This window comes from Arthrobacter sp. B6 (genome assembly GCF_001663775.1).
In the GTDB taxonomy this organism is placed as follows: domain Bacteria; phylum Actinomycetota; class Actinomycetes; order Actinomycetales; family Micrococcaceae; genus Arthrobacter.
In genome coordinates this window covers 3169425-3225803 of sequence record NZ_KV467168.1, presented here as the reverse complement: position 1 = coordinate 3225803, position 56379 = coordinate 3169425, and the positions used below count along the sequence as shown (strand labels likewise).

Here is a 56379-nt window from a genome sequence, read left to right as displayed (position 1 = left end):
CAGGCAGACCACGACGCCGCCGTAGCCACGCCCGTGGAGCCGAAGGTCACTCCCGCCCGACAGGGCTGCGCGTACGCCACCACCGCGCCCTACTTTTGCGACTACGTCCTTCACCTGCTGCTGAACAACCCGGCCTACGGCGCAGATCTCGAAGAGCGTACGAATGCCGTTTTCCGCGGCGGGCTGACCATCACCACGACGCTGGATGTCAACGCCCAGAACGTTGCCCAGGCAGAGTCGGACGCCGCGGCCGGTGCAAACCCGGATAAGTGGGGCGCCTCCATCGTCTCGGTGCAGCCCAACACCGGCAAGATCCTGAACATGGCACAGAACACGTCATTCCTGCCTGCCGAGGGCAAGTTCAACCAGACCCAGAACTTCAATGTGGACAAGCTGGACAAGGAAGGCAACGACCTCAACGGCCTGGGCGGTTTCCAGCCCGGTTCCACCATGAAGCCCTTTACGTTTGCCCAGTGGCTTGACGAGGGCAAGTCCATGAATACGAACATCAACGCGTCGGTTCGTAAGTATCCGCAAAACTTCCCGTGGCGGAACACTTGCCCCGACCCTACGGTCGGCTGGTATGATGCCCGGGTTCCAGGCAGCTTTGACCTGCAGAACTCGGACGAGGGCTACTACCGCAACATGACGGTCCTGTACGGCCTGATGAACTCCATCAACACGGCCACGTTTGCTTCCGCGGCCCAGGTTGATCTTTGCGGCATTCAGAAGATCGTCGACGCCGTTGGCATTCACGGCGGCCTGCCCACGGCTGAAGATCCCAACCCGCAGGTCAAGATGACCACCCTGGCGAACCTCATCGGTTCCACCCAGACGGCTCCGCTGACCATGGCCGCCGCGTTTGCCACGTTCGCCAATGACGGCAAGTACTGCGAGCCCATCGCCATCACGTCCGTCACGGACCAGACCGGCGCCCAGCTTCCGGCCCAGTCCTCCAACTGCAAGGACGCCGTCAAACCCGAGGTGGCCCGCGGCGTTGCTTACGCCATGGGTGAAGTGCTGAACGGCGGCTCCGGCTCGCTGATCCAGCCGCGGTTGTCCACCAAAACCAACTTCCCGGTGGCGGCCAAGACCGGTACCAACGACACCAACGGTTCGACGTGGGTAGTGGGCTACACCACCGGCGTGGCAACTGCTGCCTGGTTCGGCGACCCCCTGGGCGACCAGAAACGGCTGGGCCGGAACCTGACCGTGAACGGCAAGTTCTACAAGGCGGTCGACGGTTACATGATCGCCGGTCCTATGTTCTCCAAGTACATGCTCCAGATAGCCCCCGCCTACGGCACCAATCCGTTCCCGGCTCCGCCCAGCAACTTGCTGGGTGGCCCGCCGGCCCGCACAACGCCGAGTTCACCGGCGAAGTCGGCCGCGCCGCAGCCGCCGAGCCAGCCGTCTCCCGCGCCGAGCGGCAACGGCAACGGTAACGGCAACAACGAAGAGAAGGACTAACTGCTCATGGCAGTCAGTCCTGCGTTGGCCAGCCGCGTCCGGACCATCGGGCGCGGCTTTGCCGTCACCACTGCTGCCGGGGCCGCCGCAGGGCTGGCCGCCGTCGGATACGGGTTGTGGGAAAAGAACCAGTTCGTCCTGCGCGAGGAAACCCTGCCCATCCTCCCTGCCGGCCAGCAGCCGTTCACGATCCTGCATCTGAGTGACATCCACTTCGTCCCGGGCCAGGACAGCAAGGCGGCCTGGCTGCAGTCCCTCGCGTCCCTGAAGCCGGACCTCGTGGTCAACACCGGTGACAACCTCAGCCATGTGAAGGCGGTCGACCCGCTGCTCAAGGCCCTTCGGCCGCTACTGGAGTTCCCGGGCGTCTTTGTCCCGGGCTCCAATGACTACTACGCACCCAGTTTGAAAAACCCTGCGGCGTACCTGCTGGGCCCGTCCAAGGTGAAACGGGAAAACACGGAACTGGACTGGCCGCGGCTGCGCGCCGGCTTCGGCATGGGCGGCTGGGTGGACCTGACCAACCGGAACCAGTCACTGGTCCTGAGGGGCATGCGGTTCGACTTCTCCGGCGTGGACGATCCGCACCTGAACCGGGAGCGGTACGCCGGCTGGCCACGGGGAACCAAGGGCCAGGACGAGAACGCGCACCTCCGCGTGGCTGTCATCCACGCCCCCTACCAGCGGGTCCTGGACCATTTCACGGAAGACGGTGCGGACCTGCTCCTCGCCGGGCACACCCACGGCGGACAGCTGTGCGTTCCCGGTTACGGGGCGCTGGTGTCCAATTGCGACCTCCCCACATGGCGGGCCAAGGGCCTCAACAACTGGGAGAGCAACGGATCCACGACGCCGGTGAACGTCTCCGGCGGCATCGGCACCTCCCGCTTCGCCCCCATCCGCATCGCCTGCAGGCCCGAGGCCGTACTGCTGACCCTCACCGCCCCCTAAGAGGGCATCGGCGGGAGGGCGGCGGCTCGCACCATTGCGGAACGTGATAACTGGACAAGCGTTTCCATCCCTCACGAAGTGCTGTGAATCGAATCACCCCATGGCATAGGGTAGTTGCTACGGGAAACTACATTCGTTTTAGAGCTTGAGAAGCGGGCATGGCCAAGCAGACTTCATTTTTCAGATCCATCAGCCGTCTCTATCCCCACGTCAGGCCGATCATCCCCCGGCTCATCATGGGGCTCCTGTGTGCCCTGCTGGCCAGCGTCGTCGCGCTGACCATCCCCCAGGTGCTCCGGGTCCTGATCAATGACTCCCTCCAGGCCGGCGGCGCCACGGACTCCGTCTGGATAGCCGCCGTCATCATCCTGGTCCTCGGCATCGCAGAAGCGGTTCTCGTTGCCCTCCGCCGGCAGTTTGTCATCAACCCTGCCACCACCGTTGAAACCCGAATGCGCGTTTCCCTCTACGGGCACCTGCAGGACCTGACAGTGTCATTCCACGACCGATGGGGGTCCGGCCAGCTCCTCTCCCGCGCCATGACGGACCTGAATTTCCTGCGCCGCTGGATGGCCTTCGGCGCCATCATGCTGGTGGTCACCACCCTCACTGTGGTCATCGGCATTGCAGTCATGTTCTCGATGAGCTGGCAGTTGGCCCTGATTTTCCTGGCCGCGGCGGTGCCCATCATGGCCTACGGTTTCCGCTTCCGGACCCGTTTCAGCAAGGTGGCGCGGCGCAGCCAGGACCAGGCCGGCGACCTCGCCACCACCGTGGAGGAATCCGTCCATGGCATCCGCGTCCTGAAGGCGTTCGGCCGGAGCCGCGAGGCCTTGGAGAACTTCAACGGGCAGGCCGAGGAACTCCGCCAGACCGAGATCTCCAAGGCACGGCACCAGGCCACCTTCACCATGGTGGTCACCCTGCTGCCCGAACTCGCGCTGGGCGCGGGTCTGGTGGTGGGCGTCATGCTGTGCGCCAGCGGCCAGCTGAGCATCGGCGCCCTGGTGGCCTTCTTCGCCACGGCAGCCGTCATCGCGTCCCCTGTCGAGTTCTCCGGCATGCTGCTGGCCATGGCACTCACCGCCAAGACCGCCGTCGACCGCCACTTCGAAGTGATGGATTCGGCCAACACCATCACCAGTCCACCGGAACCCCGCCGGCCCTCCCCGCTCCGCGGGGCGCTGCGGTTCAACAACGCCACCTTCGCCTTTGAGGACGCCCCGGACAAACCCATCCTCAAGGACATCAACCTGGAGGTCCTGCCGGGCGAAACCATGGCCCTGGTGGGCATCACTGGCAGCGGCAAGAGCGCCCTGATCCAGCTGGTCCCCCGGCTGTATGACGTCACGGAGGGCTCCATCACCATCGACGGGGTAGACCTGCGCGAGTTCGACGTCGAAGAGCTCCGGCGCGTGGTGGGCGTGGCGTTCGAGGACACCACGCTGTTCTCCAATTCGGTCCGGGACAACGTGCTGCTCGGTGCGCCAGACCGGAGCGAGGAAGCACTGGATGAGGCGCTCGACGTGGCCCAGGCCCACTTCGCCTATTCCCTCCCCGAGGGCGTGGAAACGCTCATCGGCGAGGAGGGCCTCAGCCTGTCCGGGGGGCAGCGCCAGCGGATTGCCCTGGCCCGCGCCATCGCCGCCCGGCCCCGCGTCCTGGTGCTCGATGATCCGCTCTCCGCCCTGGACGTGCACACGGAGGAGCTTGTGGAGGCGCGGCTCCGTTCGGTGCTGAAGGACACCACCACTCTGATCGTTGCCCACCGGCCTTCCACAGTGGCGCTGGCTGACCGTGTTGCCCTGCTGGAGGACGGCCGCATCACCGCGGTCGGAACGCACACCGGGCTCCTGGCGGAGAACCCGCATTACCGCTATGTCATCGCCAGCCTGGACCGGGAACCCCGTGACCTGGATTCGGAACTTTCGGAGCTTGAGGAAGAGGCACATGTCGAGGCAGGGGAAATCATCCGATGAGCAGCGCAACGTTCGGCACAGCCAACGAGGACAACGCCCACCTCAGCAAAAGTGACAGCAAGGCCGTACGACGGCGGTCGCTCACCTTGCTGCGGTCCCTGATCCGTCCGGTGCGGCTCAGGTTCTGGCTGACCATCGCCACTGTGGTCCTGTCCCAGGCCGCCCGGGTGGCCGGACCTGCACTGATCGCTTTCGGTATCGACCATGCCCTCCCGGCCCTGCAGGCCGGTGACAACTTCCCCTTGGTGCTCACCGGCGTCGGCTACCTGACCGCGGCCGTGGCAACCGCCGCACTGACGGCACTGTACGTCACCTCCACCGCCCGGCTGAGCCAGGCGATGCTCCTGGACCTCCGGGTCCGGGTCTTCCGGCACACCCAGCGCCTGAGCCTGGAATTCCACGAAAAGTACACGTCGGGCCGGATCATCGCGCGGCAGACCTCGGACCTGGAGGCGCTGCGCGAACTGCTCGATTCCGGCGTGAGTTCCCTGGCCTCAGGCATGCTCTTTATGGTGTTCACCGCGGCCACGGTGTTCGCGCTGGACTGGCGGAGCGGGCTGATTGTGCTGGCCGCCGGCGTGCCCATGTACTTCCTCTCACGCTGGTACCAGAAGCATTCCCAGATCGCGTTCCGTGAATCCAGGGTGGTGTCCGCCCGGCTGATCGTGCACTTCGTGGAGACCATGACCGGCATCCGCGCCGTGAAGGCCTTCCGCAAGGAACGCGAAAACGCCGAGCGGTACGGCCAGCTTTCCGAGGACTACCGGCGTGTGACCGTCCGCTCCATCAACCTCAACGGCATCTTCCAGCCCGGACTGGTGCTCATCGGCAACGTCTGCGTGGCGACGGTCCTCCTGTTCGGCGGATTCCGGGTCCTCGGCGGAGACCTCGCAGTGGGCGTCCTGCTGGCCCTGATCCTGTCCACCAAGCGCTTCTTCCAGCCGGTGGACCAGATGGCCATGTTCTACAACTCGTTCCAGAGTGCCCAGGCCGCCCTCGAAAAGGTGTCCGGCCTGCTTGAGGAGATTCCCACAGTCCGGCCGCCCAAGAATGCGGTGGCACTCCGGGATGCCAGGGGCACGGTGGACTTCAAGGGCGTGGAGTTCCGCTACGGCGACGGCCCCGTGGTCATCCCCACCATGGACCTGCACATCCCCGCAGGCCAGACGGTTGCGCTTGTGGGCCAGACGGGTGCAGGCAAGTCCACCCTGGCCAAGCTGATCGCCCGCTTCTACGATGTCTCCGCCGGCTCACTCACGCTGGACGGAGTGGATCTCCGCAGCCTCAGCACCACGGACCTGCGCCGGAACATCGTGATGGTCACCCAGGAAGCGTTCCTGTTCAGCGGGTCCGTGGCGGACAACATCGCCCTGGGCCGGCCGGAGGCTTCCCGCGAGGAGATCGAAGAGGCCGCACGGGCTGTCGGAGCCCACGACTTCATCACTGAACTGCCCGAAGGCTACGACACCGACGTCAACAAGCGCGGCGGCCGCGTCTCGTCCGGCCAGCGCCAGCTCATCAGCTTCGCCCGGGCGTTCCTGGCCCGGCCGGCGGTGCTGATCCTGGACGAGGCCACCTCGTCGCTGGACATCCCCTCCGAGCGGCTCGTTCAGACCGGCCTGGCGCGGCTCCTGCAGGCAACGGCCGACGCCGGCAGTGCCGCAGGTGCGCCGGGTTCGGCAGCTGCCGGCGGGGGCCGGACAGCGCTGATCATCGCGCACCGCCTTTCCACCGTTGAAACCGCTGACCGTGTGCTGGTGGTCCATGACGGCCGCGTGGTGGAGGACGGCACCCCGGCGGACCTGATCGGCGGCGGCGGCCGGTTCGCCGAACTGCACGGGGCCTGGAAGGACTCCCTGGTCTGAGCCCCGCGGCGCCGCGGGCTCAGGCAGGAACGGCCGGTAACCGGATTTCGCATCCGGACCCCGGATCGGCTATTCTTGTAAAGTTGCTTTTGCAGCGGATCGGGATGTAGCGCAGCTTGGTAGCGCGCTTCGTTCGGGACGAAGAGGTCGCAGGTTCAAATCCTGTCATCCCGACCAGAACAAAGAGGGTCTCCCCCAGGGGAGGCCCTCTTTTGTGCGTCCGGCATGATGCCGATTTGTTATCGGCTGTCACAAAGCCCGGCTGGCGGTGTCATCCGCGTCCCTGTTCCGGGCAAAGGAATGGCCCCGGTCCATGGCTTGCATGGTCCGGGGCCTCGCCTCCTTTGGTGAGGAGTGACTACATCGGGTCTGGCCAGTTGCCCACGTACGTGGTGTAGGTGGTATCGCTGTCCGTGGTCTTGTCCTTGCCCTTGTCCTTCTTGGACATGGGATCCGGCCAGTTGCCTACGGCGACCGATACACCGGTGGAGTCAGCGATGGAACCTGCCGACAGGACGGCCGGGGCCGCCGCAGAAAACGCCAGGGCCCCGGCCAGTACGGCTGCGGCTGCAATCTTCTTCAACATATAAGTTCCTCAATACGAGTCGGATTCGTTACAAAGTCAGCACTGTCCTTGTTGACATACATTGTAAAATGTTTTCCACAGGGACTGTCAAGCATTGAAGACAACGACTGTCCGGAATTAGGAGGAAATCCCGTGGGCAACGGATTCGGGGAGAAGCTCCGGGCGGAGCGTCTCGAACGTGGGCTGACACAGGCTGAACTGGGCAAGGACCTGTATTCCCCCAGCTATATTTCCCTGCTCGAGACCGGCCGGAGGGAACCCACGGCCGAAGTCATCGAGGAGCTCGCTCGCAGGCTGGAGCTGGCGCCGAAGGCGCTGGAGGCCTGGAGCCAACCCATCTCGGTCAGCGACGCCGAATACGTCCTCGCGGGACTCTACGCACGCCAGGCGTGGGACCTCAGGGATTACCCCCTGGCCGCCACACATGCCGCCGCCGCGGCGCAGATTGCGCTGGAAGGCAAGAACACCAGCGCCTGGTGGAACATGACCTACATGCAGGCCGAGTGCCTGATCAAGCAGGGCAACTGGCAGGAATGCCAAAAGATCATGCAGCACCTGCTGGAACACCCCATGGCCACCGAGTCAGTGGGCCTGGGAGTGCGGGCCCGCCAGATGCTCGCCGGCATCTGCCAGGGCCAGGGCCAGCTGAGCACCGCCGTGGATCACGCCCTGGAGGCCGTAAAACTTTGCGCCAAGCTGCCCAAGGGATCCACGCTGATCATCGGCGCCCACCGTGCCCTGATCGGAGCCCTGGCCGAAAGCGGCCGGCTGGATGAGGCCTGGAAGTACTGCCAGGCCATGAACGACCAGGTGGACGAGCACTCGATGTCCCAGCTCGCAGGCGAGGTGGCCTGGGTGATCGGCAACGTGGCCTTCATGCGGCATGACTACGCCGAGGGCATCAAATACCACGAACGCGCCGCCAGGATGCTCTCCCCCGCCAACGACATCGAGCTGTGGGCGCGGTTCAACAAGGCCTCGGCCGCGGTGCGCCTGTCCTCCGGGATCGTGGAGCCGGAAACGCTGTCCTCCATCGAGCGTGCCGAACTGGCGCTGTCCATCGTGGGCGGCAACAAGACTGACCAGCTGGAAGTTGCCTTCATCCGCGCCCGATGGCTCTACCTCACCGGCGACATCGTGGCCGCCATCAACAAGCTCCAGGAAATCCACGCCGAGTCAGACGCGCTGGCCAAGCACACTGCCGGCGAGGTTTCACTCCTGCTGGGCAAGTCGCTGAAGGCCGCCGGCGAGTCGGAAGAAGCCCTGGTCTACCTGGAGGAAGCGCAGAAAGCGTTCAGCGCGGCCGGCGCCTCGGACCGTGTCCAGCAGGCACTGGATGCGGTACTCGAGATCAGGCTGGCGCAGCAGCGTGCCGCGAAAGCGGCCAAGGCCACCAAGGCAAGCTAGGCCTACTGGCAGTGGGCCCGACCGGACGACGGGCCCACGATCAACGTGCTAGGCGAAGGCCCTGCCCGTGAGCAACTCGAAAGCCTCAACATAGCGGCTGCGCGTGCGGGCCACGACGTCGGCCGGCAGCGCGGGCGGGGGAACGTCGGAGGACCGGTCCCAGCCTGATTCGGCTGACGTGAGCCAGTCCCGGACATACTGCTTGTCATAGGACGGCTGCGCACGGCCGGGCTGGTATGTGGCTGCATCCCAGAACCGGGAGGAGTCCGGGGTGAGCACCTCGTCGCCCAGGGTGATGGTGCCGGAGACCGCGTCGTAGCCGAACTCCACCTTCGTGTCCGCCAGGATGATGCCGCGTTCGCGGGCGATCTTTTCCGCCGCGGTATAGATCTGCAGGGTCAGTTCGCTCAGCCGCCCCGCGATGTCGTCGCCCACCATGCCCACGACGGCGTCGTAGGTGATGTTCACATCGTGTTCGCCTACCTCGGCTTTGGCCGAGGGCGTGAAGATGGCGTGCTCCAGCCGGGATCCGTCCACCAGGCCCGGGGGCAGTGGGATGGCGCACACCGTGCCGGACGCCTGGTACTCCAAGAGGCCGGAACCGGTGAGGTAGCCGCGGGCAATGCATTCCACGGGGAACATATCCAGCTTCTTGCAGATCATGGCGCGGCCTTCCACCGCAGCGGGAACCCCGCCTTCCACGGTGGACGCCAGGACGTGGTGCTCCACACCCAGCTGGTCGAACCACCAGAGGCTCAGCTGTGTGAGGATCCGGCCCTTGTCCGGGATCTCGCTGGTCAGGACGTGGTCGTACGCGCTGATGCGGTCGCTGGCCACCACCAGGAGGCAATCCTGGCCCACCTGTTCGCGGATGGATTCGTCGGTTGGCTCGTACAGGTCCCGGACCTTGCCCGAGTAGACGTGCTTCCAGCCGGGGAAGTCCAGTGTGGCGGTGCTGAAACCGCGCTTTTGGTCTGATTCCTGTGCGGAATTCTCGGTCATGCTATGCCCTCGCTTTCGTCACGGGCAGGGATCCGGTGGCGCTGGACGACACCTTGATCTCACCCCGGGCGGCCTTGCGGCCGATGTCCGTCCGGAACTGGGAGCCTTCGAGCTGAACCAGCTCCACGCCGTCGTACGCCCGCTCGCGGGCCTCCACGAGGTCGCTGCCGAGTGCAACCACGGCGAGCACACGGCCGCCCGCGGAAACCACCTTGCCTTCGTCGTCCAATTTGGTGCCGGCGTGGATCACATGCACGCCGTCGAGCTCGTCCACCTTCTTGAGCCCACGGATGCGGTCACCGGTGCGGGGCGTGTCCGGGTAGTTCTCGGAGGCGACGACGACGGCGACGGCGGTTTCCTTGGACCAGCGCAGCTCTTCCGCCTTGTCCAGTTCGCCCTTCGCGGCTGCCAGCAGCAGCGCACCGAGGGGGGTCTTGAGGCGGGCCAGGACGGCCTGCGTTTCGGGATCGCCGAAGCGGACATTGAACTCGATGACCCGGGTCCCGCGGGACGTGAGGGCAAGGCCCACAAACAGCACGCCAACAAACGGTGTGCCGCGGTGCGCCATTTCGTTGACCGTCGGCTGGGCCACGCGGTCGATGACTTCCTGGACCAGGCCTTCCGGCGCCCATTCCAGCGGGGTGTACGCGCCCATGCCGCCGGTGTTGGGGCCCTCGTCATTGTCGAAGATGCGCTTGAAGTCCTGCGCCGGGGACAAAGCCACGGTGTTGCGGCCATCGCAGAGGACAAAGAGTGAGACCTCGGGGCCGTCCAGGAATTCCTCGATCACCACGGTGCCGCCGGCGTCGAAGCAGGTCTGGGCGTGCGCGAGGGCTTCTTCGCGGTTCTTGGTGACCACCACGCCCTTGCCCGCCGCGAGGCCGTCGTCCTTCACCACGTAGGGCGCGCCGAAGGTGTCCAGCGCCGAGGCTGCCTCCTCGGCATTGGCCGCCACCATGGCCATGGCGGTGGGTACGCCTGCCTCGGCCATGATCTCCTTGGCGAACGCCTTGGAGGCCTCCAGCTGGGCCGCTGCCTTGCTGGGCCCAAACACTGGAATACCGGCTTCCCGGACGGCGTCGGACACGCCGGCGGCGAGGGGCGCCTCAGGGCCCACCACCACCAGGTCGACGGCCAGCCTGGTTGCCAGGGCCGCGACGGCGTCAGGATCATTGCCGTCAATGTTGTGGGTGGGGACCAGCTTGCTGATGCCGGCATTGCCGGGAGCTGCGTGGACTTCGGACACGTTGGGGTCGGCGAGCAGGGAGCGGACAATGGCGTGTTCGCGGCCTCCAGGGCCGATGACGAGTACCTTCACAGTCTCCAAGGGTACTTTGTGGACCCTGCAGGCTCCTAAGCCGTGTCAGCCCCCTGCATTCCGCAGGAACAATCCCTTGGGGCGTCCGCTACGAACCAACGGCATGAAGAAGCTTCTGAAGTGGCTCAAGGGTCCAACCGCCATGGCCGCACTGGCCGGGGTGGTGGCGGCCGCCGTCGTGCTTGCCGTCGCGGAACTGACTGGTGCGTTCTTTACGGCGAGGGCCACCCCGGCGATCGCCCTGGGGTCCACTTTCATCGACTTCACACCATCGTGGATGAAGGATTTCGCCATTGCGACGTTCGGCACCAACGACAAGGCGGCCCTGTTCGTGGGGATGGGCCTGACCATTTTCCTGCTGGCGTGCGTGCTCGGCGTGGTGGCCTACCGCAAGTGGACGCTGGGCGTGGTTGGCGTGCTGCTGATGGGCACAGTAATCGTCGCCAGCGTGGTGACGCGCGCCGGCGTCGAGCCCCTGGATGCCACCCCAACGGTTCTGGGAACATTGGCGGGCCTGGTGGTGCTGCGGTTGCTGACCGTTCTGCTATGGAGGACCAGGACGTGGCCCGAAGTGCCCGCAGACACCGTGGCGAAGGAGACGGGGCTTCCCGGAACGAGCCGCCGCAGGTTTTTCGCTGCCGCAGGCATCACGGCAGCAGCCGCAGGCGTCGCCGCCGCCGGCGGACGGCTCCTGGGCGCTGCGCGGAGCAACATCGCGCAGGCCCGCGATGCGCTGCTGCTGCCTGCGCCGGTCAGGGCAGCTGCTGCTCTGCCCGCCGGAGTGCAGTCACCGGTGGCCGGTGTGACACCCTGGGTCACGCCCAACGGGGACTTCTACCGGATTGACACCGCGCTGAGCGTTCCGGAGATCAACGCCGACGACTGGGAACTTCGGGTGCACGGCCTCGTGGAGGAAGAGGTGCGCCTGACCTTCCAGGACCTGCTCGACGCCGACCTCATCGAATCGCACGTCACCCTCACCTGTGTTTCCAATCCCGTAGGCGGAAACCTCGCCGGCAACGCGAAATGGCTGGGTCTTCCCATCCGCGAGATCCTCAAGCGTGCGCGCCCCAGGGACGGTGCTGACATGGTGCTGTCCACCTCGGTGGACGGCTTCAGCGCCTCCACGCCGCTGGAAGTGCTGCAGGATGACCGCGACGCCATCCTGGCCATCGGCATGAACGGTGAACCGCTCCCGCTGGAGCACGGCTATCCGGTGCGAATGGTGGTTCCCGGGTTGTATGGGTTTGTCTCCGCCACCAAGTGGGTGGTGGACCTCGAAGTCACGCGCTTTGCGGACAGCAAGGCCTACTGGACGCAGCGCGGCTGGTCGGAACGCGGCCCCATCAAGACGATGGCCCGGGTTGAGGTGCCCAAATCGTTCGCCAAGGTTCCCGCCGGCCGGATGGCCATCGGAGGCACTGCCTGGGCGCAGACGCGCGGCATCACGAAGGTGGAAGTGCAGATCGACAACGAGGACTGGACTGAGGCCATGCTGTCCGCCGAAGCGTCCGTGATTACCTGGCGGCAGTGGTCCTACGATTGGGAGGCTACCCCGGGTCCCCACTACATCAAGGTCCGCGCCACTGACGGAACCGGCGAGGTACAGACGGACCAGCGCGCGGAGCCCGTTCCGGACGGCGCGTCCGGCTGGCAGTCCGTGATGGTCACCGTGGAGTAGCCCGGCATTCCTGAAGCCGGCCCCTAGACTGGCAATATGCCGCACAACCCGCATTCCACCTTCACTGTGGACTCCGCCGTCGAACTGGCCGTTGTTGAGCGCAGCGGCTTTGTGGAATCCCGGCACATCGGCTCGGCCGTGCTCCTGGCGTCCGACGGCACCGTGGTCACCGAGCTCGGCGACGTCACCACTCCCATCTACGCACGGTCCGCGCTCAAGCCGCTGCAGGCGCTGGCGTCCATGCAGGCCGGCGTCCCGCTGCGCGGCGCCCAAGTGGCCCTGGCCTGCGCCAGCCACGTCGGTTCACTGGACCACATGGACGTGGTGGAGGGCATGCTCAAGGCCGCCGGGGTCCGGGAGGACCAGCTCCAGTGCCCCGCCGCCTGGCCCCAGGACGAGACTGCCCGCAACTGGCTTGTCCGCTCCGAGCGCGGCAAGTCCAAGCTCGCCTTCAACTGCTCTGGCAAGCACGCCGCGTTCCTGTGGGCCTGCACGGAAAACGGCTGGGACATGCACAGCTACCTCGAACCCAACCATCCCCTCCAGCAGCGCGTCCGCAGCGTCATCGAGGAGTACACCGGCGAGGAGATCGCGCACCTTGGGATCGACGGCTGCGGGGCTCCGGTGGCCGCCGTCTCGCTGACCGGCCTCGCGCGTGCCTTTTCCCTGCTGGCGAAGGCTCCGGGTGACAAGAACTCCAATGCGCGGGCCGCCACCATCAGCACCTCCATGCTGGACTATCCGTGGGCCGTGCAGGGCCGCGGCGAGGCCAACACCATCGTGATGGACGAACTCGAAATCATCGCCAAGATCGGCGCCGAAGGCGTTCTGGTGATGGCCACCCCGCAGGGGGTTGCTGTGGCCATCAAAATGCTCGACGGAAACCTGAGGGCCACGTCCCTGGTTGGCCTGACCATGCTCGCCGCCGCCGGGGCAGTGGACATCCCGGGCGTCTCCAGCGTCCTGGAAAAGGTGGTGGAGCCCGTGCTGGGCGGCGGCCGGCCCGTGGGCAGGATCCGGCTGGGACCGGCCGTATCCGCACTGCTCGACTGACGCATTCCCACGTTCCGCACCCCGCTCTGAAGGAGGCCGGCCGCATGGCTGTAGCGCGCCGTCGTATTGGCATCGAAGAAGGCACGGCGGCGCTGGCCGCGTGGCGCGAAGCCGCCGGACCGCCGTCGGACGTTCCCGTCCCGCGCGCCGTGCTTGCCACGGCGGTGCGGTACACGCTGGAAGAGGTCACCGCCCGCGCCCCGGGCAACTCGGTGGAAGTTCGGGTGCCGCCATTCGGCGTCACGCAGTGCGTGGAAGGCCCGCGGCACACCCGCGGCACGCCGCCCAACGTCATTGAGTGCGACGCCGCCACCTGGCTGGGGATGGTCACCGGCCAGCTGAGCTGGGCAGACGCCGTCGCGGCCGGGCGGGTAGCCGCCTCCGGGCTGAGGGCGGACCTCTCCGCCCTCCTCCCGCTGTAGGAGTTTTTGTCCACTTACGGCGACTTATGGGCCGCCAAACCCTCCGTACGTGGACAAAAACTCAGCGCTGCCAACCTTGCTTCCGAAGCGCCTGTTGAACCCGCGCAGCAACCCAGTCCGCTCCGTGGTCCATGTCGATCCTGTTGATCTTGACCTGGCGCCACCCTGCTTCGGCTACGCGCTGGTCCCGGTAAGCGTCCAAGGCCTGCTGCTCGGGAGCCAGGTGATGCAGCCCGTCGTATTCGATACAGGTTCGGTAACGGGCGCAGCCGAGGTCCGTCCAGACCGGCCGCCCCAGCGCATCATCCACCCGGAAGTTTGGCGTGAATTCCGGCAGTCCCGCGCCGTCCAGCATCAAACGCAGCCTGCTTTCGGGAGGTGAATCAACGCCAACCCTGAGCAGATCAAGCGCGAGCCGTGCCTTGCGGACACCGTGAATGCCATTGGCGCTGTCCACGAAATTCCTGAGCTCGGGTAGTGGAACCATCGCCCGCTTCGGCGGCCCGAATGTCCGGTGATGCTCGCTCACGATCGCATCGCCGGCGACCACCAGATCATCCAGGGGCAGGAGAGATCCGAGGTCCACCCATGTCCTGGCTGCTGAAGTGAGCCGCACTCCTTCCAGTTCAATGAGGTCCCCCTCCCTGAGCCGGAGCCGGTGGCCTGCTATCCCCCGCCGCCGCGGAAGCGTACCGCCGCCCGCCCGGGCCAGATGAAGGAACCGTCCGGGCTCCCGGAAATGTGGGCCGCTTTTCTTCCCCCACGGGACGGGTTCGACGACGGCTGTCACCGGCCCGCCGTCGTCGGGCCTGAACTCCGCCCACGGCGGCAGCGGGATCCCCAGGATCTCGGCTGCGGTGACGAGGCTGGCAAAGGTGACTGTATCGAGTTTGGTGTGTGACCTGGCCAGCGCGGTGAGGTCCGGGGCGTTCGACTTGGGTACCCGGATGCCGCGGCTCGGCCGGTGCAGGTCGGAGCCCTTCAGGCGACTCTCCGGGATTCCGGCCCGGGCTGCCTCGGTGACAGCGAAAGGCCGCGAGCCGATCTCGACGGGCAGGGGTGACAATCTGTTCATGGATACATTGAGGCATCCCAGGAGCGGCCCCACGCAGTTATCCACAGGGAAATATCCCTGCCATGGAGTTTTTGTCCAGCTACGGCGAGATAGGCTCCCCGGAAGTCGCCATATGTGGACAAAAACTCCAAAGGGGGGGCGGAAGAAGGGCGGTGTTGTTTAGCCGCGGCCGATGAACGGCATGCCCGCCGCCGTGATGACCATTGAACCGACGCTGGCCGACGCCGGCATGTTGGCCATGAGCAGGACGGCCCGCGCGGCGTCCTCCACGGGGAACATGGGCTCAACGCGGCGGCTGCCGTCGGCCTGGAGCGCGCCTGAACCCACCCCGATGGTGTCCATGATCTCGGTGGCGGTATTGCCGATGTCGATCTGGCCGCAGGTGATGCCAAAAGCGCGGCCGTCGAGCTCAATACTCTTGGTGAGACCGGTCATGGCGTGTTTCGTCACGGCGTAGGCCACGGTCCGCGGCCGGGGTGAATGCGCCGAAATGGAGCCATTGTTGATGATCCGCCCGCCCTGCGGCTGTTGGGCCTTCATCGACCGCACGGCTGCGGCGGCGCACAGCATGGAGCCCGTAAGGTTCACGGCCACCGTGGCATTCCAGTCGGCGAGGCTGATCTCATCAACGGAAGCCGCAGGCCCGAACACGCCGGCGTTGTTGAAGAGCACATCCACTCTTCCCCACCGCCGGCGGGTGGATTCAAAAAGCCGTTCGACGTCGTCGGGCGCAGTGACATCGCACGGCACCGGCAGCGCGTTCCTGTGTCCGTCCGCCGTTTCGAGCAGTTGCTCCTCCCGCCGCCCCGCCAGCGCCACCCGATAGCCGTCCGCGAGCATCAGCCGGGCCACGGCACGGCCGATGCCCGACCCGGCACCGGTGACGACGGCGACCCGGGCGGCTCCGCCTGTACTGCTCATTCAGCTCTCCTCATAGTCACGGTCACAATTGAATACTAGAGCCTTCCAAGATAATCTCGAACAGCAAAATTGTTTTCTCACAATACGGAAGCAATTAGCCCAGCATGCAACGACGAAACGAGGCTGACGTGGCTGCAGGAGAAGATACCTCCCATATCCTCAGCGGGTTGACTAACCAGCTGCCTGATCGTGATCCGGAAGAGACCGCCGAGTGGGTTGAGTCCCTGGATTCGCTGATCAGGGAACAGGGCACGGAGCGTGCCCAATACATCATGCGGAGCCTGTTGCAGCGTGCCGGTGCGCAGAGCGTCGGGGTGCCGATGGTGACCACTACTGATTACGTGAACACGATTCCGGTGGACCAGGAAGCCGAGTTCCCGGGTAACGAGGAGTTCGAGCGCCGGTACCGGGCGTACATGCGCTGGAACGCCGCGGTGATGGTGCACCGGTCCCAGCGGCCCAACATCGGCGTGGGCGGGCACATCTCCACCTACGCCGGCGCCGCGACCTTGTACGAGGTGGGCTTCAACCATTTCTTCCGCGGCAAGGACCACCCAGGCGGCGGTGACCAGGTCTTCTTCCAGGGCCACGCGTCCCCGGGCATGTACGCCCGTGCGTTCATGGAAGGCCGGCTGACCGAGGAGGACCTGGACGGGTTCCGGCAGGAAAAGTCCCGCGCCGGCCATGCCCTGTCCTCTTACCCGCACCCAAGGCTGATGCCCGGGTTCTGGGAATTCCCCACCGTGTCCATGGGCATCGGGCCGATGAACGCGATCTACCAGGCCCAGTCCAACCGGTACCTGCACAACCGGGGCCTGAAAGACACCTCGGACCAGCAGGTCTGGGCGTTCCTGGGCGACGGCGAAATGGACGAGCCCGAGTCCCGCGGCCTGCTCCAGCTCGCCGCGAACGAGAACCTGGACAACCTGAACTTCGTGATCAACTGCAACCTCCAGCGCCTGGACGGGCCGGTGCGCGGCAACGGCAAGATCATGCAGGAACTCGAAGCGTTCTTCCGCGGCGCGGGCTGGAACGTGATCAAGGTCGTCTGGGGCCGGGAATGGGATGAGCTGCTCACCAAGGACACCGACGGGTCGCTGGTGAAGATCATGAACGAAACCCCCGACGGGGACTACCAGACCTACAAGGCCGAATCCGGCGGGTTCGTCCGCGAACACTTCTTCGGCAAGGACCCGGCCACCAAAGACCTCGTCGCGGACCTCACCGATGACCAGATCTGGAACCTCAAACGCGGCGGCCACGACTACCGCAAGGTCTACGCCGCGTACAAGGCAGCCACCGAATTCAAGGGCAAACCCACCGTCATCCTCGCCAAAACCGTCAAGGGCTACGGACTCGGACCCCACTTCGAAGGCCGCAACGCCACCCACCAGATGAAAAAACTCACCCTCGACGACCTCAAGGAATTCCGGGACTACCTCCGGATCCCCATCTCCGATGCCCGGCTGGAAGAGGACCCCTACAGCCCGCCCTACTACCACCCGGGTCCCGACGCCCCCGAGATTGCCTACCTCCTCGAGCGGAGAAGGGTGCTGGGCGGCGCCGTCCCGGAAAGGCGCCCGAACCACCAGGCAGTTGAACTCCCCGAGGCCAAGACGTTTGACGTTGCCAAGCGCGGCACGGGCAAGCAGCAGGCGGCCACCACCATGGCGTTTGTGCGCCTGCTCAAGGACCTGCTCCGCGACAAGAAATTCGGACACCGGATTGTGCCCATCGTGCCGGATGAATCCCGGACCTTTGGCATGGACGCGTTCTTCCCTACTGCGAAGATCTACAACCCCGGTGGGCAGAACTACCTGTCCGTGGACCGGGACCTGGTCCTGGCCTACAAGGAATCCGCGCAGGGCCAGCTGATCCACCCCGGCATCAACGAAGCCGGCGCCGTCGCAGCCTTCACCGCCGCCGGCACCGCCTACGCCACCCACGGCGTGCCCCTGATCCCGGTCTACGTGTTCTACTCCATGTTCGGCTTCCAGCGCACCGGCGACGCCTTCTGGGCAGCAGCGGACCAAATGACCCGCGGCTTCATCATCGGCGCCACCGCAGGACGGACCACCCTCACCGGCGAAGGACTCCAGCACGCCGACGGCCACTCCCCCATCCTCGCCGCCACCAACCCGGCAGTGGTCACCTACGACCCCGCCTACGGCTACGAAATGGGCCACATCATCCGCGACGGAATCGAACGGATGTACGGGGAGGGCGGAACCGGAACTGCATCCGACAAAAACGTCATGTACTACCTGACGGTCTACAACGAACCGATCACCCAGCCCTCCGAACCCGAGAACCTCGACGTCGAAGGCGTGCTGAAGGGCATCTACCGGGTCTCGGCGTCGGACGTTCAGGGTCCCAAGAGCCAGATCCTGGCGTCCGGTGTTTCGGTGCCGTGGGCGCTGGAAGCCCAGCGGCTCCTGGCCGAGGACTGGGGCGTCTCCGCGGATGTCTGGTCCGTCACGTCCTGGAACGAACTGCGCCGCGACGGCCTCGCGGCAGAGGAGGAAGCGTTCCTCGCCCCCGGCGAACCCGCGAGGACCCCGTTTGTGGCAAAGCAGCTGGCCGATGCCCAGGGTCCCATCGTGGCGGTCTCGGACTACATGAAGGCCGTCCCGGACCAGATCCGCCAGTTCCTCCCGAACCGGTTCGCCTCACTCGGCGCGGACGGCTTCGGCTTCTCCGACACCCGCGCAGCAGCACGCCGGTTCTTCAAGAGCGACACGCACTCCATCGTGGTGAAAACGCTGCAGCTGCTCGCCGCGAGGGGCGACGTCGAGGAGGGCGCACCGCAATACGCGATGGACCGCTACAAGCTCCTGGACGTCAACGCCGGCACCACCGGAGGAGCGGGCGGCGACGCCTAAGTGGTCGCTGGCCAATATCTGCCCTCCCCATGGAGTTTTTGTCCAGATACAGCGGGATGAGGGCCCATTTGGACTCCGTATCTGGACAAAAACTCCATATAGGGTGTGGCTATGGGGAACACAACTGAAACCAGGACCACCGCTGTAGTCCTGGCTGCCGGCGCCGGGACGCGGCTGGGGAAAGGCGCCAAGGCCCTCCTTCCCTACCGCGGCCGCCCGCTCGTGGAAGCCATCGCGGGAGCACTCCTCGACGGCGGCTGCCGCGAAGTGGTGGTGGTGCTCGGCGCCGGCGCTCCCGACGTCGCGGCCATCGCCGAGCTGGACCGCTACCGGACGGTGGTGAACGAGCACTGGCAGTCCGGGATGGGCAGCTCATTCCTGCTGGGCAACGCCGCCGCATGGCCCGGGGACCATCTGCTGATCGCGCTTGTGGACCAGCCCGGCCTCACACTCCGGACGGTGGGCCGTCTGCTTGCCCGGCACCGTCCGGGCCGGATCACCGCAGCTGCCTATCACGACGGCGGCAGTGACGAAGGCGGGAACGGCAGGGTCCGCCGGGGGCATCCGCTGCTCATCGACGTCGGACTCCGGGACGCTGTGGCCAGTACAGTGACGGGCGACGCCGGGGCGCGTAGCTTCCTGCAGTCACACCCGGAACTGGTGGACGAGGTGGACTGCAGCGACCAGTCCACGGGTGAGGATATTGACACGCCGGAGCAGCTCCACCTGCTGGGCTAGCCACCGCCTGCGAGGAGCAGCTCCTCCAATCCACGTTTAAAGCCGGACCGACCGCCGTGGGCGGGATGCCTGACTTTCGGCGCATCCACGCCGCTCCGAAGCAGGCTGCGGTGCGCCACGTTGCCCACGGCCACCACCGTTTCGATGCGGAACAATTCCGTCAGTGCCTGCCAGAAAGCAGTGCCGAGGTTGGCTTCGGCCGCCGTCGGCGTGCGGTTGGACTGGGGCCGTCCCGCCAGGTGGGTATGCCATGGGCAGGCGCTCCACAGCAGGGGAAGGAAGTTCAGTTCCGCCAGGACCTCCCACATCACCGTTGCGGTCGGTTCGGAGGCGACGCCCGCCGCCTCGGGTGGCAGCGAGTACCCCTTTCCCGGCCCGAACAGCCCAAAGCTGTTGGCCGGCCCTTCGAACATGCTGCGGTTGGTGAAGGGAACGCCCGTGATCCTCATGCCCCTGAAACCGGGGGCCTCGCCCAGCAGCAGCACCTTCGGCGAGCGGTCCAGCATTTCCTGCAGATAGATTTCCAGGTTGTGCCGGCGCTGGGCATTTGCCGGAACGGCGTAGTCGAAGAAGTTGTTGCGCCCAGGCACTGTGGCCACAGCCGAGAGCCGTTCCACGAAGGCGCTGACGGAAGTGCTCATGCGCTACCAGCGCGGGTGGATGGCCTCGCGGAAGTAGTGGTCGTAGATCCACCGCACGCCCTCGTCGAATTCGCCCGGGAGGGAAACGCTCGCCGCGGCTGCGTTGGCGGTGGCCTGGTCCACGTTGCGTGCCCCGGGAATCACGGTAGTGACGCCGTCCTGCGCAGCGATCCAGGCGATGGCCGCCTGCGCGGTTCCTACCCCGTCCGGGACCAGCTGCTCAAACTCCGCCACAGCCTTCAGCCCAAGATCGTAGTCGACGCCGGAGAACGTCTCGCCGACGTCGAAGGAGTCGCCATTGCGGTTGTAGTTCCGGTGGTCGTTCTCAGCGAAGGAGGTTTCCTTCGAGTACTTTCCGGACAGCAGTCCCGAGGCAAGCGGTACCCGGGCGATGATGCCCACTCCCGCGGCCTTCGCCGCCGGGAGGACCTCGTCCAGCGGCTTGAGCCGGAAGGCGTTCAGAATGATCTGGACGGACGCGGTGCCTTCGTGCCGGATGGCTTCGAGGGCCTCGTCGGTGCGTTCCACGCTGACGCCGTAGTTGCGGATGGCACCTTCGGCTACCAGCGTGTCCAGGGCGTCGTATACCTCGGTGCTGCTGTAGACGGGCGTGGGCGGGCAGTGCAGCTGGACGAGGTCCAGGCTGTCTGTGCCGAGGTTCTTCCGGGAACGGTCCACCCACTGGCGGAAATTGGCCAGGGTGTAGTTCTCCGGCTGCTGGTCCATGCGGCGGCCCATTTTGGTGGCAACGGTGATGTCCAGCCCTCGGTTGTCCGCGAGGAACTTTCCAATTGCCTGCTCGCTCTTGCCATCGCCATAGACATCTGCCGTGTCGAAGAGCGTGACGCCGGCCTCCACGGACGCGGCAAGGATGGTTTGGGCCTGTGCCCGATCCACGTTGCCCCAGTCAGCGCCGAGCTGCCAGGTGCCCAGCCCCACGATTGAGACGTTCCGTCCGGTCTTGCCTAATCTGCGCTGTTCCATCCTACGACTATATGGCCTCCTTCAGCAGGGGGACGGCGGGCGCGTCGGCATCCCGCATCCCGAGGTAGATCTTGTCCCGCGCGATGGGCAGGGATGCGAACCGCACACCGGTGGCGTTCCGGATGGCGTTCGCCAGGGCCGGCGCCACCGGGTTGAAGGGGCTTTCGCTCATGGACTTGGCGCCGAGGGGGCCCAGTTTGTCGTTCGTGTCGGCGAAGTACACCTCGCTCCTGGGCACGTCGGCGAACGTGGGGATGTGGTAATGGCGGAGGATGTCCGTGGTGACCCGCCCGGCGCCGTCCACCACCACCTCCTCGTACAGCGCGGCGCCCAGCGCCTGCGCGATCCCGCCCTCGATCTGGCCGCGGCACTGCCGGGGGTTGACCACCACGCCGGCGTCGGCGGCCTGAACGCTCTGCAGGATCCGCAGCTCCCCCGTGCCGCGGTTCACCGCTACGCGGAAGCCGTGCACGTTGAATGCCACGGAGCGCGGCGTGCCGCCCCACCGTCCTTCGGCGGCGAGTTCGACGCCGGCTTCCGCGGCGGCCTGCGCCAGTTCCGTCAGCGGCACGGGCGTTCCCTCGCAGACCACCGTGTCGCCGTCGAGGACGCAGCCGGAGGACTGGACCTGCCGGATCCCGGCAGCGAATGCCCGGATCCGGACGGCGAGTTCCTCGGCGGCGGCGAGCGTCGCCTTCCCGGCCACCACGGTGCCGGCCGAACCGAACGCCCCGGTATCGTGCTCGATCAGGTCCGTGTCGGACTGCCGGACAGACACGCGTGTTGCGTCCGTGGACAGTGCTGTGGCGGCCAGTTGGGCGTGAACCGTGGTGGTGCCGTTGCCGAACTCGGCCGTGCCGACGTCGGCCTGGTAGGTTCCGTCCGGAAGGAGCCGGAGTTTCGAGTGGGCGAAGTGGCCCCGCGGCGGCACCGTGTCGATCATGGACAGAGCCGTTCCCTCGCCCGTGATCCAGTCCGCGCCGAGCTGGTCCAGCCCCGCTGCCCGGTACCGTTCCTTGCCGCGGTCCAGGGCGTCCCGGACCAGGTTGAGGCATTGGTCCAGGCCGTAGCTGCCGTAGTGGACGTCCTCCTCCGGCTCGGGATGGGTGGACAGCATGTCATCGCCTTCGCGCACCATGTTCCGCCTGCGGAACTCCAGCGGATCCATCCCGATCCCGATGGCAAGCTCATCCATGGCGGACTCGATGGCGAAGATCATCTGGCTCAGGCCGTAGCCGCGGAAGGCCCCGGACGGGACGGTGTTCGTGTAGACCGCCTGCGCGTCAACTTTCTTGTTGTCGCACTTGTAGACAGCCAGGGACTCGCCGCAGCCGTGGAACATCACTCCCGGGCCGTGGTTGCCGTACGCGCCGGTGTTCGTCAGGACGTCCAGTTTCAGCGCGGTCAGCCGGCCGTCGGCACTGGCGCCGGCCTTGAGCTTAATGGTGAAGGGATGCCGGGTGGTGGTGGCGGTGAACTGCTCCGTCCGGGTCAGTTCGAGCTGGACGGGCCGGCCCAGCTTCAGGGCCGCGAGCGCCACGATGTCCTCGGTGAGGACCTCCTGCTTGCCGCCGAAGCCGCCGCCCACGCGGCCGGCCACCACGTGCACCTGCTCCTCCGGCAGCCCGAAGACCCGGCACAGCGTGCGGCGGACCAGGAACGGGACCTGGCTGGACGTGCGGACCTGCAACCGGCCCTCACTGTCCACGGAGGCAATCGAGGCGTGGGTCTCGAGGGCGACGTGCTGGACCCGCTGCGTCTGGTAGGTCTGTTCGTGGATGAAGCCGGCGGCCGCGAAGCCGTCGTCCACGCTGCCCAGTTCGGAGTGGAGTTCGGCCACCACGTTCTGCTCCGGCCGGGCGATCCGGGCCGTGAGGGCGTCCTTCTCCCCGTGGAGCGTGGGGGCGCCGGGCAGGATGGCGTCCTGCGGGGTGAAGACTGCGTCGAGGATTTCGTACTCAACGGCGAGCGCCCGGACTCCTGCTTCGGCGGCCTGCACGGATTCAGCCACGACGGCGGCGACCCGCTGGCCGCGGAACCGCACCACGTCGTCCAGCACCCGGGTGTCGTCCGGGTCGTCCGTGTACAGCTCATGCTGCGCTGTTGAAAACAAATGTGCGGGGGCGTCCCGGTGAGTCAAGACCGCTACCACCCCGGGCACTTTCAGCGCCGGTTCGGTGTTGATGCCGGCCACGCGGGCGTGGGCGTGCGGCGAGCGCAGGAGCTTCAGGTGCAGCAGCCCCGGCAGCTGGCCTGCCGGAACGTCCAGGGTGTAGCGGGCCGTGCCGGTGACCACGGCGCGGCTGGCGGGGGCCGGGACGTCGTCGCCCATCCCTCCGGGCCGCGGCTCGGGCTGGCCCTCCCCCGCGATCCCGGACCCCTGTCCGGCCGGATCAGGGTGGCCTGCGCGCCCGCAGACGGCGTCCTCGATGGCCCGGTAGCCGGTGCAGCGGCAGAGGTTGCCCTTGAGGTTGCGGGGCAGGTTTTCCTTCTGTTCTTCAGTGAACGTGGCCGCGGTCATCAGCATGCCGGCGGTGCAGAAGCCGCACTGGAAGCCCTGGCGTTCCAGGAACTGCTGCTGCACAGGATGCAGTTCGCCGCCCGCGGCGCCGGATGTTCCGGCAAGGCCCTCGATGGTGGTGACGGCGTGCCCCTCGGCGCGGACGGCCGGATAGATGCAGCTGTGCACCGGTGTCCCGTCCACGTGCACGGTGCAGGCACCGCAGTCGCCGCCGTCGCAGCCCTTCTTGACGCCCAGGTTGCCCTGCTCCCGCAGGAAGGTCCGCAGGCACTGCCCGGGGCGTGGCCCGGTTTCTGCCGGAATGCCGTTGATCTCGATGGCCATGCTCAGGCCCCTTCCTGCTGTGGGATGTGCCCGGGCGCGGGCGGCACGTTGCGGGCCGCCGGCGGCGGCCAGAAGTCGCCGGACACTGACACTCCCGGCGCCCGGTCGGGGGCAGCGAGCTCGGCGCGGATCTCTTCCGCGAGGCGGTAGGTCATGTCCTGCCGCCATGCCGGCAGCCCGTGGATGTCGTTGTGGTAGAGGTTTTCGGGAATGGCGTCGGCCACCGCTGCGGCCAGTTCGGCGGCTTCCGGCAAATGCCGGAACCGCAGCTGCACGGGCCGTTGGGTCGCTGCGGTGACGGTGAGGACCAGGGAGGCGCCGCCGTCGAGCCTTCCGATCAGCAGCACGCCGGAGCGCCCCAGGTTGCTCAGCGACAACCGGCGGAACGCCACCCGGGAGCCAAGGGCCGACGCCGGGAGGTGGATGCTGCGCAACAGCTCGCCGGGTGCCAGGCAGTTGGTTCCGTCCCCCGTGACGAAGTCGGCGACGGGGAGGGTGCGGGTAGTGCCCCCGGCGCCCAGGATAGTGGCCACGCCGTCGAGCCCCGCACACAGGGAAGTCATGGGTCCTGCAGGCAATGCGGTGCAGATGTTCCCGCCCACTGTGGACATGTTCCACACCTTGAAGGACGCCACAAAGGAGTCGCAGCAGGGCCGGATGAGGTCCAGGGCGGGCCAGCCCCGCCGGGTCAGGTCCGGCGAATCCGGCAGGGCGTATAGGTCCGCGACCGTGCAGGTGGCAGCGAGCTCGATGCCGTCATCGGTGACGGTGACGGGTGTCCAGCCGGCCGAGCCCAGATCCAGCAGGCGTTTGAGCGGTTCGGGCCCGAAGGCGTAGCTGCCATAGGAAAAGAGGACGGTGCCGCCGGCCAGCCAGGCGTCGCCGTCGCGCCAGTCCGCGGGATCCGTCGTGCGGAGCACCGCCTCGATGGTGTTCATGTCCATGCGATCTCCTGCTGGCTGATGGTGGGCGCCGGGAGGTGGGCGGCCCGGGCGGCGGTCTGGTGGATGGGACCGGAAGTCTCCCGAAGCGGCGTACACGAGGACTTCCGGCTGCGGGATGCGATGAGCTCCGCGGTGACGGACACAGCGACCTCGGCCGGGGTCACGGCACCGAGGTCCAGCCCGATCGGGGAATGCAGCTGCGCGATCCGCTCCGGCCGCACACCGGCGTCCAGGAGGTCGTCAACGCGCTGGAGGTGGCTGCGGCGCGACCCCATGGCACCGACGTAGGCAAGGTCCAGGGCCAGCGCGGTTTCGAGCAGCGGAATGTCGAACTTTGGATCGTGGCTGAGGACGCAGACGACGGTGCGCGGGTCGATCCGGCCGGCGGCGGCTTCTGCTGCGAGATACCGGTGCGGCCAGTCCGTGACCACTTCGTCCGCGCAGGAGAACCGGGCCTGGGTGGCGAAGGCTGGCCGGGCGTCCACAAGGGTGACCCGGTAACCCAGCAGTTTGGCGGCCGGCACCAGGGCTGCGCCGAAGTCGTTGGCGCCGAACACGAGCATGCGGGGCGGGGCGAGCCTGCTCTCGACGAGGAGGGTAACGGGTTCCTGCGCGGGGTGCTGCCCGTCTCCGCCGGGTCCGGCGGGGCAGGTGTCAGCCTCACCCGTCTCCACGATGCCGCTCCCGCCGCCGCGGAGGAAGGACTCGATCCGCGCCACACCGGCGTGGTCCCAGTCTCCGCCGTTACGGTCTCCGCGGTTCCCGCCACCCTGCGCCGCCAGGCCCAGGAGGGCGGAGGCCTCCGGGGACCCGGCCACGCTGAAGGTGGCCGGGTCCGGAATGACGACGGCGCCGCTCCCGCCGGCATCCAGCCGGCGGACCACTGCCACGGGGTCCCCCGGCCGGACTGAGGCGAGTTGCCGCACGGCTCCCCGCAGGCTGGCGTCAGCGGGCTCGATGTGGATCTGCAGCTCGCCTCCGCACGTGAGTCCGGCGGCGAAGGCATCGGCGGCGCTGTAGCCGAACGTCCCGTGGCGCGTCCCGCCGTCGTCCATTGCCTCCAGTGCGAGCGCCACTACGGCGCCTTCCACGCAACCGCCGGACAGGCTGCCCAGGACGGCCCCTGACTCGGCGACCAGCATGGACGTCCCCACCGGCCGCGGCACCGAGCCCGTCGCCGCAACAACAGTGGCCACGGCGTACCGCTCGCCCGCCACGGCAGGCGGCCAGGAACTGAGCGAAGGTATCAGGTCCAGCATGGCGGCACTCCTTCTTCCGGCACTGCGGTGGTTTCCATATTGTCGTTCCTATTTGGGGCCGGACAAAGCACCCGTCCGGCGGTGATGGGTTGAAATGCGCTAGGCGCCCAGCAGCAGGTTGATCGGTCCGCGGGCGAAGTACACCAGGAAGCCGGCGCTGACCACCCACATGAGCGGATGGATCTTCTTCGCCTTCCCGGACGCCGCACCGATGATGGCCCAGGAGACGAAGCCGACGCCGATGCCATTGGCGATGGAGTAGGTCAGCGGCATGGTCACGATGGTGAGGAATGCCGGCAGGGCCACGGAGAACTTGCTGAACTTGATCTCGCGGATCTGCGCCATCATCATCGCGCCCACCACCACCAGGGCAGCTGCGGCAACCTCCAGCGGAACCACGCTGGTCAGCGGGGTGAGGAACATCGAGCCCAGGAACAGTACACCGGTGACCACCGAGGCCAGGCCGGTGCGTGCTCCTTCGCCGATCCCCGCCGCAGAGTCGATATACACCGTGTTTGAGGATCCCGAGGTGGCGCCGCCGGCCACGGCCCCGATGCCTTCGACGATGAAGGCGGACTTGAGCCGGGGGAAAGTACCGTCCTTGTGGGCCACTCCGGCGCTCTTCGCCAGGCCAGTCATGGTGCCCATCGCGTCGAAGAAGTTGGTGAAGACCAGCGTGAACACCAGCATGGTGGCGGCCAGCCCGCCGATACGGCCGAAGGCGCCGAACATGTCGAACTCTCCCACCAGGCCCAGGTCCGGGGCGGAGACCAGCTGCCCGGAGAGCACCGGGGTGTTCAGGTGCCAGCCGCCGGGGTTGGTGGCGCTGGCCGGGCCGATCTTCAGGAAGGCTTCCACGACGGCGGCCAACACGGTAGTGGCCACGATGCCGATCAGCAGGCCGCCCTGCACCTTGCGGGCCACGAGGATGCCCATGGCCAGCAGGCCCACCACAAACACCAGCGTGGGGATGGAGGTGATGGACCCGCCGTCGCCCAGCTGCACGGGCGGGCCGCCCGCCGTCGACCTGACGAAGCCGGAGTCCACAAACCCGATGAAGGCGATGAACAGGCCGATACCCACCGTGATGGCGGCTTTGAGCTCCTTGGGCACGGCCCGGAAGATCGCGGTGCGGGCACCGGTGATGCCAAACAGGACGATGAGGATTCCGTTGATGACAACCAGCCCCATGGCCTCGGCCCAGGTGACTTCCTGGATGACGGAGACCGCCAGGAAGGAGTTGATCCCCAGCCCCGCGGCCAGGCCGAAGGGAAGGTTGGCCACGAGCCCGAACAGGATGGTCATCACGCCGGCCGTCAGCCCGGTGACTGCTCCGACCTGGGCGGCCGAAAGCCAGCCGCCCGCCACGTCAGTGGGAGCATTGTCGGCGGTGAAGCCGCCCAGGATCAGCGGGTTGAGGATGACGATGTACGCCATCGTGAAGAACGTGACCAGGCCGCCACGGAACTCACGGGCCAGGGTGGAGCCCCGCTGCGTGATCTGGAAGAAGCGGTCCAGGAGGTTGGACACCGGCGGCTTGGGTGCGTTGGCCCCTTGCGTGCCGCGGGGGGCCGTGGTTGCCGTGTGCGCGGGCTTCGGAGCCGAATGCTCCTCGTGGGAATGATCCAGGATGGTCATGTCTGCCACCGGGCCCTAGTAGTCGATCCTGGATTCGAGCGTGTTCCAGGTGTTGAACGGCTCCAGCGGCGTGGGTGCCTGCGGATCGTCCAACTCGAGCTTGGCCACCGGCATCAGGGAATCCCTGTCCAGGTTCTCGAAGTATTCGTAGAAGACGGCGTCGTCGAAGCCGACGGAGGCGGCGTCGTGGCGGTCCGCGGCGAACACGACCCGCTGGACGCGGGCCCAGAGTGCGGAGGCCAGGCACATGGGGCATGGTTCGCAGCTGGTGTAGAGGACGGCGCCGGTGAGGTCGAACGTGCCCAGTGCCCGGCAGGCGGTGCGGATCGCGGTGACCTCGGCGTGCGCGGTGGGATCGTTGTCGGCGGTGACGCGGTTGACGCCGTCGAACGTCTGGCCATCAGCCGTGACGATCATGGCCCCGAACGGGCCCCCGCTGTTCAGGACGTTGGCCGTGGCCAACTGGATGGATCGGGCCAAATACTGTTCGGCCGTGACGGTGGTACTCATGATGCGACTCCCTTTGCTTGGAAGCCGGTATCCCGTTGCGGGACCAGTAGAACCAGGTGCGACGGTTACCAGGCTTCAGCATGTGCTGTGAAGGTTAAGTTGCGCCTGGTAGATAGCTTCCCGGGGTCCGGGTGCCCGCCTTTGGCAAGTACGAGATTAGCACCGCCGTGTGGCGTGCGCCATAGTTTTCTGGAAGTTTAATTTCGCAATGTGAAATCTGCGTTTCACGGCCCTCACGCCGCCAGTCACATTTGGCGGGCGTTGACGGGCAGCCGCCGCGCCCCTACGCTTGTCCCCACCCGCAGGCCTTTCCGGATGCGGACGCCTGGATCAGCAGACAGGGCCTCACTGAGCTGGAAACTTCAACAAGCCACGCTCAGACAAGGAATCCCATGACCTCCTCCCCTTCAGGCAATGCACCCACCCGGCTCTGGATCAGGAATCCGCAGGCCGCGTTCACCGCCAATGCCCTGGACGCCTCTGGTGGCCTGGTGGTCAGCGACGGCGTCATCGTGGAGGTGCTGGCCGCCGGCCAGCAGCCCTCGGTGCCGTGCCAGGAGACGTTCGACGCCGGCAACCACGTCCTGACTCCCGGCCTGGTCAACACACACCACCACTTCTACCAGACCCTCACCCGCGCCTGGGGTCCGGTGGCGAACGCCCCGCTGTTCCCCTGGCTGCAGAACCTGTATCCGGTGTGGGCCCGGCTGACGCCGCGGGACCTGGAACTCGCCACCACCGTGGCGCTGGCCGAACTGCTGCTCTCCGGCTGCACCACAGCGGCAGACCACCACTACCTGTTCCCTGACGGCCTGGAACACGCCATCGATGTGGAAGTGGACGTGGTCCGCCGGCTGGGAATGCGGGCCACGCTGACCCGCGGCTCCATGACCCTGGGAACGGACGACGGCGGCCTGCCGCCCCAGTCAACAGTGCAGGCTCCGGAGGTGGTGCTGGCGGACAGCGAACGGCTGATCGGCGAGTATCACGAGCGCGGGTCCGACGCGATGGTTCAGATTGCCCTTGCCCCGTGTTCGCCATTCTCGGTGACCAAGGAAATCATGGCCGAAAGCGCCCTGCTGGCCGAGCGGCTGGACGTCCGGCTGCACACGCACCTGGCGGAAACCCTGGACGAGGAGGACTTCTGCAAGAAGATGTTCGGCCTGCGCACCGTTGATTACCTGGACAGCGTGGGATGGCTGACGGACCGCACCTGGCTGGGCCACGGAATCCACTTCACCAACGCCGAGATCGCCAGGCTGGGAGCCGCGGGCACCGCCGTCGCACATTGCCCCACCTCCAACATGAGGCTGGCATCCGGCACCGCGCGGGTCCTGGAACTGGAGGACGCGGGGGTTCCCGTGGGGCTGGGAGTGGACGGATCGGCGTCGAACGATGCCTCCAACATGATCCTCGAAGCCCGGCAGGCACTGTATCTGCAGCGCCTCCGGTACGGCGCGGACGTCCCGGTGGAACGGGCGCTTGGCTGGGCCACCCGGGGCTCGGCGGCCGTCCTGGGGCGCCCCGGACTGGGGCAGCTGGCACCGGGGATGCAGGCGGACCTTGCGCTGTTCAGACTGGACGACCTGCGGTTTTCCGGCAGCCATGACCCCATCGCCGCGCTGCTGCTGTGCGCGGCGGACCGGGCCGACCGGGTGATGGTGGGCGGCAGGTGGCGCGTGGTGGACGGGCAGATTCCGGGCCTGGACATCACCGGGCTCATCTCCGAACACTCGGCCGCTGCCCGCCGGCTGGTTTGGGGTTAGCAACATCCGCCGCTTGGACGGTTCCCTGGCCACACGGCGTTCAGCGGCGTGGCACCTGCAACCGTCGAAGCGGGGCCTATGCTGCGCCCTGTGATCGTTGCTAGCGTGGCGGAATGAACCCGTCGAAGACCCCGGCCGAGATCCTCGACATCGCCGACGCCGAGGTCCGCATCTCGAGTCCGGACAAGCTGGTGTTCCCCGAGCCAGGGCTGACGAAGCTCGACCTCGTGCGCTACTACCTCGCCGTCGCGGATGGTGCGCTGCGCGGGGCCGGCGGCCGGCCGATGGTGCTCAAGCGCTTCCCGAAGGGCATCGACGCCGAACCGTTCTTTCAGAAGCGCGTGCCAGAGAACCACCCCGGCTTCATCGAAACTGCCACCCTGCGCTACGCGTCCGGAACGTCGGCGGAGGAGGCCGTCATCCGGGATGCCGCCGGCCTGGCGTGGGTGGTGAATCTTGGCTGCCTGGACCTCAACCCGCACCCTGTGCGCGCCGAGGACCTCGAGCACCCTGACGAGCTCCGGGTGGACCTCGATCCGATGCCGGGTGTCGACTGGTCGCAGATCGTCGACGTGGCGTACGTCGCGCGGGAGGTCCTCGACGACACGGGCCTGGTGGGGTGGCCGAAGACCAGCGGGTCGCGCGGACTCCACATCCTGGTGCGCATCGCGCCGCAGTGGTCGTACCGCGACGTGCGGCTCGCGGCCGAAACCCTCGCCCGCGAGGTCGAAAACCGCGCTCCGGGCCTGGCCACTGCACGATGGTGGAAGGAGGAGCGGGGCGAAAGTGTCTTCGTCGACTTCAACCAGAACGCGAAGGACCGCACTGTGGCATCCGCGTACTCGGTCCGGCCCCTGCCCGATGCCCGGGTCTCGACGCCGCTCACGTGGGATGAGGTCCGCTCTGCCCGGCCGGAAGAGTTCACGGTTCGCACGGTGCCCGAGCGCTTCGCCGGCGCGGGCGACCCACACGAAGGGATCGACGACGCGGCGGGGAGCCTCGACGGGCTCCTCGCCCTGGCTGCCGAGCTGGGCCCCGCCGAGAAGGCGCCCCGCAGCGGCGACGGCTCCGGCCGCCGGCAGTCCGTGATGCCGCTCATCGAAGTGGCCCGCACCAAGACCAAACCCGAGGCCCACGCAGCGCTCGACGAGTGGAAGTCCCGGCACGCCGACGTCGTACCTGCCCTTCATCCCGCCGACCTGCTCGTCGACGGCATGCGCGGATCGAGCTCACTCTGGTACAGGGTGCGGGTGAACCTGCAGCACGTCCCCGAAGCGGAGCGTCCGCCGCAGGAGGAGCTCATCGCCGACTACGACCCCTGGGCCGGCAAGGAGTGGCCGGGGCGCCCGGGGTCCTGACGCCGGCGACACGCAAAAGCCCTGGCGACACCCGAATTCGGGTGTCGCCAGGGCTTTTGCGTGTCCTGGGCGAAGAAGCGTGTCCTCAGCCCCGCCATGAACGCTGGCGCCGGAAGCCAGGAAGGCCATGGATCCAGCGCGAGAACCGGCCCGGGACGTGGTCCCGGTCTGCCGGCAGATAAAAGTCCGGATCCGTGCCGCCTCCGAGGGGGAGGTAGAACTCCTGGACCGAAGGTGCCGCCGCCTGTGCCGGTGCAACCGGCGTGGTGTCCTGCTGGTACATCTGATCCTCCTCCGAGGTCGTGAGGGCTAGTTGAAGAATTCCGCAAAGTGGAAAACTGATTCTGCTATACGAAAAGCTTAGAGTGCGCGCTTCCGAGCCGTCAAGAGCTCCGGTCACAAACGGATTTTTCAGATTGTGATGTACACCACCGCATTGCTGGGCTATTCTGGAGTTCAACTCGTGGCGCAAGTCACGTAACCTGGGAGCAGCAGGCAGGGTCGTAATGAGCTGACATCTATTGATGTCGGCTCATTTTTTGTTGGGCCGACGGTACAAGAAACGCGTGGGAAACGCGCGCTTAATTTCTATGTGGAACGTTGATCCGCATACCTGAAGTTGGGAATCTGACCATGAGCAGCAACATCATCCTCGGCAACAACCAGTACGGAAAGGCCGAAGTCCGGGTCGTCAAGATCACCCGGGACACGGACCGCCACGAGATCGAAGACCTGAACGTCACCTCGCAGCTGCGGGGCGACTTCGAGGCCGCCCACCTTGAGGGCGACAACGCCCATGTGGTGGCCACGGACACCCAGAAGAACACCATCTACGCCTTTGCCCGCGAAGGCGTCGGCTCCCCCGAAGCCTTCCTCTTGCGCCTCGGCGAGCACTTCACATCCAGCTTCGGCTGGGTCACCGGCGGCCGCTGGGAAGCCGAGTCCTACAGCTGGGACCGGATCCAGGCGCACGGCAGCGAACACGACCATTCCTTCGTGCGCAACGGACAGGAAGTCCGCACCGCCGTCCTGGTCCGCGACGGCTCCGCCACCCACCTGATCTCCGGACTCAAGGACCTGACAGTCCTGAAGTCCACGCAGTCCGGCTTTGTGGGCTACCCCAAGGACAAATACACCACGCTGCCTGAAACCACGGACCGCATCCTGGCCACCGATGTTTCCGCACGCTGGCGCTTCAAGTCAGGGACCGACTTCAACACCCTGGACTTCAACAAGAGCTACGAGGACGTCAAGGGCCTCCTCCTTGAGGGTTTCACGGAGAAGTACTCCCACGCCCTGCAGCAAACCCTGTTCGACATGGGCGCCAAAGTCCTGGAAGCCCACAGCGAGATCGACGAGATCAAGTTCTCCATGCCCAACAAACACCACTTCCTGGTAGACCTCTCGCCGTTCGGCCTCGACAACCCCAATGAGGTCTTCTACGCGGCCGACCGCCCCTATGGCCTGATCGAGGCCACGGTCCAGCGCGATGACGCCACGCCGGCGGACATCGCCTGGTCAGGCATCGCCGGCTTCTGCTAGGCCGCACCCAACCCGTCCGGCCCTGGAGTTTTTGTCCACTTATGGCGACTTAAGGACCTCCAAACAAGCCTTATCTGGACAAAAACTTCCGGGCCGGGCCCACCTCCCACGCTTTTAGCCAGACCACGTTAGCCAGACAAAGACGTCTGCCATGAACCAGAAAGTCTGCTGTGAACCTCAAGAAAAAGTCCTCCCGCCTGGCCGCAAAAGCCGGCCGCCAGCCCTCTGACCGTCCCGAAGACCAGCGCCTCTCCATTGGCAGCAGCTTCGCCTACGGCTTCCAGCACGTTCTCACCATGTATGGCGGCATCATCGCCCCGCCGCTGATCATCGGCGCGGCAGCCGGCATGTCCTCCCAGGACATCGGCCTGCTCATCGCCGCCTGCCTTTTTGTCGGCGGCCTGGCCACCGTCCTGCAGACTGTCGGCATCCCTTTCTTCGGTTCCAAACTGCCGCTCGTCCAGGGCGTTTCTTTCGCCGGCGTCTCCACCATGGTGGCCATCGTCCACGGCGGCGGTGGCATCCAGTCCGTCTTCGGCTCGGTGATCGTTGCCTCGCTGATCGGCCTGGCCATCACCCCGCTGTTCTCCAAGATCATCCGGTTCTTCCCGCCCGTGGTCACTGGAACAGTCATCACCACCATCGGCCTGACGCTTATGCCGGTGGCCGCCAACTGGGCCATGGGCGGCAACAGCAAAGCCGAGAACTACGGCAGCGTGGCCAATATCGGACTGGCGGCGGCCACCATGGGAATTGTGCTGCTGCTCAGCAAGGTCGGCAGCGCCACCATCTCCCGGCTGTCCATCCTGCTTGCCATGATCATCGGCACGTTCATCGCCTTTGTCACCGGCATGGCCGATTTCTCCAAGGTGGGACAGGGCGAGATCGTCGCTTTCCCCACCCCGTTCGCTTTCGGCCCGCCCACCTTCCACCTTGCGGCCATCATCTCCATGCTGATCGTCATCCTGGTGACGCTGACCGAGACTTCTGCTGACATCATCGCCGTCGGCGAGATCGTGGGTACGAAGGTTGATTCCCGGCGTATCGGCGACGGCCTGCGCGCAGACATGCTCTCCAGCGCCATCTCGCCGATCTTCGGCTCCTTCACACAGAGCGCCTTTGCCCAGAACGTGGGCCTGGTGGCCATTACCGGCATCAAGAGCCGCTTCGTGGTGACCGCCGGCGGCGTCATCCTGGTGGTCCTCGGGCTGCTGCCCGTGCTGGGCCGGGTGGTCGCAGCGGTGCCCACGCCCGTCCTGGGCGGTGCCGGCGTCGTACTCTTTGGAACGGTGGCCGCCAGCGGCATCCGCACACTGTCCAAGGTGGAGTACCGGAACAACATGAACCTGATCATCGTGGCGGCGTCCATCGGCTTTGGCATGATCCCGATCGCCGCGCCGGCCTTTTACGACCAGTTCCCGTCCTGGTTCGGCACCATCTTCCACTCCGGCATCAGTTCGGCCGCCGTGATGGCCATCCTCCTGAACCTGCTGTTCAACCACCTGAAGGCCGGCAACTCGGAGAACCAGTCGGTGTTTGTGGCCGGCACCGGACGCGTGGTCCGCGAGGAGGACCTCAAATGCCTGGCCGACGGCGACCGCTACGAAGGCGGCAAGCTGATCGACTGCGACGGCAAGGAAGTCCCGGTGGAGTCGTCGTCGAAGTCTGACCACTAGCCGGCAGGAGAAACCCCCGGCACCTCAGGTGCCGGGGGTTTCAACGGGACGGGCGCCCTCAGACAGCCAGCGGTACGGGATGGATTTCATCCGCAGGATGGCCGGAGCGCTCATGGATTATCCTGACCGCGTCCGCTGAAGGGGCCTCGGACAGGCAATAGACCAGACCCGATTCCGGATCCGCCCACGCCTGCTTGAAGTCAACATGCTCGTCGTCCTGGATTGCCAGATCCGCGTTATGGGCTTCCCGCAGTTGCTCCGCAGTGATTCCCACCATGTTGTGATGAACGTCCATAAATTGCGCCATGATAGCCTCCGCCGGGTCCAAATCCTATGGGATGGGGCTGATGCTACGCCCACCCCTGCACCCGGTCAACGGCCCCGGAAATACCCTCCGCAGGGCACAAGTGGTCGTTCGCGGGGTGCATTCCCCGTTGCCCGCGGGGTCGTGGGTCAGTTGCGGTTAAGCTCGTCCGAGATAGCCTGGGCTGCCTCGCGCAGCATGGGCACGGCGCGCTCGCCGAAGGACTGGTCCACCCGGGACACGGGGCCGGATACGGAGATGGCCGCTGGCGTCGGAGCGTTGGGCACAGCCATGGCGAAGCAGCGCACGCCAAGCTCCTGTTCCTCTTCATCGATGGAGTAGCCGCGTTCCCGGATCCTGCCCAGGTCCGCCAACAGGGACTCGATGTCGCCGATGCTCTTGGACGTCGGGGTGGGCATCCCGCTGCGGGCTACGATGCCGCGGACCACGTCGTCGTCGAGCTGGGCCAGGATCGCCTTGCCCACGCCTGTGTCATGCGTGTGGGCGCGGCGGCCCACTTCGGTGAACATGCGCATGGAGTGCAGGGACGGCACCTGGGCCACGTAGATGACCATGTCCGAATCGAGCACCGCCATATTGGAGGTCTCCCCCAGCTTGTCCACCAGGGTCTTCAGCTGTGGCCGGGCAACAGCACCCAACTGCTTGTTGGCGCCCTCGCCGAGCCGGATGAGCCGGGGTCCCAGCGCGTACCGGCGGTTGGGCAGCTGGCGGATGTACCCCAGTGTGACCAGGGTGCGCAGCAGCCGGTGGATGGTGGGAAGAGGAAGATCAGTGGAGGAGGAGAGTTCGCTGAGCGTCACTTCTCCGCCGGCATCCGTGATCAGTTCCAAGAGTTCGAAGACGCGCTCTACGGACTGCACGCCTCCCGAGGCTTTTTCAGCCATGTACCAGTCTCCTGAGGACTCGATTTCCGACAACTCTTATCCGCATCGTGAAAAGAATTGCCCTAGATCTCCCAAGATACATCACGGCCCGACGCGGGCGCACGAACGCCGAAGGCTTGTATTTCCACAAAGTAGATAATAATATCCATAATACGAAAACATTTTGATCAGCACCCAGCCCGGCAACGGGCCTTACAGGAGGACATTCAATGGCGAACCCGAGCCCCGGAAATTCGATCACGCTGCGCGTGGAAGCACCGTCCAGCTTCTCCGCCACCAGTGAACTGGCCGCAGCCGTCGGAGCGGCCGGCGCGGCCATCACCGCCCTGGACGTCACCGAGTCCCACCACGAGACCCTGATTGTGGACGTCACCTGCAACACCACCGACGACGAACACGCCGGCCGCGTCAAGGATGCCCTCAACGCGCTCGACGGCGTCACGGTCCAGCACGTCTCCGACCGCACCTTCCTGATGCATCTGGGCGGCAAACTCGAAGTCGTGCCCAAGGTCGCCCTGCGCAACCGCGACGACCTCTCCCGCGCCTACACTCCCGGCGTCGCGCGCGTCTGCCTGGCCATCGCCGAGGACCCGGCCGCCGCCCGCAACCTCACCGTCAAGCGGAACACGATCGCCGTCCTCACCGACGGCTCCGCTGTCCTCGGCCTGGGCAACATCGGCCCCGCCGCCGCCCTGCCGGTCATGGAGGGCAAGGCCGCCCTGTTCAAGCAATTTGCCAACGTTGACGCCTGGCCGGTCTGCCTGGACACGCAGGACACCGAAGAGATCATCATGATCGCCAAGGCAATGGCCCCCGTCTACGGCGGCATCAACCTGGAAGACATCGCGGCCCCCCGCTGCTTCGAGATCGAGAACCGCCTCCGCGAGGAACTGGACATCCCGGTCTTCCACGATGACCAGCACGGCACCGCCATCGTCACCCTGGCTGCACTGGTCAATGCGTTGCGCGTCGTCGGCAAGAAGCTGGACGAGGTCCGCATTGTGGTCTCGGGCGTCGGCGCCGCCGGCTCGGCCATCATCCAGCTGCTGAAGGCACAGGGTGCCCGGCACATCATCGCCGCAGGCCGCTCGGGCGCCATCCACTCAGGCGAAAAGTACGACGACGAACACCGCGCCTGGATTGCCGCGAACACCAACGAGGAAGGCTTCGCCGGCACCCTGCACGAGGCCCTCAGGGGAGCGGACGTATTCATCGGCGTCAGCGCGCCGCACGTGATCGGCGAGGAGCAGGTCGCATCGATGGCCGGGAAGGCAATAGTCTTCGCGATGGCCAACCCGACGCCGGAAATCGACCCCGGCATCGCGTCCAAATACGCCGCAGTGGTAGCCACCGGGCGCAGCGACTTCCCCAACCAGATCAACAACGTCCTGGCCTTCCCCGGCTTCTTCCGCGGGCTCCTGGACGCCGGCGCGTCCGACATCACGCCGGAAATGCTGGTGGCCGCCGCAGAGGCTATCGCCAACCGGGTGGCTGATGATGAACTGAATGCCAGTTACATTATCCCCAGTGTCTTCGATCCCCATGTCGCCGCAGATGTCGCTTCCGCCGTCGCACAGGCAGCAGGAGCAGCAGCGCACGCCGCGGCGGCAACCGCAGCAGCCAGCACGGCAACGGATGCAGCAGGGGCTTCAGCTGACGCTGAAGCCGCCGCCTTCGCCAACGCCTGATTCGCAGCCAACGAAAGGACCAGAAATGGCCATCACTGTCACAGACCCCCGGCCGATCGAACGCGCGGAGGAGATCCTCACCCCCAAGGCCCTGGCGTTCCTCGAAGAGCTCCACAACCGCTTCGCCGGCACCCGCAACGAGCTGCTCGCCGCGCGCGGCGTCAAGCGCCAGCGGGTAGCGGACACCGGCAGGCTGGACTTCCTGCCGGAAACCCAGGACGTGCGCGACGGCGACTGGACGGTTGCGCCGGCACCGGCAGCACTGCAGGACCGCCGGGTGGAAATGACCGGCCCCGCCTCTCCGGCCAAGATGGCCATCAACGCCCTGAACTCCGGCGCCAAGGTGTGGCTGGCAGACCTTGAGGACGCCAGCACCCCCACCTGGGGCAACGTCATCGACTCCATCCTGAACCTCCGCGATGCCGCGCAGGGAACCCTGAGCCACACCTCGGCCGAAGGCAAGGAGTACACGCTCCGCACCGACGCCCCGCTGGCCGTCGTGGTGGCCCGCCCGCGCGGCTGGCACATGCCGGAAAAACACTTGCTGGTCAACGGCGAACCTGCCGTGGGAGCGCTGGTGGACTTCGGCCTGCACTTCTTCCACGTGGCCAAGCAGCTGGTCCTCAACGGCCACGGCCCGTACTACTACCTGCCCAAGATGGAAAGCCACCTCGAGGCCCGGCTCTGGAACGACGTCTTTGTTTTCGCGCAGGACTTCCTGGGCCTCGGCCAGGGCAGCATCCGCGCCACGGTGCTGATCGAAACCATCCCGGCAGCGTTCGAGATGGACGAGATCCTCTATGAGCTGCGCGACCACGCCTCCGGTCTTAACGCCGGCCGCTGGGACTACCTGTTCAGCATCATCAAGTACTTCCGCGACGCCGGCGAGGAGTTTGTGCTCCCGGACCGTGCCTCGGTGGTCATGACCGCTCCGTTCATGCGTGCCTACACCGAGCTGCTGGTCAAGACCTGCCACCAGCGCGGCGCCTTCGCGATGGGAGGGATGGCCGCCGTCATCCCCAACCGCCGGCACCCCGAGGTCACCGAAGCCGCCTTCGCCAAGGTCCGCGCGGACAAGACCCGCGAGGCCAACGACGGGTTCGACGGCTCCTGGGTGGCGCACCCGGACCTTGTCCCCACCTGCCGCGAGGTGTTCGACGCCGTGCTCGGCGACCGCCCCAACCAGCTGGACAAGCAGCGCCCCGAAGTCTCGGTCACCGCTGACCAGCTGCTGGACATCGGCTCCGCGGACGGCCAGGTGACCGAAGGCGGGCTGCGCCTGAACCTGTACGTCGCCGTCGCATACACGGCCGTCTGGCTGTCCGGCAACGGCGCGGTGGCCATCCACAACCTCATGGAGGACGCCGCCACCGCGGAGATCTCCCGTTCCCAGGTGTGGCAGCAGATCCGCAACAAGTCCGTCCTGGCCGACACCGGAAACACCGTTACGCGGGAGCTGGTGGAGCGGATCCTGGGCGAGGAGACGGAACGGCTCCGCACCGAGTTCGGGGATGAAGCCTTCCGTCTCTACTACAAGCCGGCCAGCGACCTGATCGCCGACATCTGCCTGTCCGAGGAGTACACGGACTTCCTCACCACCCCGGCCTACGAACTGGTGGGCTGAGGCATGCCGGCCTCTCCCAAGCCGTCACTCTCCGCGGCGGATACCGCACACATCGACGCCCAGCTGGCCGCCACGGACCGGCTGCTGGACCGGAACTATCCGGGCGACGACGGCTCACGCCAGCCCGTCCACACCGTCTACGTCCCCGCTGACCGGTTCACGCCGTCGTTCGCCGCTGACTGGGGTTCCCAGGCACTGGCGACGGCGGCGGCCCACGGCGGGCTGGAACGGCTGGGGCGGCTCCTGGGCCAGGACGCGGAACTCGCCGGGACGGTCGCGTCAAGGGTCCAGGCAAAGCTGGAAAGCGAACCGGTCGAGGACCTCCGCCTGGACTTCGAGGACGGCTTCGGGGACAGGGGCGACGACGCCGAGGATGCTGCCGCCGTTGCCGCGGCAGCCGCCGTGGCCACCGCCGTCGCGGCCGGCTCCGCACCGCCGTTCATCGGGATCCGGTTCAAATGCTTCGAGGCGCCCACCAGGGCCCGCGGCCTGCGCACGCTGGACCTCTTCGTCTCAGGACTGGCGTCCTCGGGCGAGCTGCCGGCCGGACTCATCCTGACCCTGCCCAAGGTCACCACCGTGGCGCAGGTGCAGGCCATGGACTACGCAGTGTCCCGGCTGGAGGAAGTTCACGGACTGCCGGCAGGCCGGCTGCGCTTCGAGGTCCAGGTGGAAACGCCGCAGCTGATCCTTGGCCCCGAAGGGACCTCCCCCGTGGCGCAGCTGCCGCACGCGGTCCCCGGCCGGATCAGCGGGCTGCACTATGGCACGTACGACTACTCCGCGTCCCTGCAGATCCCGGCCGAGTACCAGTCCATGGAGCACCCCGTGGCGGACTTTGCCAAGGAAGTGATGCAGCTGGCCGTGGCCGGCACGGGCATCCGGCTTTCGGACGGGTCCACCAACATCATCCCTGTGGGCGACAACGTGGAGAACGCCTGGCAGCTGCACGGCCGCCTGGTCCGGCGTTCCCTGGAACGAGGCTACTACCAGGGCTGGGACCTGCACCCGGCGCAGCTGCCCAGCCGCTTCGCTGCCACCTACGCCTTCTACCGGCAGGGCCTTCCCGCCGCTGCCGCCCGGCTCCACAACTACGTGGAGCAGACCGAAGGTGGAGTCATGGACGAGCCCGCCACGGCCCGCGCGCTGGCCGCGTTCGTGCTGCGCGGCGTCCAGTGCGGCGCCGTGGGTGCCGATGAGGTCCAGGCGCTGGCCGGCGTCGGCCTGCCCCGGCTGACCGGGCTGGCGCACCCCCGCCTCGCCGCCAAATCCGCACCGCTGTCTTCCACATCGCTGTCTTCTACACCGCAAGGAGCAAACTCATGAGCACCTACTTCTCCCCCGAAGGCGGCCTGCCGCCGCAGACCCAGCTCCTCACCGACCGCGCCGTGGTCAAGGAGGCCTACACGGTCATCCCCAAGGGCGTGCTGCGCGACATCGTCACGTCCAACCTCCCGGGCTGGGAGAACACCCGCTCGTGGATCATCGCCCGCCCGATCGCCGGCTTCGCCACAACCTTCAGCCAGCTGATTGTGGAGGTAGCCCCGGGCGGCGGAAGCGACAAACCCGAGCCGGAGGCCGGCGTCGAAGGCGTCATCTTCCTGACCAAGGGATCCCTGACACTGACGCTCGACGGCGAGATCCACCGCCTCGAAGCCGGCGGCTACGCCTACCTCGCCGCGGGCGCGGACTGGAAGGTCCGGAACGATGCACCCGCCGATGGCGAAGCCGCGTCCTTCCACTGGGTCCGCAAAGCCTACGAAGCCATGGAAGGCCACACGGCAAAGTCCTTCGTCACCCGCGACCAGGACGTGGAGCCCCGCCCCATGCCGGGCACCAACGGCGCGTGGGCCACTACCCGGTTCGTTGATCCTGACGACCTGGCGCACGATATGCACGTCAATATCGTGACGTTCCAGCCCGGCGCCTCCATTCCGTTCGCGGAGACCCACGTCATGGAGCACGGCCTGTTTGTCCTCGAAGGCAAGGCCGTCTACCGCCTGAACGACGACTGGGTGGAAGTGGAGGCGGGCGACTTCATGTGGCTGCGCGCTTTCTGCCCGCAGGCCTGCTACGCCGGCGGACCGGGCCCGTTCCGCTACCTCCTGTACAAGGACGTCAACCGCCAGATCCGCCTCACCTAAACCTCTCCACCCCGCCCAACTAGGTAGCAGCAGATGTCGTTTTGACGCCTGATAACGACATTAAGTGCTACCCAGTTGGGTGAGGGGCGGGTTCTTGACCCGGTTCTGGAGTGCGAGGAGCATTGAGGTGCCGGCACTGCAGGAATGGGCAGCCCGCCGGCCCGAAGGGTCAGGGACATGCCCGGAAGCAGGGTGCACCGCATCGGAGGGAGAATCGCGGCGGCTGTGTCCGCAGCGCTGGTGGCCGCCGCCCTGGGCAGTTGCACGCCTGACCCACGACCTCCGGATGAACGGGAGACAGCGGGACCGTTCGCGGCGCTGGAGAATTTCAGCCGCCGGATGATTGAAGAGGGCTCCCCTGCCGTGCTCATCGAGGTCAGGCACGGCGGAGAGGTGTGGACCCACGCTGCAGGCGTCCGGAACCTCGACACGCGTGACCCCGCCACGGCGTCCGACGCGTTCAGGGTTGGCAGCATCACCAAATCAATGGTGGCGGTATCGGTGATGAAACTTGTGGAGGAAGGCAAGGTCAACCTCGACGAACAGGTCAGCAGCTACCTCCCGGAATTCGGCACCGTCCTGCGTCCGCCCGGTCCCGTGACGGTACGCCAGCTCCTTATCCACGAGTCCGGGCTGCCGGACTTTGCGGCTCCCCTGCTGGCTTCAGGACCCTGGCAGGAGGTCATGAGCAGGCCCCTCCCCCTGGAGCAGCAACTGGCCCTGGCGGCCGCGGTGCCGTGGGAGCGGAGGCTTGCACAGGGCTTCAGCTACTCCAATTCGAACTACGCGGCGCTGGGCCTGATTGTCGAGCGGGTACGTGGGGAGAGCATCAACACTGTCCTGAAGGAGGACATTGCCGATCCGTTGGGACTCGAGTCGACAAGCCTGCCCCGGCCCGAGGATGTGCCTGGCGACATGATCCACGGTTACGTCACCGTGAACGGCGAGCGCTTTGACGCGACCCACCCGGCGTGGCTGACGGAACTGGCCGCCGGGGGTGCAGTGTCCACTGTCTCGGAGGTGAACGCCTTCTATGCGGCCCTCCTCCAGGGACGGCTCCTCAGTGACGACAGCCGGGCTGCGATGCTGCGGCCCGTCGGCGGCTTCTACGGATTCGGTTTATGGAAGTGGAATGACACGTGCATCAACAGGTTGTACTACGGACACCCGGGCGACATCGATGGTTATGGGAGTGTTTCCATGACCAGCGAAGATGGCTCGCGGCAGCTCACGATCGCCGTGACGTACCCGCCGGCACCGCCCACTCTGGACGTCAATCCACTGGTCCTTGAGCTTGAGGAGGTGGCTGAGCAAACCCTGAACTCGCTGTGCTGAGGGGAATCGGGCGGAGCAGCCGGCAGGGCTTGCCTGCCGGCTGAGATGGGGGAAGCATTCAAACATGCTCACAATCGGAACCACGGTCATCGGAGTTCAGGACGTTGCCCGTTCCGCGGCCTTCTGGTGCGACGCACTGGGTTATGTCCCCCGTGAGGACGGCGACGACACCTGGGTGGTGCTGATTCCGCACGGTGGCGGCGGCGGGGCGCGGCTTGCCCTGATGCTCAGCGAGACCCCCGTGCAGGAACACCCGCGGATCCACCTGGATCTCTATGCGGACAACCAGGCGGCCGAGGTGGCCCGCCTGCTGGACCTGGGCGCCTCCCGCGCGGACTGGGACCTGTATCCCGGGAATCCTGACTTCATCGTGCTTGAGGACCCGGACGGGAACCGGTTCTGCGTGGTGGACGTGGCCCGGTCCTGAGCTCTGCCCGCGGACAGGAACCACTGGCCGGCAACGGTCAGGCACCCGGATTGAGGACCACCTTGATGCAGTTGTCCTCCTTCTTTTGGAACTTCTCGTACAAGGCCGGCGCGCCGTCCAGGCCCGAGCGGTGGGTGACCAGGTCCATCACACCCAGCGGATCGGCGTCGTCCTCCACCAAGGGCAGAAGCTCATCCGTCCACCGGCGGACGTTGCACTGGCCCATGCGCAGCTGGATCTGCTTGTCGAACATGCTCAGCAGCGGCATCGGGCTGGCCTGACCACCATAAACGCCGCTCAGCGACACCGTGCCGCCCCGGCGGACGGCGTCCAGGGCCGCGTGCAGGGCGGCCAGCCGGTCAACGCCCGCGGTTTCCATGGCCTTCTGAGCAAGCTTGTCCGGCAGCAGCCCAACGGCCTGGTGCGCGAAGCCGGCCACCGGCGAACCGTGCGCTTCCATGCCGACGGCGTCCACCACGGCGTCCGGGCCCCTGCCTTCCGTCATCTCCCGCAGCTCGCCAACGAGGTCCTTGCTGTATTCCAGGGTCTCCACCCCATGCCGCGCCGCCATTCGGCGCCGCTCCGGGACCGGGTCCACGCCGATCACCCGCAGGCCCCTGTGCACGCCGATCCGGGACGCGAACTGGCCCACCGGCCCCAACCCGAAGACTGCCAGGGTGCCGCCGGGCTGGACAGCGGCATACTCCACACCCTGCCAGGCCGTGGGGAGGATGTCAGAGAGGAAGAGGTAGCGTTCGTCCGGCAGTTCCTGGCCCACCTTGACCGGACCGTAGTCGGCGTGGGGCACGCGGAGGTATTCTGCCTGGCCGCCCGGTACCGAGCCGTACAGTTCGGAATAGCCGAACAATGCGGCTCCGGAGCCTTTGTCCTTGACCTGGGTGGTCTCGCATTGCGACTGCAGTCCCAGGCGGCACATATAGCAGTGGCCGCACGAGATATTGAAGGGAATGACCACGCGGTCCCCCTTTTTCAGGTTGCTGACAGCGGCTCCTGTTTCCTCCACGATGCCCATGGGCTCGTGCCCGATCACGTCGCCCTTGTGCATGTATGGCCCAAGGACCTCATACAGGTGAAGGTCTGAGCCGCAGATCGCCGTGGAAGTGATTCTCACGATGGCGTCCTTCGGATCCTGGATCACAGGATCCGGTACTTCTTCCACGCTCACAGAGCGTTTGCCTTGCCAGGTCAGTGCCTTCATGATCTGCCTTACTGTGGGTCCCCGGCGTTCCTGGGGATCATCCGACGTTAACCCTTTTTGCGACACAAAGTAAGCAGGCTGATTAGATTTCCTTGTGGTCGGCGGGCAAGCCTCATAGCGTAGGAAGCACAGGCCATCTGCATCAAATGCACGAGGCGGGAAAGGACCGTCATGTCGCTGTACCAGCCGGAACCTGTTGAGATCTCCACCCGTATGCGCCCCGGGGAATGGACCGAATCCAGCCTGGAGGAACTGGTCACCACATACCGCGCAAAAATCCTGGCGATGGGCGCCGCCGTGAGCGAAGTAATGACTGACGTGGAACGCAACGACGACGGCTCCGTCAAAGTCGTTGTGTCCTGGGCCAAGCCGGCAGTTGCCGATAACGCCGGAGCTGTCGGGGGCACGCCGGCAGCCTGATCCACCGGCAACGGGCTAACCCAGCGGTGGGGACGCGGCAAGCAGGGCGCCGATCGCACTGTCCTGCAGGTTTTCCAGGAGATCACGCGGGCCCGCGTAGACCTGAACCGCGCCGGCATCCCTGAGTTCGGCGGCACTGGTTCCGCCGCAGGTGAGGGCAATGGCGGGTATGCCGAGGGCGGCCGCGGCCTGCATGTCCCACACCGCATCACCCACATACACAGCGTCGGCGGGACTGACGTTCACGGCCTCCAGCGCGGCGACCAGGATGTCCGGGGCCGGCTTGCTTTCCTTCGCGTCATTGGCGCTGGTCGCCGCGTGGATGTGGGCGTCCGCGCCAAGGGCCTTGCGGGTGGCCAGCAGGTCCTGCGTTCGGGCCGACGACGCGAGGGCAACCGCCAGGCCCCCGGCGTGGCACTGCGCCAAAAGGTCCCTGGCACCGTCAAAGGCACGCAGTGCGGGCCAGTTCGACGCATAGAGGGCGGCGTGGCTGGCCAGGATCTCGGCGTCGGCATTTTTGTCCCTGCCCTCCGGAAGGAGGCTGTTGACCAACCGGTCACCGCCCATGCCCACGTAATGGTGAATTGAGGCCATAGGCACGTCATGGCCCTGCTGCCGGAACGCCTGCCACCATGCCAGCGTATGGAAGTACGAGGAGTCCACCAGGGTTCCGTCCATGTCAAAAAGGACGCCCCGACGGCGGGCGCTTGCGGCCGCCGGGCCCAGGTGCTGGGGGTCCATCAGCCGGCTGCGGCCCGCGTTGTCCCGGAAAGCCTCTTGGTCCGCGGCGCAGCATCGTCCCTTGCTGAGGTCACCGGCCGCACGCGTTCACGAATCAGCGTGCCCGCGCCGTCGCGGCTCCGATCCCGGATCAGTCCGGTCCCGGCGATTTCACGCGCCATGGCCACACCGGCCACCGCGGCGCGTTTGGTGGGAAAAGTCACCGAAATCGCCATCAGGTCCCCCGCTCCATCCAACATCCTGACCCTGTAGCCACCGTCCGGCGCGTCTACCAGTTCAAAATAACCGGCCATTCCAATCACCCCTCCGTCAGTCACGGCGCTGTGCTCTTTTGGAAGCGCGCTATGAAGTGTTAGTAAGTCTACTTACTGATTCCGTCGGGGAAAAGTGCTGCAGTCCCCCATTGCCAGCATTCACGCCGCATTCTCCGTCTCCGGGGGTATGGGCGTGTCACTTCGGCGTACCGTATCCTGATGCAGCTCCAACGCGCTAGTCACAAGCCCGAAGTGGCTGAACGCCTGGGGAGTATTCCCCAGCTGCCGCGCCGCCCTGACCGCCCACTCCTCGCTCAGCAGGCCCACATCGTTCCTGAGTTCGAGCAGCCGCTCAAAGAGCTCGGTGGCCTCCCGACGGCGGCCGGACCCTAAGAGCGCCTCCACCATCCAGAACGAACACGCAAGGAACACCCCCTCGTCCCCGGGGAGCCCGTCGTCGCTCTGGGCCGGGCGGTACCGGAGCACAAACCCGTCTTCGGTCAGCTCGTTCAGGATCGCGTCGATGGTGCCCACCACCCGGGGATCGTCCGGCGGCAGGAACCCCACGCGCGGGATGAGCAGGAGGCTGGCATCGAGTTCCGGGCGGCCGTAGGACTGCGTGAAGGTGTTGCGTTCTGCGTCGAAGCCGTTGGCCATAACGTCCCGGTGGATGGTGTCACGCAGAGTCTCCCACCGGTCCGCCGGACCGGGCAGGCCGGACTCGCGGACGCCCTTCACCATCCGGTCTGCGGCCACCCAGGCCATGACTTTCGAATGGGTGAAGTGGCGGCGGGGGCCGCGCATTTCCCAGAGTCCGTTGTCCGGCTGGTCCCAGATGGTCTCCAGGTGCTGCATCAGGGCCACCTGGACATCCCAGGCCTCGTCAGTGTGCTTCAACAGGGAGTTCCTCGTGAGTGACAGGCAATCCAGCACCTCGCCCCAGACGTCCAGCTGGAGTTGCTCGGCTGCGCCATTGCCGATCCGCACCGGCCTTGAACCTTCATAGCCGGCCAGCCAGGGCAGCTCCATTTCCGGAAGCCTGCGCTCACCGTGGATTCCGTACATGATCTGCAAGTCCGCGGGGTCGCCGGCAACGGCCCGCAACAGCCAGTCCCGCCAGGCGGCGGCTTCCGCCGTGTACCCCGCTGCCAGCAGGGCCTGCAGCGTCATGGCCGCGTCCCGCAGCCAGCAGTAGCGGTAGTCCCAGTTGCGGGGCCCGCCCAGCTGTTCCGGCAGCGAGGTGGTAACCGCGGCGACAATGCCTCCAGTGGGCGCATACGTCAGCGCTTTGAGCGTCACCAGCGAGCGCACCACCGCGTCCCGATACTTCCCGACCCCCGTGCACTGGCTGGTCCAGCCCCGCCAGTAGGCGGTGGTGGTGCGCAGCACTGTTTCGGCATCCACGGCGGCAGGCCTGGGCACATGGCTCGGGGCCCACATCAACACAAACGGAATGCGCTCGCCCGCACTGACTGTGAAGTCGCAGACCGTGTGCATGTTCTCGCCATGCAGCGGCACTTCGGTCACAAAATAGACGGCGTCGGGGCCGGCGATCGCATGGATGCCGTGTTCGTCCTTCCGGACCCAGGGCACAATGTGGCCGTAATCGAACCGCAGCGCCAGCTCACTGTGCATCCTGACGTTTCCGCTGACGCCCTCCACAATGCGCACGATGTCCGCCACCTCGTCGCGGGGCGGCATGAAATCAATCACGCGGACCGTCCCGTCCGGGGTTTCCCACTCGGTTTCCAGGACAAGTGTCCCGTCGCGATAGTGGCGCCGCGTGCAGGTCCCGCCGGTCTCCGGAGCCACCAGCCACCGGCCGGCGTCCGGTGTATCCAGCAGCGCATTGAAGCAGGCGGGGGAATCGAACCGGGGCAGGCACAGCCAGTCGATGGAACCGGCAGAGCTCACCAGCGCTCCGGTGTGAAGGTCTCCGACTACCGCATAATCTTCAATTCGCGCCATGCCCATACACTGCCACACGTATCCCGAAGCCTGAAGGTTCAAGGGGTGTAGCCTGAAATCAGGGTAAAGCAGCTGCCCGCGGCCACGAGTGGGTGGCCGCCAGCAGGCCAGGTCCCCGGGATCCGGCCGGCAACACGGGAGGAACCCTTGGAACAGCCGTCCACCCCCAGCCTGGTCATCGACAAAATACAGGATCTCCTCCTGGACACACAGGACGTGGAGGACTTCCTCAATGAACTCGCAACGTATTCTGCTGAGAACCTCTCCGGCCCGAGGGGCGAAGTGCTTTGCGGGATCACCTTGCTCCGCCACCGGACAGCAGCCACCGTTGCCAGCAGCGGGGAGAGGGCACGCCTCCTCGACGAACTGCAGTACGAGTACGGCGACGGGCCGTGCCTGCAGTGCGCAAGGGAAGGGGTGCTTGTGCACATCAGGGACTTCACGACGGAAACCCTGTGGCCGGAATATGCCGCCACAGTGCTGAACCACGGCATCAGATCTGTCCTCGGTGTCCCGTTCGAGCTTTCCGGGGACGACGCCAGGGCGGGACTTAACCTGTACTCGGACCGCCCCCACGCATTCGACTCCAACGCTGTTGAGCATGCCATCAGCTATGTGTCCCAGGCTTCCAAGGGAATGCGCCTGGCCGTCCGGCTGGCCCAGCACTCGGACGCTGCGGCCAACCTGAAGGCAGCACTGGAGTCGCGCACTGTCATCGATACCGCCGTGGGAATCATCATTGGGCAGAACCGCTGCACCCAGGACGAGGCGATGGACCTCATCAGATCCGCCTCCAACACGCGGAACGTGAAACTCCGCGATGTGGCCCTTGCCATTGTGGAGTCGGCAGGCGGCGGCACGCTGAAGACACATTTCAGCTGATATGACCCTCCGTATTGGAACGTCCGGCTGGAGCTATGACCACTGGGAAAATGTCCTGTACCCACCCGGCCTGCCCGCCCGCGACAGACTTCAGCACTATGTTTCCCGGTTCAGCACGGTTGAACTTAACGCGAGTTTCTACCGCTGGCCCCGGGACACCTCCTTCGCAAGCTGGCGGCGCCGGCTTCCGGACGGCTTCGCAATGTCCGTCAAGGCCCCCCGCGGGCTGACGCACGGCAAGAAGCTCTATGCACCGGAAGTCTGGCTGGAGCGGATCGCCAGGTGCTGGCATGAACTCGGAGACAAACGCGCGGTCCTGCTGGTCCAGCTCCCGCCGCAGCAGGCAAGGGATGACGCCCGGCTGGCGTATTTCCTCTCCGCCGTGCCGTGGTGGATCCGGGTGACGGTGGAGTTCCGGCACCCGAGCTGGGACCACCCGGACATCTATGCACTGTTGGAGCGGCACGAAGCCGCCTATTGCATCATGAGCGGCGCCAACCTGCCGTGCATCCTCCGGGCAACGGCACCCTTTGTGTATGTCCGGATGCACGGGCCCGACCACCAGCACCTCTACGGCGGCTCGTACTCGGACGCTGACCTGGCCTGGTGGGCCGACCGCATCCGGGAATGGGACGCCGACGGGCGGGACGTGTTTGTCTATTTCAACAACGACGGCGGCGGAAACGCCGTGCGGAACGCTGACACCCTACGCTGGATGCTCGGCGCCGGCTGAGGTCATGCGGGGGGATCGCTGCGGCGCCTGTGGCAGAGTGGAGGCATGGACAGTGCTCCGCAGAAGACATCATTGGCCGGCAAACGCGCTTTCAGGCTTGCCCACCGGCTTTCGGACAGCGTGAACGGCGTACGCCTGCAGCTGGCAAGGCGCTGGAAGTTCGTGCCAAAGACCATCGCATACCAGGGCTACGGGTCCACCGAGTGGGTCCGGGTATTGGGCCGCGTGCTGCTCACCCAGGATCCCGCACCCGGGAGCCGCGCCGAACACGCAGCCCGGAACGGCACGCAGAATGTACGGGGCTGGAGGGCGTTCACCAGCGTTCCAGTGCAGTTCACGGACGTTGAGGTCACCATCGGAGACGTGGTCACCCAGGTGAAGGCGGACCGGGGCGGCCTGATCGACACGGTGGTGGACGTCCGGCTGTCCCCCGGCTGGCACACGGCTGTCCTGCGGGCTGAAGACACAGAGCCGGTGGAAACGCTCATCCAGGTGATCGCACCGGACACGAAGTTTGGCATCGTTTCCGATATTGACGACACCGTGATGGTCACGGCACTCCCCCGCCCGTTCCTCGCGCTGTGGAACACCTTTGTGTTGAGCGAGAGAGCCCGCATGGCCACGCCCGGCATGTCGGTCCTCCTGGACCGGCTCACCGTGGAGCATCCGGATGCCCCGGTGATCTACCTGTCCACCGGCCCATGGAACGCGGCACCCACCCTGGCCCGTTTCCTGGGCCGCAACATGTACCCCTCAGGCGCGCTGCTGCTCACGGACTGGGGACTGACCCAGGACAGGTGGTTCCGCAGCGGCCAGGAGCATAAGCACCGCAACCTCGAACGCCTCGCCAAGGAGTTCCCGGACATGCGCTGGCTCCTGATCGGTGACAACGGCCAGCACGATGAACAGATTTACTCAGGCTTCGCCCAGGAGCACCCGGACAAGGTAGCTGCCATAGCCATCCGGCAGCTTTCCGTCAGCGAGGCCGTCTTCGCCGGCGGTCACTCCGAGGACGGCGACCACAGCGCTTCCGCCGTGCCGTGGATCTACTCCACCGATGGCGCGGGCATGGCCAAGCAGCTCAGGTCCCTGGACCTCCTCTAGGCCCCAAAGCTAGGCGGTGGCACCCAGCGTGGTCACGTCGTCGTCGTTCTCCTCCGTAACGGCGAGTTCCGGGCTGGCGGCCTGCGCGACGGCGGTGGCAGCCGCGGCCACCAGGTTCCGTTCTTCGAGGAGCTCCTGGAACCAGAAGTAGGACGCCTTGGGGGTCCGCTCCAAGGTCTCGAAATCCACGTGGAGCAGGCCGAACGGCTGGTTGTAGCCGGCGGACCACTCGAAGTTGTCCATCAGCGACCAGACGTAGTAGCCGCGGAGGTCCACCGTTTCCGCTTCACCGCCCGGGGCCGTGGCCCTTAGCGCCGCTTCCATGTGGTCCGAGAGGTATTTGAGGCGCCTTTCATCCGGGATGAACTTCGTGTTGGTGGACTTGTCCCGGACGATGATGTCCTCGAAGCTCGCCCCGCCCTCGGTGATGATCACCGGCGGCAGGTTCGGGTAGCGCTCGGCCATTTCCTTCAGCGCAACGCGCATGTATTCAGGCTTGACGGGCCAACCGTAGGAGGTGATGTCCGCTTCCGGCCACGTTTCCACGTGGAAGGGGGTGCCGCCGTTGCCCATCGCGCTCAGGTCGCTGCCCATGGCCTCCGCCATGCTCGCCGGAACGGCGCCCTGTCCGGGTCCGACGGCCACCTTGGTGGGCATGTAGTAGTTCAGCCCGTAGAAGTCCAGCGGCTGGGAGATGATCTCCATGTCCTCGTCGGGGTGGTCGAAGGAGCTGAAGAACTTCGCGGCGCGGATGAGGTCCGGGTACTTGCCGATGAGGACGGGGTCCGCGTACAGCCGGTTCTGGGCAAGGTCCATCAGCCCGGCGCTGATCCTGTCCAGGGGGTTGATCGAGTTGGGCACCATCGGCGAGTAGACGTTGGTCATGCCGATTTCCCCCGGGACTCCGGCGGCCCGCAGCGCCTGTACTGCGAGGCCGTGGCCAAGCAGCTGGTGGTGCACCGTGGGGAAGGCGTTGAGCATAAGGGCCTCACCCGGTGAATGGAGTCCAAGGGTATAGCCGTTGGTGGTTACGGTGGCAGGTTCGTTGATGGTGGCCCAGCGGGCCACGCGGTCTCCGAAAACATCCGCGGCGATTGCGGCAAACTCACCCAGGCGGTAGGCGGTGTCCCGGTTCATCCAGCCACCGATGTCGTCCAGCGCCTTCGGCGTATCCCAGTGGTAGAGGGTGATCATGGGGGAAATCCCGCTGGCCAGCAGCTCGTCAAGGAGACGGTCGTAGAAAGCCAGTCCCGCCCGGTTCACCGCTCCGCTGCCAGTGGGCTGGATCCGTGGCCACGACAGGGAGAAACGGTACGAGTCCACCCCCAGTTGCTTCATGAGGGCCACGTCCTGCGGCATACGGTGATAGTGGTCGCAGGAGATCGCAGGGCTATGGTCCTCAACTATCGCCCCCGGCTTGGACGCGAAAACATCCCATCCCGCTGGTCCGCGGCCATCCTCCTCCAGGGCACCCTCGATCTGGAAGGCCGCGGTGGCCACGCCAAGGGTAAACCCGGACGGGATGAGTGCTGCCAGGTCCTTGGCGGTGATATGCACGTTTGTGCCAACTCCTTAGCTGGGTTCGGAAGTGTACCCCTTAGGATGGCACACGGCCGGGCGGCTGACGAGCGTCAACCCGGCGCTTGCCCGTGTGTCCGTACGCACGGCCCGGGCGGCAGTTCGGGCCGTGCGGCCGGCGCGTCCTGCTAGGGTCTGGGAATGGATGAAAAACTGGGGAAGTTCATCGACGATTTTGCGGCGCTGGTCCAGTTGGCGCAGTCCGGAAACCATGGGGAGCAGCCCGGGAAACAGCTGCTCCAAGCACTGACCGAGCATCTCGGGGTGCCGGCCGCGGAGCTCTCGGTCGTGGTGGAGAACATCCCGCCGCACCGGTTTGTCGACGCGGACATCGTGATGGCGGAGCTGGTTGGGCAGGACGCTGCCGGCCGGCTGGTGGGCATCGGCGGCGGCGGCCAGCGGCACCACCAGTCCTTGAGTGACATGGTCCAGCAGTCGCAGCTCTTTCCGCAGTTTCCGCTCGCCCAGCCGGACTATGCAAACCTCGCAGTGGGTCCGGACAGCCATCGGCAGGCGGTGGCGCTGGGCCTTTGGCTTTTCAGCTTCGCGGGCAACCCCCTGGCGGTCCTGCAGCGCGATGCTGAGCCCCAATTCGGGCGCCAGGGCGCAACCTTGGAAGTCCTCGCCGCGGGGCAGGAAGCCGCAACTGCATTCCTCGCGGAGTTCCGCCTGCGGATGGACAGCAACAGCGTCCTCAAGGGCCAGATCATCTCCCTCGTGATGTCCGAATACGGGCCCAGCGCCGCCGGCGTGACGTTCCACCACCGGCCCAGCCTCCCGGCGTCGGACGTCATCCTGCCTGCCGGGCTGCTGCAGAAGGTGGCGGACCACACAGTGGGGATCGCCACCCACCGCGGCCTCCTGCAGGACCACGGTCAGCACCTCAAACGCGGCATCCTGCTCTACGGCAGGCCGGGCACCGGCAAGACGCACACCGTACGTCACCTGCTGAGCCAAAGTGTTGGGTCGACGGCGATCCTCCTCTCCGGCGGGTCGCTCGCCCGGATCGCGGACGCGGCCCGCATGGCCCGGGCGCTGCAGCCGTCCATTGTGGTGCTTGAGGACTGCGACCTGATTGCGGAGGACCGGAGCTTCGGGCACGGTCCGCAGCCCCTGCTGTTTGAGGTGCTGGACGCCATGGACGGCCTGGACAATGATGCAGACGTCGCTTTTGTCCTGACCACCAACCGGCCGGACATGCTGGAACGGGCCCTCGCGCAGCGCCCGGGGCGGGTTGACCTCGCCGTCGAAATTCCACTCCCGGCACCCGCGGAGAGGATCCGCCTGCTGGACCTGTACAGCCGCCGGGTGTCCTTCAGTCCGGAGGCGCTGCAGTCCGCCGCCGAACGGACCGAAGGCACCACCGCGTCCTTCGCCCGTGAACTGGTCCGACGCGCCGTGGTGGCGGCCGCGCTTGAAGACGCGCCGGTATCCGACTCCCACCTCAGTGCCGCCGTCGAGGATCTGATGGCCGACGCCGAAGCCCTCACCCGCAGCCTGCTGGGCAGCGGGCCCGAAACGGCGGCTGCATCCGGTTTCCCGGGGCCAGGATTTCCAGGCTCACTGTGACCCGAACAGGAATTCCTTAGCGTGGGCTACTGCCTTCCGGTAGGCGTCGTTCCGAAGGGTGACGAGGGGTTCAGTGTCGCCGTCAGCCGGTTCCAGGTAGCCGGTATAGCCAGGACGGAGCACCCAGATGTCACCGGCAGGAGGCAGGTAGAACACACCAAAGGAACGCTGCTGGCCTTCGTCCGCCGTCCACACCGGCACCACCGCGAGCGCCGCACCGGTGGACGGGTTGATCCACTGGGCACGCGGCATAGGTTCCTCATGCGCCTCAGGATCAAGGAACGGGGCAGTGCCCTTGCCCCAGCGTTGTTCGAAGCGCTCGTGAAAAGCTGGCATCAGGTGTGAATCGTAGCGGCGCCATTCACTCATGGCGGTGCTCCTCCTAGGGGATTGGGCGGGGGTCATGCCCACGGTCCGCTTTCCCAGCGCACCGGGGTAATCCTGATCGTGGGACGGGGGCGGCTCTCGTGGCGGCGGATGTACCGGACGGGGACGCTTTGCGGCCCCCTCCTGGGACGGGAGACCGCCTGTAGTTCGGCAACGCTCTGGTCGTAAGCCGCCCGGCGGCGTGGATCCCGCAGCACGGCGAAGGCCTGCATGATGCGCAGCAGCTCATTCTTCTGGGCTGCGCCCCTCTCGATTGCCGCTTCGCGTGCCACGCTGTCGGCGGGCCTTCCGGCGTCGGCATCGGGATGGTCGACGTCGGGATGGAGGTTGCGCATCAGGGCACGGTAGGCGCGCGCGATTTCCTGCTGGCTGGCCGAAGCCTGAACCTTCAGGGCTGCATAGTGGTCCGGCAGGTTAACCCGGTCCGGGTCCCTCTCCGGTATCTCCTTGTCCGCCGTGTCCATGCGCGCAGCTTCTTTCGATCGGCATGGGCGCGGGCAGGGCCGTCCCTGCCCGCGCCCAGCACGGATGGCCGTGCCTTTCCGAGTTGGACTAGCTTCCGATCTCGTGCAGTTGGCCTTGGGTTTCAATCTCGATCTTGCGCGGCTTCGCCTGCTCAGCCACCGGGATCCGCAACGTCAGGACGCCCTGATCGTAGCTGGCCTTGATCTTCTCCGTGTCCAAGGTGTCACCCAGGATCAGCTGGCGGCTGAAAACACCGCGGGGCCGCTCAGAGGCCACGAGCTCCACGTTGGGCTGCGTTGGGTCAAGCCGCTCCGCCCGGACCGTCAGGACGTTCCGTTCAACGTTCAGGTCCAGGGAATCCACGTTCACACCCGGAAGGTCGAACGCCACCACGAATTCGCCGTCCTCCTGCCAGGCGTCCATTGGCATGGCCGCCGGCCGGGCCGCAGTTCCAAAGACCTGCTGGGTGAGCCGGTCCAGCTCCCGGAACGGGTCCGTACGCATCAACATCATTTCCCACTCCTTAAGCGTGCAATTGTTGGTTCTTGGTCTATATCCGCCACGTGATCTATGGTGTTGGATATAGATTTTTTATAGCACTCGTGGGAAACTGAGGCAAGGGATTCATCAGCCAAATTTTTGGAGCACACATGACAGAGCCGACAGCCGGCCGCACCCCGCAGCCCAGGGCCGGCCGGGCACTTTACGCTATCTCCGTGGCGGCCCAGCTAGCGGGCACCGGCCAGCAGAACATCCGGCTCTACGAAACCCGGGGACTGCTGACGCCGCTCCGAACAGCCGGCGGCACACGGCAGTACAGCGACTCGGATATCGCCGTCCTCCTGCGCATAGGGGAACTGCTTGAACAAGGACTCAACCTGGCCGGCGTGGCCAAGGTGCTGGAGCTGGAGGCGGCAAACGCCAAGTTGCATCTGGCCCTCAAACGCGCGCGTTCCCGCCCGGAAACATAGACGGACCGGGGCCTCAGGGCCGGCGGCCGCCTGCCAGCCGGTAAGACTCCTCCAGCAGCTCCGCGAGCTCGTCGGCACCGATCCGGTCCAGCCGGACCAGCACCAGCTGCGGCGAACGTGCATGGTGCGGTGTCCAGAAAAAGGTATCCGGTTCCGTTCCGGCCAAAGCGTCCCGCTCGTCGGTTTTGACCGTCAGTACTCCCTCTTCCCAGATGCGAGCCATCAGCGTCCTGGCGAACCAGGCCGGCTGCCCCCAGCTGCTGCGCTCCGAAACGCCGGGCAATGCCAGGCACATCCTGCGGACATCAGCTTCCGTTGCCATGGCTAGTCGCCCGGGGCGTCGGCTTTGGAGAGTTCGCCAGTGATCCGTTCGCCGGGGATCCGGGCGGTGCGCCACGTGTCCAGGGCAATGACGGCACCCAGGATGATCAGCGAGAGGGAAAGGGATGCCAGCGCGTCACTGAGCCAGTGGTACCCCAGGTACAGCCTGCTGAGAGCCGCCAGGACAATGCCGACGCCGGCGGCCGCAAAGCCCAGTACCGCAGCCCTTGTGTTCTTGTGCCGCGAGAAAACCAGGAAGGCTCCCACAAGAAGGAAGTCGCAGGCGCCCAGGACGTGGCCGGAGGGGAACGAGAACGTGTGGTCAGCGCCGAACAGCATGAGCTCCACGGGCGGGCGGGATCTCCTAACGATGTGCAGGATGACCTGCGAGATCACCACGCCTGTGATCATGGCACCGGCGAGGAGCATGGGGCGCCAGGCGTGCTTGGCCGCGAATCCCCACACGAGAATGACCACCAGGACGATAATCGGCAGGGCTATGGGCCCGAAGACCACGGCCAGGACGATCATCACAACGGTGTACAGCTCCGACCGGCCGGCGAGCAGCCAGTTCCGCGCTTCGTCATCCGCCGCCGCAAACCCGTCACCTTGCAGGACACCCGTCAGGGTTGCCGCAAAAAGGATGGCACCGGCTGCCGCCAGAAGCACAGACCAGCGATAGAGGTTCTTACGTGCGTCCGGTTCCATGTAGCGCTCTTCCACGACGAATTTGTCATGGAACCTGCGCCACCAGTTTGTGGCCTTGCCGGACTCTTCCTGCCCTGACCGTCCTGCCATGTGTGAATTCCGTCCCTGCGCCGTGAAGA

General features: G+C 66.3%; 51 protein-coding genes and 1 tRNA gene (1 of these 52 cut by a window edge). 27 read left to right on the top strand and 25 right to left on the bottom strand.

Annotation, left to right across the window (positions count from 1 at the left end; all coding sequences use genetic code 11):
- From AU175_RS14315 to AU175_RS14295, 5 genes are all read left to right on the top strand, one after another.
- On the top strand, window positions 1–1470 hold the 3' portion of the coding sequence (locus AU175_RS14315) for a transglycosylase domain-containing protein (protein ID WP_066290110.1). The gene continues 813 nt to the left of window position 1, outside the view; 1470 of the gene's 2283 nt are visible here — the last part of the coding sequence; its start codon lies off the left edge, out of view; the stop codon is at window positions 1468–1470.
- Window positions 1471–1476: 6 nt separating this feature from the next.
- Window positions 1477–2421, top strand: coding sequence for a metallophosphoesterase (locus AU175_RS14310; protein ID WP_066290109.1), 945 nt, complete (start codon window positions 1477–1479; stop codon window positions 2419–2421).
- Window positions 2422–2579: 158 nt separating this feature from the next.
- A complete protein-coding gene (locus tag AU175_RS14305) occupies window positions 2580–4400 on the top strand; it encodes an ABC transporter ATP-binding protein (RefSeq protein ID WP_066290108.1) in 1821 nt (606 codons plus the stop codon).
- The gene (locus AU175_RS14300; RefSeq protein ID WP_066290105.1) at window positions 4397–6265 is read left to right on the top strand and encodes an ABC transporter ATP-binding protein; all 1869 of its coding nucleotides are present in this window, start codon (window positions 4397–4399) and stop codon (window positions 6263–6265) included. Before AU175_RS14305 ends, AU175_RS14300 begins: the two co-directional genes overlap by 4 nt.
- A 100-nt stretch (window positions 6266–6365) precedes the next feature.
- Window positions 6366–6442 (top strand) — tRNA-Pro (locus tag AU175_RS14295).
- 181 nt (window positions 6443–6623) lie between these two features.
- Here the strand turns inward: AU175_RS14295 and AU175_RS14290 are convergent.
- Complete coding sequence (locus tag AU175_RS14290; RefSeq protein ID WP_066290103.1) at window positions 6624–6851, bottom strand: hypothetical protein; 228 nt, start codon at window positions 6849–6851, stop codon at window positions 6624–6626.
- A gap of 132 nt (window positions 6852–6983) precedes the next feature.
- Here AU175_RS14290 and AU175_RS14285 point away from each other — a divergent pair, with 132 nt between their 5' ends.
- Complete coding sequence (locus AU175_RS14285) at window positions 6984–8258, top strand: helix-turn-helix domain-containing protein (protein ID WP_066290101.1); 1275 nt, start codon at window positions 6984–6986, stop codon at window positions 8256–8258.
- Between the two features lie 48 nt (window positions 8259–8306).
- On the opposite strand, the gene AU175_RS14280 is transcribed toward AU175_RS14285, so the two are convergent.
- A complete protein-coding gene (locus AU175_RS14280) occupies window positions 8307–9260 on the bottom strand; it encodes a phosphoribosylaminoimidazolesuccinocarboxamide synthase (protein ID WP_066290098.1) in 954 nt (317 codons plus the stop codon).
- 1 nt (window position 9261) lies between these two features.
- Window positions 9262–10578, bottom strand: coding sequence for a phosphoribosylamine--glycine ligase (purD, locus tag AU175_RS14275; protein ID WP_066290095.1), 1317 nt, complete (start codon window positions 10576–10578; stop codon window positions 9262–9264).
- A 103-nt stretch (window positions 10579–10681) separates the two neighbouring features.
- Between purD and AU175_RS14270 the strand changes: the two genes are divergently transcribed.
- The 3 genes from AU175_RS14270 to AU175_RS14260 are packed head-to-tail and all read left to right on the top strand — an operon-like array spanning window position 10682 to window position 13734.
- Window positions 10682–12259, top strand: coding sequence for a molybdopterin-dependent oxidoreductase (locus AU175_RS14270; protein ID WP_082979165.1), 1578 nt, complete (start codon window positions 10682–10684; stop codon window positions 12257–12259).
- A gap of 36 nt (window positions 12260–12295) precedes the next feature.
- The gene (locus tag AU175_RS14265; RefSeq protein WP_066290093.1) at window positions 12296–13312 is read left to right on the top strand and encodes an asparaginase; all 1017 of its coding nucleotides are present in this window, start codon (window positions 12296–12298) and stop codon (window positions 13310–13312) included.
- A 44-nt stretch (window positions 13313–13356) separates the two neighbouring features.
- A complete protein-coding gene (locus tag AU175_RS14260) occupies window positions 13357–13734 on the top strand; it encodes a sterol carrier family protein (RefSeq protein ID WP_066290091.1) in 378 nt (125 codons plus the stop codon).
- A gap of 61 nt (window positions 13735–13795) precedes the next feature.
- Here the strand turns inward: AU175_RS14260 and AU175_RS22440 are convergent, their stop codons facing one another.
- Both AU175_RS22440 and AU175_RS14250 read right to left on the bottom strand, forming a co-directional pair.
- Window positions 13796–14809 carry an endonuclease domain-containing protein gene (locus tag AU175_RS22440; protein ID WP_231938573.1) on the bottom strand — a complete coding sequence of 338 codons (1014 nt, stop codon included), beginning with the start codon at window positions 14807–14809 and terminating at the stop codon, window positions 13796–13798.
- A gap of 159 nt (window positions 14810–14968) precedes the next feature.
- Window positions 14969–15730 (bottom strand): SDR family oxidoreductase, encoded by a 762-nt coding sequence (locus AU175_RS14250; RefSeq protein ID WP_066290085.1) that lies wholly within the window; start codon window positions 15728–15730, stop codon window positions 14969–14971.
- 128 nt (window positions 15731–15858) lie between these two features.
- Here AU175_RS14250 and aceE point away from each other — a divergent pair, with 128 nt between their 5' ends.
- Window positions 15859–18612: a pyruvate dehydrogenase (acetyl-transferring), homodimeric type gene (gene aceE / locus AU175_RS14245; RefSeq protein WP_066291145.1), complete on the top strand. Its 2754-nt coding sequence runs from the start codon at window positions 15859–15861 to the stop codon at window positions 18610–18612.
- A 111-nt stretch (window positions 18613–18723) separates the two neighbouring features.
- Entirely contained in the window at window positions 18724–19350 is a 627-nt protein-coding gene (gene nboR / locus AU175_RS14240; RefSeq protein ID WP_066290082.1) for a nicotine blue oxidoreductase, read from the top strand.
- Here the strand turns inward: nboR and AU175_RS14235 are convergent.
- The 7 genes from AU175_RS14235 to AU175_RS14205 form a co-directional block, all read right to left on the bottom strand.
- The gene (locus AU175_RS14235; protein WP_066290080.1) at window positions 19347–19991 is read right to left on the bottom strand and encodes a uracil-DNA glycosylase; all 645 of its coding nucleotides are present in this window, start codon (window positions 19989–19991) and stop codon (window positions 19347–19349) included. The genes nboR and AU175_RS14235 overlap by 4 nt on opposite strands.
- A gap of 3 nt (window positions 19992–19994) precedes the next feature.
- Window positions 19995–20975, bottom strand: a complete 981-nt coding sequence (locus AU175_RS14230) for an aldo/keto reductase (protein WP_066290077.1) — start codon at window positions 20973–20975, stop codon at window positions 19995–19997.
- Between the two features lie 7 nt (window positions 20976–20982).
- Entirely contained in the window at window positions 20983–23820 is a 2838-nt protein-coding gene (locus AU175_RS14225) for a molybdopterin-dependent oxidoreductase (RefSeq protein WP_066290076.1), read from the bottom strand.
- 2 nt (window positions 23821–23822) lie between these two features.
- Entirely contained in the window at window positions 23823–24764 is a 942-nt protein-coding gene (locus AU175_RS14220) for an FAD binding domain-containing protein (RefSeq protein WP_066290074.1), read from the bottom strand.
- Entirely contained in the window at window positions 24755–26023 is a 1269-nt protein-coding gene (locus tag AU175_RS14215; RefSeq protein WP_066290073.1) for an XdhC family protein, read from the bottom strand. Before AU175_RS14215 ends, AU175_RS14220 begins: the two co-directional genes overlap by 10 nt.
- Before the next feature lie 99 nt (window positions 26024–26122).
- Window positions 26123–27661 carry an NCS2 family permease gene (locus tag AU175_RS14210; RefSeq protein ID WP_197497114.1) on the bottom strand — a complete coding sequence of 513 codons (1539 nt, stop codon included), beginning with the start codon at window positions 27659–27661 and terminating at the stop codon, window positions 26123–26125.
- 15 nt (window positions 27662–27676) lie between these two features.
- Entirely contained in the window at window positions 27677–28171 is a 495-nt protein-coding gene (locus tag AU175_RS14205) for a nucleoside deaminase (RefSeq protein ID WP_066290070.1), read from the bottom strand.
- A 392-nt stretch (window positions 28172–28563) separates the two neighbouring features.
- Between AU175_RS14205 and AU175_RS14200 the strand changes: the two genes are divergently transcribed.
- Both AU175_RS14200 and ligD read left to right on the top strand, forming a co-directional pair.
- On the top strand, window positions 28564–29937 hold the full coding sequence (locus tag AU175_RS14200) for an 8-oxoguanine deaminase (RefSeq protein WP_066290068.1): 1374 nt from the start codon (window positions 28564–28566) through the stop codon (window positions 29935–29937).
- A gap of 113 nt (window positions 29938–30050) precedes the next feature.
- Window positions 30051–31295 (top strand): non-homologous end-joining DNA ligase, encoded by a 1245-nt coding sequence (ligD, locus tag AU175_RS14195; protein WP_066290066.1) that lies wholly within the window; start codon window positions 30051–30053, stop codon window positions 31293–31295.
- 85 nt (window positions 31296–31380) lie between these two features.
- On the opposite strand, the gene AU175_RS14190 is transcribed toward ligD, so the two are convergent.
- Complete coding sequence (locus AU175_RS14190) at window positions 31381–31578, bottom strand: hypothetical protein (RefSeq protein ID WP_066290062.1); 198 nt, start codon at window positions 31576–31578, stop codon at window positions 31381–31383.
- A 350-nt stretch (window positions 31579–31928) separates the two neighbouring features.
- Between AU175_RS14190 and pucL the strand changes: the two genes are divergently transcribed.
- Complete coding sequence (gene pucL / locus AU175_RS14185; protein WP_066290059.1) at window positions 31929–32837, top strand: factor-independent urate hydroxylase; 909 nt, start codon at window positions 31929–31931, stop codon at window positions 32835–32837.
- 170 nt (window positions 32838–33007) lie between these two features.
- Window positions 33008–34513 carry a nucleobase:cation symporter-2 family protein gene (locus tag AU175_RS14180; RefSeq protein ID WP_066290057.1) on the top strand — a complete coding sequence of 502 codons (1506 nt, stop codon included), beginning with the start codon at window positions 33008–33010 and terminating at the stop codon, window positions 34511–34513.
- Window positions 34514–34571: 58 nt separating this feature from the next.
- Here the strand turns inward: AU175_RS14180 and AU175_RS14175 are convergent, their stop codons facing one another.
- Entirely contained in the window at window positions 34572–34820 is a 249-nt protein-coding gene (locus AU175_RS14175; protein ID WP_066290055.1) for an SCO4226 family nickel-binding protein, read from the bottom strand.
- A gap of 146 nt (window positions 34821–34966) precedes the next feature.
- Complete coding sequence (locus AU175_RS14170) at window positions 34967–35722, bottom strand: IclR family transcriptional regulator (protein WP_066290054.1); 756 nt, start codon at window positions 35720–35722, stop codon at window positions 34967–34969.
- A gap of 209 nt (window positions 35723–35931) precedes the next feature.
- On the opposite strand from AU175_RS14170, the gene AU175_RS14165 reads away from it, so the two are divergent.
- The 6 genes from AU175_RS14165 to AU175_RS14140 all read left to right on the top strand — a co-directional run bounded on the left by AU175_RS14165 (window position 35932) and on the right by AU175_RS14140 (window position 42940).
- The gene (locus AU175_RS14165) at window positions 35932–37410 is read left to right on the top strand and encodes an NAD-dependent malic enzyme (protein WP_066290053.1); all 1479 of its coding nucleotides are present in this window, start codon (window positions 35932–35934) and stop codon (window positions 37408–37410) included.
- Window positions 37411–37435: 25 nt separating this feature from the next.
- Window positions 37436–39034, top strand: a complete 1599-nt coding sequence (gene aceB, locus AU175_RS14160) for a malate synthase A (RefSeq protein WP_066290050.1) — start codon at window positions 37436–37438, stop codon at window positions 39032–39034.
- Between the two features lie 3 nt (window positions 39035–39037).
- The gene (locus AU175_RS14155) at window positions 39038–40360 is read left to right on the top strand and encodes a DUF6986 family protein (protein ID WP_066290049.1); all 1323 of its coding nucleotides are present in this window, start codon (window positions 39038–39040) and stop codon (window positions 40358–40360) included.
- The gene (locus AU175_RS14150; RefSeq protein ID WP_066290048.1) at window positions 40357–41178 is read left to right on the top strand and encodes a bifunctional allantoicase/(S)-ureidoglycine aminohydrolase; all 822 of its coding nucleotides are present in this window, start codon (window positions 40357–40359) and stop codon (window positions 41176–41178) included. The genes AU175_RS14155 and AU175_RS14150 overlap by 4 nt, the downstream gene beginning before the upstream one ends.
- A gap of 177 nt (window positions 41179–41355) precedes the next feature.
- Entirely contained in the window at window positions 41356–42513 is a 1158-nt protein-coding gene (locus tag AU175_RS14145) for a serine hydrolase domain-containing protein (protein WP_066290047.1), read from the top strand.
- Between the two features lie 64 nt (window positions 42514–42577).
- Window positions 42578–42940, top strand: a complete 363-nt coding sequence (locus AU175_RS14140) for a VOC family protein (RefSeq protein ID WP_066290044.1) — start codon at window positions 42578–42580, stop codon at window positions 42938–42940.
- Between the two features lie 37 nt (window positions 42941–42977).
- On the opposite strand, the gene AU175_RS14135 is transcribed toward AU175_RS14140, so the two are convergent.
- Entirely contained in the window at window positions 42978–44159 is a 1182-nt protein-coding gene (locus tag AU175_RS14135) for a zinc-dependent alcohol dehydrogenase (protein WP_066290042.1), read from the bottom strand.
- Window positions 44160–44330: 171 nt separating this feature from the next.
- On the opposite strand from AU175_RS14135, the gene AU175_RS14130 reads away from it, so the two are divergent.
- A complete protein-coding gene (locus AU175_RS14130) occupies window positions 44331–44579 on the top strand; it encodes a hypothetical protein (RefSeq protein ID WP_066290041.1) in 249 nt (82 codons plus the stop codon).
- Between the two features lie 15 nt (window positions 44580–44594).
- Here the strand turns inward: AU175_RS14130 and AU175_RS14125 are convergent, their stop codons facing one another.
- The 3 genes from AU175_RS14125 to AU175_RS14115 form a co-directional block, all read right to left on the bottom strand.
- Entirely contained in the window at window positions 44595–45320 is a 726-nt protein-coding gene (locus AU175_RS14125) for an HAD family hydrolase (protein WP_066290040.1), read from the bottom strand.
- Window positions 45320–45613, bottom strand: a complete 294-nt coding sequence (locus tag AU175_RS14120; RefSeq protein ID WP_066290038.1) for a hypothetical protein — start codon at window positions 45611–45613, stop codon at window positions 45320–45322. Before AU175_RS14120 ends, AU175_RS14125 begins: the two co-directional genes overlap by 1 nt.
- A 120-nt stretch (window positions 45614–45733) precedes the next feature.
- Window positions 45734–47542: a glycoside hydrolase family 15 protein gene (locus tag AU175_RS14115; protein ID WP_066291142.1), complete on the bottom strand. Its 1809-nt coding sequence runs from the start codon at window positions 47540–47542 to the stop codon at window positions 45734–45736.
- 147 nt (window positions 47543–47689) lie between these two features.
- On the opposite strand from AU175_RS14115, the gene AU175_RS14110 reads away from it, so the two are divergent.
- The 3 genes from AU175_RS14110 to AU175_RS14100 are packed head-to-tail and all read left to right on the top strand — an operon-like array spanning window position 47690 to window position 50261.
- Entirely contained in the window at window positions 47690–48424 is a 735-nt protein-coding gene (locus AU175_RS14110) for a GAF and ANTAR domain-containing protein (RefSeq protein ID WP_082979164.1), read from the top strand.
- 1 nt (window position 48425) lies between these two features.
- Window positions 48426–49157, top strand: a complete 732-nt coding sequence (locus AU175_RS14105; protein WP_066290036.1) for a DUF72 domain-containing protein — start codon at window positions 48426–48428, stop codon at window positions 49155–49157.
- Window positions 49158–49202: 45 nt separating this feature from the next.
- On the top strand, window positions 49203–50261 hold the full coding sequence (locus tag AU175_RS14100; protein ID WP_066290035.1) for an App1 family protein: 1059 nt from the start codon (window positions 49203–49205) through the stop codon (window positions 50259–50261).
- Window positions 50262–50270: 9 nt separating this feature from the next.
- On the opposite strand, the gene AU175_RS14095 is transcribed toward AU175_RS14100, so the two are convergent.
- The gene (locus AU175_RS14095; protein ID WP_066290033.1) at window positions 50271–51818 is read right to left on the bottom strand and encodes a glycoside hydrolase family 1 protein; all 1548 of its coding nucleotides are present in this window, start codon (window positions 51816–51818) and stop codon (window positions 50271–50273) included.
- 162 nt (window positions 51819–51980) lie between these two features.
- On the opposite strand from AU175_RS14095, the gene AU175_RS14090 reads away from it, so the two are divergent.
- Entirely contained in the window at window positions 51981–53408 is a 1428-nt protein-coding gene (locus AU175_RS14090) for an AAA family ATPase (RefSeq protein WP_066290030.1), read from the top strand.
- Here AU175_RS14090 and AU175_RS14085 read toward each other — a convergent pair.
- The 3 genes from AU175_RS14085 to AU175_RS14075 form a co-directional block, all read right to left on the bottom strand.
- Complete coding sequence (locus AU175_RS14085) at window positions 53400–53777, bottom strand: hypothetical protein (RefSeq protein WP_066290027.1); 378 nt, start codon at window positions 53775–53777, stop codon at window positions 53400–53402. The two genes, AU175_RS14090 and AU175_RS14085, sit on opposite strands and share 9 nt — an antisense overlap.
- 32 nt (window positions 53778–53809) lie before the next feature.
- Window positions 53810–54259 carry a DnaJ domain-containing protein gene (locus AU175_RS14080; protein WP_066290023.1) on the bottom strand — a complete coding sequence of 150 codons (450 nt, stop codon included), beginning with the start codon at window positions 54257–54259 and terminating at the stop codon, window positions 53810–53812.
- An 88-nt stretch (window positions 54260–54347) separates the two neighbouring features.
- Window positions 54348–54770: an Hsp20/alpha crystallin family protein gene (locus AU175_RS14075; RefSeq protein WP_066291140.1), complete on the bottom strand. Its 423-nt coding sequence runs from the start codon at window positions 54768–54770 to the stop codon at window positions 54348–54350.
- 140 nt (window positions 54771–54910) lie between these two features.
- Between AU175_RS14075 and AU175_RS14070 the strand changes: the two genes are divergently transcribed.
- Window positions 54911–55231, top strand: a complete 321-nt coding sequence (locus AU175_RS14070) for a MerR family transcriptional regulator (RefSeq protein WP_066290022.1) — start codon at window positions 54911–54913, stop codon at window positions 55229–55231.
- 13 nt (window positions 55232–55244) lie between these two features.
- Here the strand turns inward: AU175_RS14070 and AU175_RS14065 are convergent, their stop codons facing one another.
- Together AU175_RS14065 and AU175_RS14060 are read right to left on the bottom strand one after the other, a co-directional pair.
- A complete protein-coding gene (locus AU175_RS14065) occupies window positions 55245–55553 on the bottom strand; it encodes an MmcQ/YjbR family DNA-binding protein (protein ID WP_066290019.1) in 309 nt (102 codons plus the stop codon).
- A 2-nt stretch (window positions 55554–55555) separates the two neighbouring features.
- On the bottom strand, window positions 55556–56350 hold the full coding sequence (locus AU175_RS14060) for a phosphatase PAP2 family protein (RefSeq protein WP_066290017.1): 795 nt from the start codon (window positions 56348–56350) through the stop codon (window positions 55556–55558).
- Window positions 56351–56379: the final 29 nt, after the last annotated feature.

What these genes read in the sequence shown, in the direction of transcription:
- AU175_RS22440 (WP_231938573.1), bottom strand. Translation starts at nt 14,809, where the DNA reads ATGAACAGATTGTCACCCCTGCCCGTCGAGATCGGCTCGCGGCCTTTC.
- AU175_RS14300 (WP_066290105.1), top strand. Translation starts at nt 4,397, where the DNA reads ATGAGCAGCGCAACGTTCGGCACAGCCAACGAGGACAACGCCCACCTC.
- AU175_RS14070 (WP_066290022.1), top strand. Translation starts at nt 54,911, where the DNA reads ATGACAGAGCCGACAGCCGGCCGCACCCCGCAGCCCAGGGCCGGCCGG.
- AU175_RS14100 (WP_066290035.1), top strand. Translation starts at nt 49,203, where the DNA reads ATGGACAGTGCTCCGCAGAAGACATCATTGGCCGGCAAACGCGCTTTC.
- AU175_RS14130 (WP_066290041.1), top strand. Translation starts at nt 44,331, where the DNA reads ATGTCGCTGTACCAGCCGGAACCTGTTGAGATCTCCACCCGTATGCGC.
- AU175_RS14205 (WP_066290070.1), bottom strand. Translation starts at nt 28,171, where the DNA reads ATGAGTACCACCGTCACGGCCGAACAGTATTTGGCCCGATCCATCCAG.
- AU175_RS14265 (WP_066290093.1), top strand. Translation starts at nt 12,296, where the DNA reads ATGCCGCACAACCCGCATTCCACCTTCACTGTGGACTCCGCCGTCGAA.
- AU175_RS14060 (WP_066290017.1), bottom strand. Translation starts at nt 56,350, where the DNA reads ATGGCAGGACGGTCAGGGCAGGAAGAGTCCGGCAAGGCCACAAACTGG.
- AU175_RS14305 (WP_066290108.1), top strand. Translation starts at nt 2,580, where the DNA reads ATGGCCAAGCAGACTTCATTTTTCAGATCCATCAGCCGTCTCTATCCC.
- AU175_RS14280 (WP_066290098.1), bottom strand. Translation starts at nt 9,260, where the DNA reads ATGACCGAGAATTCCGCACAGGAATCAGACCAAAAGCGCGGTTTCAGC.
- AU175_RS14230 (WP_066290077.1), bottom strand. Translation starts at nt 20,975, where the DNA reads ATGGAACAGCGCAGATTAGGCAAGACCGGACGGAACGTCTCAATCGTG.
- AU175_RS14310 (WP_066290109.1), top strand. Translation starts at nt 1,477, where the DNA reads ATGGCAGTCAGTCCTGCGTTGGCCAGCCGCGTCCGGACCATCGGGCGC.
- AU175_RS14260 (WP_066290091.1), top strand. Translation starts at nt 13,357, where the DNA reads ATGGCTGTAGCGCGCCGTCGTATTGGCATCGAAGAAGGCACGGCGGCG.
- AU175_RS14120 (WP_066290038.1), bottom strand. Translation starts at nt 45,613, where the DNA reads ATGGCCGGTTATTTTGAACTGGTAGACGCGCCGGACGGTGGCTACAGG.
- AU175_RS14175 (WP_066290055.1), bottom strand. Translation starts at nt 34,820, where the DNA reads ATGGCGCAATTTATGGACGTTCATCACAACATGGTGGGAATCACTGCG.
- AU175_RS14065 (WP_066290019.1), bottom strand. Translation starts at nt 55,553, where the DNA reads ATGGCAACGGAAGCTGATGTCCGCAGGATGTGCCTGGCATTGCCCGGC.
- aceB (WP_066290050.1), top strand. Translation starts at nt 37,436, where the DNA reads ATGGCCATCACTGTCACAGACCCCCGGCCGATCGAACGCGCGGAGGAG.
- AU175_RS14090 (WP_066290030.1), top strand. Translation starts at nt 51,981, where the DNA reads ATGGATGAAAAACTGGGGAAGTTCATCGACGATTTTGCGGCGCTGGTC.
- AU175_RS14115 (WP_066291142.1), bottom strand. Translation starts at nt 47,542, where the DNA reads ATGGCGCGAATTGAAGATTATGCGGTAGTCGGAGACCTTCACACCGGA.
- AU175_RS14135 (WP_066290042.1), bottom strand. Translation starts at nt 44,159, where the DNA reads ATGAAGGCACTGACCTGGCAAGGCAAACGCTCTGTGAGCGTGGAAGAA.
- AU175_RS14220 (WP_066290074.1), bottom strand. Translation starts at nt 24,764, where the DNA reads ATGGACATGAACACCATCGAGGCGGTGCTCCGCACGACGGATCCCGCG.
- AU175_RS14155 (WP_066290049.1), top strand. Translation starts at nt 39,038, where the DNA reads ATGCCGGCCTCTCCCAAGCCGTCACTCTCCGCGGCGGATACCGCACAC.
- AU175_RS14085 (WP_066290027.1), bottom strand. Translation starts at nt 53,777, where the DNA reads ATGAGTGAATGGCGCCGCTACGATTCACACCTGATGCCAGCTTTTCAC.
- AU175_RS14165 (WP_066290053.1), top strand. Translation starts at nt 35,932, where the DNA reads ATGGCGAACCCGAGCCCCGGAAATTCGATCACGCTGCGCGTGGAAGCA.
- AU175_RS14080 (WP_066290023.1), bottom strand. Translation starts at nt 54,259, where the DNA reads ATGGACACGGCGGACAAGGAGATACCGGAGAGGGACCCGGACCGGGTT.
- AU175_RS14225 (WP_066290076.1), bottom strand. Translation starts at nt 23,820, where the DNA reads ATGGCCATCGAGATCAACGGCATTCCGGCAGAAACCGGGCCACGCCCC.
- nboR (WP_066290082.1), top strand. Translation starts at nt 18,724, where the DNA reads ATGGGGAACACAACTGAAACCAGGACCACCGCTGTAGTCCTGGCTGCC.
- AU175_RS14140 (WP_066290044.1), top strand. Translation starts at nt 42,578, where the DNA reads ATGCTCACAATCGGAACCACGGTCATCGGAGTTCAGGACGTTGCCCGT.
- AU175_RS14105 (WP_066290036.1), top strand. Translation starts at nt 48,426, where the DNA reads ATGACCCTCCGTATTGGAACGTCCGGCTGGAGCTATGACCACTGGGAA.
- AU175_RS14170 (WP_066290054.1), bottom strand. Translation starts at nt 35,722, where the DNA reads ATGGCTGAAAAAGCCTCGGGAGGCGTGCAGTCCGTAGAGCGCGTCTTC.
- AU175_RS14125 (WP_066290040.1), bottom strand. Translation starts at nt 45,320, where the DNA reads ATGGACCCCCAGCACCTGGGCCCGGCGGCCGCAAGCGCCCGCCGTCGG.
- AU175_RS14145 (WP_066290047.1), top strand. Translation starts at nt 41,356, where the DNA reads ATGCCCGGAAGCAGGGTGCACCGCATCGGAGGGAGAATCGCGGCGGCT.
- AU175_RS14210 (WP_197497114.1), bottom strand. Translation starts at nt 27,661, where the DNA reads ATGACCATCCTGGATCATTCCCACGAGGAGCATTCGGCTCCGAAGCCC.
- AU175_RS14150 (WP_066290048.1), top strand. Translation starts at nt 40,357, where the DNA reads ATGAGCACCTACTTCTCCCCCGAAGGCGGCCTGCCGCCGCAGACCCAG.
- AU175_RS14075 (WP_066291140.1), bottom strand. Translation starts at nt 54,770, where the DNA reads ATGTTGATGCGTACGGACCCGTTCCGGGAGCTGGACCGGCTCACCCAG.
- AU175_RS14290 (WP_066290103.1), bottom strand. Translation starts at nt 6,851, where the DNA reads ATGTTGAAGAAGATTGCAGCCGCAGCCGTACTGGCCGGGGCCCTGGCG.
- AU175_RS14250 (WP_066290085.1), bottom strand. Translation starts at nt 15,730, where the DNA reads ATGAGCAGTACAGGCGGAGCCGCCCGGGTCGCCGTCGTCACCGGTGCC.
- ligD (WP_066290066.1), top strand. Translation starts at nt 30,051, where the DNA reads ATGAACCCGTCGAAGACCCCGGCCGAGATCCTCGACATCGCCGACGCC.
- AU175_RS14235 (WP_066290080.1), bottom strand. Translation starts at nt 19,991, where the DNA reads ATGAGCACTTCCGTCAGCGCCTTCGTGGAACGGCTCTCGGCTGTGGCC.
- AU175_RS14215 (WP_066290073.1), bottom strand. Translation starts at nt 26,023, where the DNA reads ATGCTGGACCTGATACCTTCGCTCAGTTCCTGGCCGCCTGCCGTGGCG.
- pucL (WP_066290059.1), top strand. Translation starts at nt 31,929, where the DNA reads ATGAGCAGCAACATCATCCTCGGCAACAACCAGTACGGAAAGGCCGAA.
- AU175_RS14270 (WP_082979165.1), top strand. Translation starts at nt 10,682, where the DNA reads ATGAAGAAGCTTCTGAAGTGGCTCAAGGGTCCAACCGCCATGGCCGCA.
- AU175_RS14200 (WP_066290068.1), top strand. Translation starts at nt 28,564, where the DNA reads ATGACCTCCTCCCCTTCAGGCAATGCACCCACCCGGCTCTGGATCAGG.
- AU175_RS14190 (WP_066290062.1), bottom strand. Translation starts at nt 31,578, where the DNA reads ATGTACCAGCAGGACACCACGCCGGTTGCACCGGCACAGGCGGCGGCA.